The sequence below is a fragment of the Streptomyces sp. NPDC007346 genome (assembly GCF_040703535.1).
GTDB lineage: Bacteria > Actinomycetota > Actinomycetes > Streptomycetales > Streptomycetaceae > Streptomyces.
The window spans coordinates 1-57,671 of sequence record NZ_JBEYKR010000001.1 but is presented as its reverse complement, the minus strand read 5'-3'; the positions used below and the strand labels follow the sequence as shown (position 1 = coordinate 57,671).

At 72.1% G+C, this 57,671-nt stretch carries 43 protein-coding genes, 2 pseudogenes and 1 CRISPR repeat array (1 of these 46 running past the window's edge); of the genes and pseudogenes, 28 read left to right on the top strand and 17 right to left on the bottom strand.

The window, feature by feature from the left end:
- A protein-coding gene (locus AB0917_RS00225) for a 5-dehydro-2-deoxygluconokinase (RefSeq protein ID WP_366817158.1) crosses the window boundary here: on the bottom strand, nucleotides 1-84 show its 5' end (the start). It extends 1,098 nt beyond the left edge of the window; only the first 84 of its 1,182 coding nucleotides appear in the window; the start codon lies at nucleotides 82-84; its stop codon lies off the left edge, out of view.
- 132 nt (nucleotides 85-216) lie between these two features.
- On the opposite strand from AB0917_RS00225, the gene AB0917_RS00220 reads away from it, so the two are divergent.
- A complete protein-coding gene (locus AB0917_RS00220) occupies nucleotides 217-1,161 on the top strand; it encodes a sugar phosphate isomerase/epimerase (protein WP_366817157.1) in 945 nt (314 codons plus the stop codon).
- Between the two features lie 10 nt (nucleotides 1,162-1,171).
- Here the strand turns inward: AB0917_RS00220 and AB0917_RS00215 are convergent, their stop codons facing one another.
- The 3 genes from AB0917_RS00215 to AB0917_RS00205 form a co-directional block, all read right to left on the bottom strand.
- Nucleotides 1,172-1,726 (bottom strand): DinB family protein, encoded by a 555-nt coding sequence (locus AB0917_RS00215; protein ID WP_366817156.1) that lies wholly within the window; start codon nucleotides 1,724-1,726, stop codon nucleotides 1,172-1,174.
- Nucleotides 1,727-1,826: 100 nt separating this feature from the next.
- Nucleotides 1,827-2,576: a class I SAM-dependent methyltransferase gene (locus tag AB0917_RS00210; protein ID WP_366817154.1), complete on the bottom strand. Its 750-nt coding sequence runs from the start codon at nucleotides 2,574-2,576 to the stop codon at nucleotides 1,827-1,829.
- A gap of 244 nt (nucleotides 2,577-2,820) precedes the next feature.
- Nucleotides 2,821-5,247: an MMPL family transporter gene (locus tag AB0917_RS00205; RefSeq protein WP_366817153.1), complete on the bottom strand. Its 2,427-nt coding sequence runs from the start codon at nucleotides 5,245-5,247 to the stop codon at nucleotides 2,821-2,823.
- 158 nt (nucleotides 5,248-5,405) lie between these two features.
- Between AB0917_RS00205 and AB0917_RS00200 the strand changes: the two genes are divergently transcribed.
- The 3 genes and pseudogenes from AB0917_RS00200 to AB0917_RS00190 all read left to right on the top strand — a co-directional run.
- Nucleotides 5,406-6,164, top strand: a complete 759-nt coding sequence (locus AB0917_RS00200; RefSeq protein WP_366817152.1) for a TetR/AcrR family transcriptional regulator — start codon at nucleotides 5,406-5,408, stop codon at nucleotides 6,162-6,164.
- 215 nt (nucleotides 6,165-6,379) lie between these two features.
- Complete coding sequence (locus tag AB0917_RS00195; protein ID WP_366817151.1) at nucleotides 6,380-6,700, top strand: heavy-metal-associated domain-containing protein; 321 nt, start codon at nucleotides 6,380-6,382, stop codon at nucleotides 6,698-6,700.
- 195 nt (nucleotides 6,701-6,895) lie between these two features.
- Nucleotides 6,896-7,129, top strand: a pseudogene (locus AB0917_RS00190) (haloacid dehalogenase); the annotation flags it as partial.
- A gap of 801 nt (nucleotides 7,130-7,930) precedes the next feature.
- On the opposite strand, the gene AB0917_RS00185 reads toward AB0917_RS00190, so the two are convergent.
- From AB0917_RS00185 to AB0917_RS00175, 3 genes are all read right to left on the bottom strand, one after another.
- On the bottom strand, nucleotides 7,931-9,229 hold the full coding sequence (locus AB0917_RS00185; RefSeq protein ID WP_366817150.1) for a citrate synthase: 1,299 nt from the start codon (nucleotides 9,227-9,229) through the stop codon (nucleotides 7,931-7,933).
- A gap of 214 nt (nucleotides 9,230-9,443) precedes the next feature.
- Entirely contained in the window at nucleotides 9,444-11,669 is a 2,226-nt protein-coding gene (locus tag AB0917_RS00180; protein WP_366817149.1) for an ATP-dependent RecD-like DNA helicase, read from the bottom strand.
- Between the two features lie 143 nt (nucleotides 11,670-11,812).
- A complete protein-coding gene (locus AB0917_RS00175) occupies nucleotides 11,813-12,265 on the bottom strand; it encodes a MarR family transcriptional regulator (RefSeq protein ID WP_366817266.1) in 453 nt (150 codons plus the stop codon).
- A gap of 403 nt (nucleotides 12,266-12,668) precedes the next feature.
- Here AB0917_RS00175 and AB0917_RS00170 point away from each other — a divergent pair, with 403 nt between their 5' ends.
- Together AB0917_RS00170 and AB0917_RS00165 are read left to right on the top strand one after the other, a co-directional pair.
- Nucleotides 12,669-14,261 carry an MFS transporter gene (locus AB0917_RS00170; RefSeq protein WP_366817148.1) on the top strand — a complete coding sequence of 531 codons (1,593 nt, stop codon included), beginning with the start codon at nucleotides 12,669-12,671 and terminating at the stop codon, nucleotides 14,259-14,261.
- A 94-nt stretch (nucleotides 14,262-14,355) separates the two neighbouring features.
- Entirely contained in the window at nucleotides 14,356-14,862 is a 507-nt protein-coding gene (locus AB0917_RS00165; protein ID WP_366817147.1) for a DUF6584 family protein, read from the top strand.
- Here the strand turns inward: AB0917_RS00165 and AB0917_RS00160 are convergent.
- Complete coding sequence (locus tag AB0917_RS00160; RefSeq protein WP_366817146.1) at nucleotides 14,835-15,245, bottom strand: hypothetical protein; 411 nt, start codon at nucleotides 15,243-15,245, stop codon at nucleotides 14,835-14,837. The genes AB0917_RS00165 and AB0917_RS00160 overlap by 28 nt on opposite strands.
- Before the next feature lie 224 nt (nucleotides 15,246-15,469).
- Here AB0917_RS00160 and AB0917_RS00155 point away from each other — a divergent pair, with 224 nt between their 5' ends.
- The 4 genes from AB0917_RS00155 to AB0917_RS00140 all read left to right on the top strand — a co-directional run bounded on the left by AB0917_RS00155 (nucleotide 15,470) and on the right by AB0917_RS00140 (nucleotide 17,606).
- Nucleotides 15,470-16,294 carry a helix-turn-helix transcriptional regulator gene (locus AB0917_RS00155; protein ID WP_366817145.1) on the top strand — a complete coding sequence of 275 codons (825 nt, stop codon included), beginning with the start codon at nucleotides 15,470-15,472 and terminating at the stop codon, nucleotides 16,292-16,294.
- Nucleotides 16,281-16,505: a DUF397 domain-containing protein gene (locus AB0917_RS00150; RefSeq protein ID WP_366817144.1), complete on the top strand. Its 225-nt coding sequence runs from the start codon at nucleotides 16,281-16,283 to the stop codon at nucleotides 16,503-16,505. Before AB0917_RS00155 ends, AB0917_RS00150 begins: the two co-directional genes overlap by 14 nt.
- 62 nt (nucleotides 16,506-16,567) lie before the next feature.
- Nucleotides 16,568-16,792: a DUF397 domain-containing protein gene (locus AB0917_RS00145; protein ID WP_366817143.1), complete on the top strand. Its 225-nt coding sequence runs from the start codon at nucleotides 16,568-16,570 to the stop codon at nucleotides 16,790-16,792.
- A gap of 100 nt (nucleotides 16,793-16,892) precedes the next feature.
- Complete coding sequence (locus AB0917_RS00140) at nucleotides 16,893-17,606, top strand: VOC family protein (RefSeq protein ID WP_366817142.1); 714 nt, start codon at nucleotides 16,893-16,895, stop codon at nucleotides 17,604-17,606.
- Between the two features lie 908 nt (nucleotides 17,607-18,514).
- Nucleotides 18,515-18,836: a CRISPR direct-repeat array (repeat unit 29 nt; unit sequence GTGGTCCCCGCGCAGGCGGGGGTGTTCCG).
- Nucleotides 18,837-18,937: 101 nt separating this feature from the next.
- Here the strand turns inward: AB0917_RS00140 and AB0917_RS00135 are convergent.
- The gene (locus AB0917_RS00135) at nucleotides 18,938-20,182 is read right to left on the bottom strand and encodes an amidohydrolase family protein (RefSeq protein WP_366817141.1); all 1,245 of its coding nucleotides are present in this window, start codon (nucleotides 20,180-20,182) and stop codon (nucleotides 18,938-18,940) included.
- A gap of 142 nt (nucleotides 20,183-20,324) precedes the next feature.
- On the opposite strand from AB0917_RS00135, the gene AB0917_RS00130 reads away from it, so the two are divergent.
- Nucleotides 20,325-20,777 carry a MarR family winged helix-turn-helix transcriptional regulator gene (locus AB0917_RS00130; RefSeq protein ID WP_366817140.1) on the top strand — a complete coding sequence of 151 codons (453 nt, stop codon included), beginning with the start codon at nucleotides 20,325-20,327 and terminating at the stop codon, nucleotides 20,775-20,777.
- A 54-nt stretch (nucleotides 20,778-20,831) separates the two neighbouring features.
- Here AB0917_RS00130 and AB0917_RS00125 read toward each other — a convergent pair whose 3' ends face one another.
- Together AB0917_RS00125 and AB0917_RS00120 are read right to left on the bottom strand one after the other, a co-directional pair.
- Nucleotides 20,832-21,098, bottom strand: a complete 267-nt coding sequence (locus AB0917_RS00125) for a hypothetical protein (RefSeq protein WP_366817139.1) — start codon at nucleotides 21,096-21,098, stop codon at nucleotides 20,832-20,834.
- Nucleotides 21,099-21,327: 229 nt separating this feature from the next.
- The gene (locus AB0917_RS00120; RefSeq protein WP_366817138.1) at nucleotides 21,328-21,831 is read right to left on the bottom strand and encodes a TspO/MBR family protein; all 504 of its coding nucleotides are present in this window, start codon (nucleotides 21,829-21,831) and stop codon (nucleotides 21,328-21,330) included.
- 810 nt (nucleotides 21,832-22,641) lie between these two features.
- Here AB0917_RS00120 and AB0917_RS00115 point away from each other — a divergent pair.
- Entirely contained in the window at nucleotides 22,642-22,983 is a 342-nt protein-coding gene (locus tag AB0917_RS00115; protein WP_366817265.1) for an RNHCP domain-containing protein, read from the top strand.
- A 64-nt stretch (nucleotides 22,984-23,047) separates the two neighbouring features.
- Nucleotides 23,048-23,467: an RNHCP domain-containing protein gene (locus AB0917_RS00110; protein ID WP_366817137.1), complete on the top strand. Its 420-nt coding sequence runs from the start codon at nucleotides 23,048-23,050 to the stop codon at nucleotides 23,465-23,467.
- 293 nt (nucleotides 23,468-23,760) lie between these two features.
- On the opposite strand, the gene AB0917_RS00105 is transcribed toward AB0917_RS00110, so the two are convergent.
- From AB0917_RS00105 to AB0917_RS00095, 3 genes are read right to left on the bottom strand one after another with little or no spacing between them, the layout of a single operon-like run.
- Nucleotides 23,761-24,594, bottom strand: coding sequence for a sugar phosphate isomerase/epimerase family protein (locus tag AB0917_RS00105; RefSeq protein ID WP_366817136.1), 834 nt, complete (start codon nucleotides 24,592-24,594; stop codon nucleotides 23,761-23,763).
- On the bottom strand, nucleotides 24,591-25,745 hold the full coding sequence (locus tag AB0917_RS00100; RefSeq protein ID WP_366817135.1) for a dihydrodipicolinate synthase family protein: 1,155 nt from the start codon (nucleotides 25,743-25,745) through the stop codon (nucleotides 24,591-24,593). The genes AB0917_RS00105 and AB0917_RS00100 overlap by 4 nt, the downstream gene beginning before the upstream one ends.
- Nucleotides 25,742-26,893, bottom strand: coding sequence for a Gfo/Idh/MocA family oxidoreductase (locus AB0917_RS00095; RefSeq protein ID WP_366817134.1), 1,152 nt, complete (start codon nucleotides 26,891-26,893; stop codon nucleotides 25,742-25,744). Before AB0917_RS00095 ends, AB0917_RS00100 begins: the two co-directional genes overlap by 4 nt.
- A 109-nt stretch (nucleotides 26,894-27,002) precedes the next feature.
- Between AB0917_RS00095 and AB0917_RS00090 the strand changes: the two genes are divergently transcribed.
- The 5 genes from AB0917_RS00090 to AB0917_RS00070 all read left to right on the top strand — a co-directional run bounded on the left by AB0917_RS00090 (nucleotide 27,003) and on the right by AB0917_RS00070 (nucleotide 37,136).
- A complete protein-coding gene (locus AB0917_RS00090) occupies nucleotides 27,003-28,079 on the top strand; it encodes a LacI family DNA-binding transcriptional regulator (RefSeq protein ID WP_366817133.1) in 1,077 nt (358 codons plus the stop codon).
- 282 nt (nucleotides 28,080-28,361) lie between these two features.
- Nucleotides 28,362-31,445 (top strand): type 2 lanthipeptide synthetase LanM family protein, encoded by a 3,084-nt coding sequence (locus tag AB0917_RS00085; protein ID WP_366817132.1) that lies wholly within the window; start codon nucleotides 28,362-28,364, stop codon nucleotides 31,443-31,445.
- Nucleotides 31,446-31,756: 311 nt separating this feature from the next.
- The gene (locus tag AB0917_RS00080; protein WP_366817131.1) at nucleotides 31,757-31,951 is read left to right on the top strand and encodes a hypothetical protein; all 195 of its coding nucleotides are present in this window, start codon (nucleotides 31,757-31,759) and stop codon (nucleotides 31,949-31,951) included.
- Between the two features lie 71 nt (nucleotides 31,952-32,022).
- Complete coding sequence (locus AB0917_RS00075; RefSeq protein WP_366817130.1) at nucleotides 32,023-34,938, top strand: AAA family ATPase; 2,916 nt, start codon at nucleotides 32,023-32,025, stop codon at nucleotides 34,936-34,938.
- 353 nt (nucleotides 34,939-35,291) lie between these two features.
- Nucleotides 35,292-37,136 carry a BTAD domain-containing putative transcriptional regulator gene (locus AB0917_RS00070; RefSeq protein ID WP_366817129.1) on the top strand — a complete coding sequence of 615 codons (1,845 nt, stop codon included), beginning with the start codon at nucleotides 35,292-35,294 and terminating at the stop codon, nucleotides 37,134-37,136.
- Nucleotides 37,137-37,348: 212 nt separating this feature from the next.
- Here the strand turns inward: AB0917_RS00070 and lanKC are convergent, their stop codons facing one another.
- From lanKC to AB0917_RS00055, 3 genes are all read right to left on the bottom strand, one after another.
- Entirely contained in the window at nucleotides 37,349-40,078 is a 2,730-nt protein-coding gene (gene lanKC / locus AB0917_RS00065; protein WP_366817128.1) for a class III lanthionine synthetase LanKC, read from the bottom strand.
- A 142-nt stretch (nucleotides 40,079-40,220) separates the two neighbouring features.
- On the bottom strand, nucleotides 40,221-41,498 hold the full coding sequence (locus AB0917_RS00060) for an MFS transporter (protein WP_366817127.1): 1,278 nt from the start codon (nucleotides 41,496-41,498) through the stop codon (nucleotides 40,221-40,223).
- Nucleotides 41,499-41,850: 352 nt separating this feature from the next.
- Nucleotides 41,851-42,021: a hypothetical protein gene (locus AB0917_RS00055; RefSeq protein WP_366817126.1), complete on the bottom strand. Its 171-nt coding sequence runs from the start codon at nucleotides 42,019-42,021 to the stop codon at nucleotides 41,851-41,853.
- Nucleotides 42,022-42,346: 325 nt separating this feature from the next.
- Here AB0917_RS00055 and AB0917_RS00050 point away from each other — a divergent pair, with 325 nt between their 5' ends.
- The 10 genes and pseudogenes from AB0917_RS00050 to AB0917_RS00005 all read left to right on the top strand — a co-directional run.
- Nucleotides 42,347-43,441 (top strand): radical SAM protein, encoded by a 1,095-nt coding sequence (locus AB0917_RS00050; RefSeq protein ID WP_366817125.1) that lies wholly within the window; start codon nucleotides 42,347-42,349, stop codon nucleotides 43,439-43,441.
- Entirely contained in the window at nucleotides 43,438-44,166 is a 729-nt protein-coding gene (locus AB0917_RS00045) for an iron-containing redox enzyme family protein (protein WP_366817124.1), read from the top strand. Before AB0917_RS00050 ends, AB0917_RS00045 begins: the two co-directional genes overlap by 4 nt.
- Nucleotides 44,163-44,384 carry an aroma-sacti cluster domain-containing protein gene (locus AB0917_RS00040; RefSeq protein WP_366817123.1) on the top strand — a complete coding sequence of 74 codons (222 nt, stop codon included), beginning with the start codon at nucleotides 44,163-44,165 and terminating at the stop codon, nucleotides 44,382-44,384. Before AB0917_RS00045 ends, AB0917_RS00040 begins: the two co-directional genes overlap by 4 nt.
- A gap of 383 nt (nucleotides 44,385-44,767) precedes the next feature.
- A complete protein-coding gene (locus AB0917_RS00035) occupies nucleotides 44,768-48,127 on the top strand; it encodes an adenylate/guanylate cyclase domain-containing protein (protein ID WP_366817122.1) in 3,360 nt (1,119 codons plus the stop codon).
- A gap of 3 nt (nucleotides 48,128-48,130) precedes the next feature.
- Entirely contained in the window at nucleotides 48,131-49,150 is a 1,020-nt protein-coding gene (locus AB0917_RS00030; protein WP_366817121.1) for a S8 family serine peptidase, read from the top strand.
- Nucleotides 49,134-49,733: a GAF domain-containing protein gene (locus AB0917_RS00025; RefSeq protein ID WP_366817120.1), complete on the top strand. Its 600-nt coding sequence runs from the start codon at nucleotides 49,134-49,136 to the stop codon at nucleotides 49,731-49,733. Before AB0917_RS00030 ends, AB0917_RS00025 begins: the two co-directional genes overlap by 17 nt.
- Nucleotides 49,734-49,808: 75 nt before the next feature.
- Nucleotides 49,809-50,597 (top strand): sugar phosphate isomerase/epimerase family protein, encoded by a 789-nt coding sequence (locus tag AB0917_RS00020; protein WP_366817119.1) that lies wholly within the window; start codon nucleotides 49,809-49,811, stop codon nucleotides 50,595-50,597.
- Between the two features lie 386 nt (nucleotides 50,598-50,983).
- The gene (locus tag AB0917_RS00015) at nucleotides 50,984-52,621 is read left to right on the top strand and encodes a DNRLRE domain-containing protein (protein WP_366817118.1); all 1,638 of its coding nucleotides are present in this window, start codon (nucleotides 50,984-50,986) and stop codon (nucleotides 52,619-52,621) included.
- Between the two features lie 168 nt (nucleotides 52,622-52,789).
- The gene (locus AB0917_RS00010; RefSeq protein ID WP_366817117.1) at nucleotides 52,790-55,123 is read left to right on the top strand and encodes a LamG domain-containing protein; all 2,334 of its coding nucleotides are present in this window, start codon (nucleotides 52,790-52,792) and stop codon (nucleotides 55,121-55,123) included.
- Between the two features lie 134 nt (nucleotides 55,124-55,257).
- Nucleotides 55,258-57,671 (top strand): annotated as a pseudogene (locus AB0917_RS00005) (sugar-binding protein); the annotation flags it as partial.

The window sequence follows — 57,671 nt, the reverse complement described above, 5'->3', positions numbered from 1 at the left end:
CCGGGCGAGCGGCACCCCGATGTCCAGGGGGTAGATGTCCACCCCGATCCGGCCCATGGTGATCACGTCGTACGGCTCAGACATGCGCATCCCTTCGACCCCCGGTGGCCGGCTGATCCCAGGTCTAGTCCCCTCCCGGGAACCCTGTCAACATTTTGTCCGGACATTCGGACGAACCCTTGACACCCTTCCGCACGGGCCACGACGCTGGGCGATATGACCCCCTCCGCACCCTCTTCGGCCCGCATTCGTATCGGCTCGGCACCCGACTCCTGGGGGGTGTGGTTCCCCGACGACCCGCAGCAGGTTCCCTGGCAGCGCTTCCTCGACGAGGTGGCCGAGGCCGGGTACGCGTGGATCGAGCTCGGCCCGTACGGCTATCTGCCCACCGACCCGGCCCGGCTGACGGACGAGACCCGTGGCCGTGGGCTGACCGTCTCCGCCGGCACCGTCTTCACCGGATTGCACCACGGCCCCGGCGTCTGGGACCGGACCTGGGCCCATGTCTCCGACATCGCCGAGCTGACCCGGGCCATGGGCGCCGAACACCTGGTCGTCATCCCCTCCTTCTGGCGCGACGACAAGACGGGCGAGGTCCTGGAGGACCGCACGCTCACCCCCGCGCAGTGGCGGGAGCTGACCACCCAGACGGAGCGGCTGGGCCGGGAGGTCCGGGAGCGCTACGGGCTCCGCATCGTCGTCCACCCGCACGCGGACACCCACATCGACAGCGAGGAGAACGTCAACCGCTTCCTCGACGCCACCGATCCCTCCCTGGTCTCGCTCTGCCTGGACACCGGGCACTACGCCTACTGCGGCGGCGACAGCGTCAAGCTCATCGAGACGTACGGGGAGCGCATCGGCTACCTCCACCTCAAGCAGGTCGACCCCGAGATCCTGGCGACCGTGGTGGCGGAGGAGGTCCCGTTCGGCCCGGCGGTGGCGCGGGGCGTGATGTGCGAACCGCCCGGCGGTGTCCCCGCCCTGGAACCGGTCCTGGACGCGGCGCGCGCCCTGGACGTCGACCTGTTCGCGATCGTGGAACAGGACATGTACCCGTGCGACCCGGACAAGCCGCTCCCGATCGCGCGCCGCACCCGCGAGTTCCTCCGCTCCTGCGGGACACCCGGCAGGCGCGGCACGTCCGGCACGGCGAACTGAAACCGCCCGGTCAGACCCCCGTACGCCCATCGATGCGCTCGCGGATCAGGTCGGCGTGCCCGCAGTGGCGCGCGTACTCGCCGATCATGTGCGTGTAGATCCAGCGCAGCGTCACCTCCCCGCCCATGAACGGGCTGGTGTCGTCGAGCCTGCGCGCCGCACAGTTCTCCCGGCCCCGGCGGACCTCGGCCTCCCACACCGCCACCGCGTCGTCGTACGTGGCGCCCTCGGCCAGCTCGAACCCACCGTCGTGTCCACCACCTCCGCCCTCGCCTCCGCCCTCGCCTCCGGTCTCGTCTCCGGCCGCGTCGTCCGGGGCGAACAGCGGCGGGACGTCCTCCTGCGCGAGGACCCGCCGGAACCAGGTCCGCTCGACCGCCGCAGCGTGCTGGACCAGCCCGAGCAAGGTCATCGCCGAGGGCGTCGCCGACGCCTCACGGAGCCGCTCCTCGGGCAACCCCGCGCACTTCTGGGCAAGGGTGGCGCGGTAGAAGTCGAGCCAGCTCTCCAGCGAGGCGCGCTCGTCGGCGACCAACGGGGGCATCGAACGTTCGGTAGTGCTCATGGTCATCATCGTGGCATCCGGGTCTGACATCGCCCCGGATCGCGCACCACACCGGCACTCGACCGCCACTGCCGCACCACTGCACCACTGCGCTACTGCGCTACTGCCGGGGCTCCTTGCGGAACAGTGCCGTCCAGAGGAAGGGCTCACCGAAGAGCGGGGATGCGGGCGCCTCGTCACGCATGCGGCGCACCTCGATCTCCGTCAGATCCGAGAAGATGCCGCGCAACTCCTCGGGGGTGTAGGCGAGCCCGCCTCCCAGGTCGCCCTTCCGGTACAGCTCCGCGTCCGGCAGCTCGGAGCCCATGCCGCCCTTCCCCGCCGCGAAGCAGGTGAGCGCGAAATGCCCGCCGGGGGCGAGGCAGCGATCGAGGAGAGCGAGGTAGCTGACACGCCGGTGGGGCGGCAGGTGGTGGAAGCACCCGGAATCATGGATCAGGTCGTACGGGCCCGCCAGCTCCGCCCCTTCCGACGTCAGGACGAAGGCGTCCCCGCAGTGGAACCGGGCCTCACCTCCCGGAACTCCGGCGCGCTCCTCGGCCCAGGCGACCGCCGCCGGGGAGAGGTCGATCCCGTCGACGTCGAAGCCCAGGGAGGCCAGCCGGTGTGTGTTGCGCCCGGCGCCACAGCCCAGGTCGAGTGCGCGGCCCGGAGTGATCAGCCCCCGGTCGACGTACGAGACGAGGTTCTCGTCCGGCTTGTCCACGAAGAAGGGCACCGGCTTCGAGCGGTCCGCGTAGAAGTCGTCCCACCACGAAGCGGCACCGGCGGTCCAGCGGTGTGCTTCGGGTGCGAACAGGTCGTCCAGGAGTGTCATGACGTCGTCCGCCGTGCGGATGTTCCGGTCCATCAGACCCCTTTCTCTGTACGCCAATTTTAGAGGTCGAGGGGGAAGAAAGCCCAGGTCACCGCTGGTTCAACGATCGCGCTGGCGGCACTCGAAGGGTGCGTTGCCAGGCAGGTGGGCACCGCCCCCTCCGCCCCGGCCGCCAGGCCCTCCGCGTGCCTGCCACGGCCCGCCGGAGGGCCTTCCACGGCTGGCCCTGGGCCCCTTTCCGAACGGGTTTCGGGCCGACCGCGGAGGCGTCGTGCGGCTACGCCCCCGTGGTGACCTTCTCCCCCTCCCGGACCGCCTCGGGTATCTCCCCGCCGCCCGTGGGCTCCCCCGGGCCGCCGGGCGCACTCTTCGTACCGGAGCCGGCCGGGGCCGATTCGCCTTCGCTGAGGCCGAACCTCTGGTGGAAGGCTCGCAGCGGTCCGGGCGCCCACCAGGTGGCGTGGCCCGTCAGCTTCATCACGGCGGGGACCAGCAGGCTGCGGACCACCATGGCGTCCATCAGGACGGCGAGCGCGATCCCGAGCCCCAGCATCTTGGTGTTGGTGACCCGCGAGGTGCCTATGGCGACCATCACGACCGCGAGGATCACGGCGGCCGCGGTGATCAGGCCACCGGTGCGGGCCAGTCCGAAGGTGACCGAGCCTTCGTGGTCGCCGGTCCGGTCGTACTCCTCCTTGATGCGGGAGAGCAGGAAGACCCCGTAGTCCATGGAGAGGCCGAAGGCCACGCAGAACATCAGCACGGGCAGGGTCGTCTCGATGTCCCCCGTACTGGTGAAGGCGAGGATCCCGGAGAGGTTCCCGTCCTGGAAGACCCAGACCACCGCGCCGAACATCGCCGTCAGACTGAGGGCGTTGAGCGCGACCGCCTGGATCGGGATGAGCACGCTGCCGGTGAGCAGGAAGACCAGGAGCAGCGTCACCACGACGATGATGCCGATCGCCCAGGGCAGCCGGTCCGCGATGGCGTCCTTGGAGTCGACGAGGACGGCCGCCGTGCCCGTCACCGAGGTGTCGAAGGAGTCGGCGGGTATCGCGCGCAGGTCCCGTACCAGCTGCTGGGCCTGCTCCCCGACCGCCACGCCTTGCGGCAGCACGCTGAAGTACGCGGTCGAGTCCGACGTGACCGGGCCCTCGACCCCCAGCACGCCCGGGACCTTCTCGATCCGGTCCTTGAGGGCTGCGTACGCCGCAGGGGTCCCCTCCCCCTCGACCAGCATCTCCAGGCCGCCGCCGGGGCTGCCGGGGAAGCCGTCCCGGATGTGCTCCTGGACCACCCGGGACTCGGCCCCGGCGGGGAGCTGGCGGTCGTCCGCCGTACCGAACTTGACGCCGAGGAAGGGCAGTCCGAGGAGGACGAGCCCCACCGTGGTGACGATGGCGAAGACGGGCGCCCTGCGCATCACCAGCCCGGCGAAGCGGGCCCACCCCTTGCCGGACTCCTCGGCAGCGGCTTCCGGGGCCGCCGTCCCCTTCCCGCGGCGCAGCAGGCGGCGCAGGTCGAGCGCGTTGACCCGGGGGCCCAGCAGCATGAACGCGGCGGGAAGCAGGATCAGTGCGGCGGCAGCGGCCAGCAGGACCACGGCGATGCCGGCGTAGGCGAAGGAGCGCAGGAAGTACATCGGGAAGACGAGCATCGCCGAGAGGGACACGGCGACGGTCAGCGCGGAGAAGAGCACCGTGCGTCCGGCCGTGCGCAGCGTGGTGCCGACCGCCGCCCGGGTGTCGGCTCCGGCGTCCAGTTCCTCGCGGAAGCGTCGGACGATGAACAGGGCGTAGTCGATGGCCAGTCCGAGGCCGAGGGCCGTGGTGAGGTTCATGGCGAAGACCGAGACATCGGTGAACTCGGTCAGACCGCGCAGCACGGCGTTGGTGCCGAGGATGGCGACGATGCCCACGAGGAGCGGCAGCATGGCGGCGACCGCACTGCCGAAGACCATGACCAGCAGGACGAGCGTCACCGGCAGGGCGATGAGCTCGGCCCGCAGCAGGTCCTCCTGGATGATCTTCTGCATCTCGTGCTGGACGGCGACGGGCCCGCCGACCGAGACCGTCACCGGGCCGCTCTCCCCGGCGAAGGCGGGAGCGATCCGTTCGAGCGTCTTGCTCGCCTCCGTCTCGTCGCCCCCTATCCGGGCCGCGATGAGCGCCTCGCGGCCGTCCTCGGCGCGCAGGGCGGGCGTCCGGGTCTGCCAGTAGGAGGTGACTCCCGATATGCCCTGCTCGGCGGCGAGCCGTTCGGTGAGCCGTGCGGCCTCGGCGGCCACCGCCGGATCGTCGACGGAGGCGGTGCCGCTGTCCACCAGCAGGAGCAGGTTGGGCTGCGAGGCGGGGAACTCCCGCTCCAGCGCCTGAGTCGCGTAGGACGACTCGGCGTCGGGTGCCTGCCAGCCACCGCTGCCCATCCGGTCGGCCACCCCGCTCCCCGCGAACACCGCGAGGGCGGTGATGACCAGGGCGGTCAGCAGGGCGAGCCGGGGCCTGGCGGTGACGAACCGGGTCCAGCCTCCGACAGGCTGCGGAGCGGACGCCCTGGTCGGCCCGGACCGACCGGATGGACCGGACGGACCGGACTGGCCGAACTGACCGGACCGACCGGACGGACCGGATGAATCGGCCCGACCGGTTGGGCCAGGCGGACCGGACGGCCCGGCGGTAGTGGGTGGACCGTTGACTTCGGACATGGTGCGGTGTCCCCTTCACCGAGACCCGGGCGGCACAAGGCAGCATGGGTCAGTCGTTGCCACTTACACTGGCAAACACGAGTAGTCGCTCGCGTTTCATAAGAATGCGAGCGAAGACTCGTGTTTGTCAATCGCATCATGAAAGCTGGGGATTGACCGTGCCGGAGTCCAAAGCCAGGAAGGGCGCCACAGGGGAAGGCGCAGCCAGCAAGCCCCCAGCCGACGGGGCTGCCGACAGGACCGCCGGCGGCCTCACGGAGGCCGCCCGCCCACGCCGCCGCCAGGCTCGCGGCGAAGCCCGTATCGCCCAGCTGCTCCAGGCCGCGGCCCGCGTCTTCTCCGCCAGCGGCTACACCGCGTCCAGCACCAACGCCATCGCCCGCGAAGCCGGCGTCTCGCCGGGCACGCTGTACCAGTTCTTCCCGAACAAGGAGGCCATCGCCGTCGAGCTCGGCGACCAGCTGCTCCACCACTGGGGCGACACCTACGGCGCCGCCTTCACCCCGAGCCACATGGAACTGCCGCTCGACCGGATGCTGGACGCCGTGCTCGACCCGCTGATCGCCTTCAACTGCGAGAACCCGGCGTTCTTCGCCCTGATGCACGGCTCGGAGGTCCCCGGCCGGATCACCGAGGCGCACGACACCGTGCACGCCACCATGCTGACCCGGGTCGAGGAGATCCTGCTCGGCTACCTCCCGGACGCCCCCGCCGACCAGGTCCACCGGGTCGCCGACATGGCCTTCATGGCGTTCAAGGCCGGGCTCGACCTGATCATGGCCCACGAGGGCGAGGAGCGGGACGCCTACATCCGCGAGCTGAAGGCGCTCATGTTCCGCTACCTGGACCCCCTGATCGGCGACGACTCACCCCACCTGGCCCCGCACGCCCGGCAGGGCCGTACACCTCAGGACTGAAACCACCCTTCGGCAGCGCCTGGCGCGCCCTCGCCTCTCCATACCCCCTAGGGGTATAGTGTGGAGTGAGTGAGGCGCCCCGGGCTTCCCTGCGGCCCCTCGCGCCTCATGCGTCCCATGCGCAGGCCGCCAGAACGTGTTGACCGAAGACGTACTGACGATCACTGACGATCACTGACGAACCCTGTGTCCGCCTTGCCGAAGAGGAGAACGCCATGACCGCCGAGACCGAGCCCACCACCCAGTCCACCGGCTCCTGCTGCTCGCCCACCGGTTCCTGCCACGGCGGCTCCGCCGACGTACAGATCGAGTCGACCGACTCGGTCACCACGGTGTACGAGGTGAAGGGCATGACCTGCGGCCACTGCGAGGGCGCCGTGTCGGAGGAGATCTCCACGCTCGGCGGCGTGACGTCCGTGGAGGCCGTCGCCTCCACCGGCCGCGTCACCGTCTCCTCCAAGGCGCCACTGACCGACGACGCCGTACGCGCCGCCGTCGACGAGGCCGGCTATGAGCTCGTCGGCCGGGCCGCCTGAGCGCCGCCGCACCACCTTCCCTCCGTCGGGCCGCGCCCACCGGCAGATACCGGTGAGGTACGGCCCGACCTGCGTCACCCAGGAGCCCTGACACAGCCGGCGCAGCGGCGGCCGGAACCCCGGTCGCGCCCGAGGCCGAGGGCGGACCGGGGCCGGAACCGAGGCCGGCTCGGCGCACGCGCGTAAGCGGGCCGGAGCGGCCTCACGCCGGTTCGTGGAGATCTCAAGGTGACCACTCACACAATCCACCCGTCCAGGCGTACTCTTTCCCCCATCAGGGGCGACCTCCTCCGAACCCTCGGGTACGAGGTCACGGCATCACCCCTGGCTGCAAGTGGCCTGCTCAACCAGGAGATCGCGGGAGCCGCCATGGCGTTTTCGTCCGTGTTCGTCGTCACGAACAGCCATCGGTTGCGTGCCTTCACGTAACTTCCACAAAGAGATTTAGATCACACCGATCACAGGGTAACCATCCGGTGGGTTCGTGAGTCTTAGAGTGCGATGCCAAGGATGTCTTGGGGGACGTCCGTATGGAGTGTCTTGGGGGACGCTCCTGTGGCAAGCGTTGAGCCGGGGCACGTGCACCGGGGAGCTTTGAGCGGCCCTCCCGTGCGTACGTACCCCGGCAGACCGCAGCACAACAACGGGAGCTTCGGCTCCCTGCAGACGCCCGGCCGGATCCCGTGGGGGGAATCCGCTCCGGGATATGGGAAGCGCCCTGACCGTCGACCCGTGGGGGGATCGGCGGCGGGGCGTTTCTCGCGTTCACGACCGTTCAGGGGCCTCGGCTCGGGGCCCGGTTCAGGCCGCGCGGCTCGGGGATCGACTCAGACCCGGCTCAGGGCCGACTCAGGCCCGACTCTGCCGCGGGTTCGGGAAGCTTGGTTCAGAACCGGCGCAGAACCGGCTCAGAGCCGCTCAGGCGGCCCTGCGGGCCCGGTTCCGGCACCCAGGGACCCCAAGGACCGTAACCCCGGCCGCACCCACCCCACAGGGCCTCAGAACGCCGAATCGCCCCGGACACCGCGCTCGGTGCGAAGCGCGGTACGCGGGGCGAAGGCAGTCGGCCGAAGAGGCCGGGCACTACGGGGTGGTGCAAGGGTGGTGCGACGGTGCGAGGCCCTGCTCAGCGGCCCTCGACCAGGTGGTACGAGACGTGGGTCAACGACCCCCGACCAGGCGGTACGAGGTCCTGCTCAGCGGCCCCCGACCAGGTGGTACAGACGCGGGTCAGCGGCCCTCTACGGGGACGAAGTCGCGCAGGACCTCGCCGGTGTAGATCTGGCGCGGGCGGCCGATGCGGGAACCCGGCTCCTTGATCATCTCGTGCCACTGGGCGATCCAGCCCGGAAGGCGGCCGAGCGCGAAGAGCACGGTGAACATCTCGGTCGGGAAGCCCATGGCCCGGTAGATCAGACCGGTGTAGAAGTCCACGTTGGGGTAGAGGTTGCGCGAGACGAAGTAGTCGTCGGAGAGCGCGTGCTCCTCCAGCTTGAGCGCGATGTCGAGCAGCTCGTCGGACTTGCCGAGCGCGGACAGCACGTCGTGGGCGGCGGCCTTGATGATCTTGGCGCGCGGGTCGAACGACTTGTACACCCGGTGGCCGAAGCCCATCAGGCGGACGCCGTCCTCCTTGTTCTTCACCTTGCGGATGAAGGAGTCGACGTCGCCGCCGTTGGCCTGGATGCCTTCCAGCATCTCCAGCACCGACTGGTTGGCGCCACCGTGCAGGGGGCCCCACAGCGCCGAGATGCCGGCGGAGATCGAGGCGAACATGTTCGCCTGCGAGGAACCGACCAGACGCACGGTGGAGGTCGAACAGTTCTGCTCGTGGTCCGCGTGCAGGATGAGCAGCTTGTCCAGCGCCGAGACGACGACCGGGTCCAGCTCGTACTCCTGGGCGGGGACCGAGAAGGTCATGCGCAGGAAGTTCTCGACGTACCCGAGGTCGTTGCGCGGGTAGACGAAGGGGTGCCCGATCGACTTCTTGTACGCGTACGCCGCGATCGTCGGCAGCTTCGCCAGCAGGCGGATCGTCGAGAGGTGGCGCTGCTCCTCGTCGAACGGGTTGTGGCTGTCCTGGTAGAACGTGGACAGCGCGCTGACCACCGAGGACAGCATGGCCATCGGGTGGGCGTCCCGCGGGAAGCCGTCGAAGAACCGCTTGACGTCCTCGTGCAGCAGCGTGTGCTGGGTGATCTCGTTCTTGAAGGCGGCCAGCTCGTCGACCTTCGGAAGGTCGCCGTTGATCAGCGTGTACCCGACCTCGAGGAACGACGAGCGCTCGGCGAGCTGCTCGATCGGGTATCCGCGGTAGCGCAGAATGCCCTGCTCACCGTCGAGGTACGTGACGGCGGATTTATAGGCGGCGGTGTTGCCGTATCCGCTGTCCAGCGTCACCAGGCCGGTATTGGCCCGGAGCTTCCCGATGTCGAAGCCCTTGTCGCCGACGGTGCTGTCGATCACCGGGTAGGTGTACTCGTCATCGCCGTACCGCAGTACTACAGCGTTGTTGGTGTGCTCGCTCACGTCATCCCTCACCGACGTAGTGCCTCTTCTTCGAGGTGCCCTGACTGTCTCCACCCTCCCCCATTCGGCTCAGGAGAGTGCACTCGGGGTCGTCCATTGGACCTACTGACGGCACTGAGTGCCGCCAACTTACTCATCCTGCCCCCTTGACTGCGGTTCCGGAAGACCTCCGTGATGTTTCCCACCGATTTGATCGATCATTTTTGTGCGGGGGTCACGAGAAGTCTTCCCCCGAGCCGCCCCGGAGCCGGAAATCCAGCGCCGTACACCGCCTGCCTGCGGAAACCGTGCGGACGGCCTGGCCGATCGCCTTACGGGACCCGACCAGGACGACGAGCCTCTTGGCCCGCGTCACGGCCGTGTAGAGCAGGTTGCGCTGGAGCATCATCCAGGCGCTGGTGGTGACGGGGATGACGACGGCGGGATACTCGCTGCCCTGGGAGCGGTGGATCGTCATGGCGTAGGCGTGGGCCAGCTCGTCCAGCTCGTCGAAGTCGTAGCCGATCTCCTCGTCCTCGTCGGTGCGGACGGTGAGCTTCTGCTCGTCCACGTCCAGGCCGGTGACGACGCCGACCGTGCCGTTGAAGACGCCGTTCTCACCCTTGTCGTAGTTGTTGCGGATCTGGGTGACCTTGTCGCCGACCCGGAAGACACGACCGCCGAACCGCTTCTCCGGGAGGTCGGGCCGGCCCGGGGTGATGGACTGCTGGAGCAGCCCGTTCAGCTCCCCCGCGCCCGCCGGACCCCGGTGCATCGGGGCGAGGACCTGCACGTCACGGCGCGGGTCGAGACCGAACTTGGCCGGGATACGGCGCGCCGCCACATCCACCGCCAGCTTCCCCGCGTCCGCCGTCTCGTCCTCCACGAAGAGGAAGAAGTCGCTCAGGCCCTCGGTGAGCGGCGGCTGCCCGGCGTTGATCCGGTGGGCGTTCGTCACGACCCCGGACTGCTGGGCCTGCCGGAAGATCCGGGTGAGGCGGACGGCGGGGACCGGACTGCCCTCCGCGAGCAGGTCGCTCAGCACCTCCCCCGCCCCGACCGAGGGCAGTTGGTCGACATCGCCCACGAGGAGGAGGTGGGCACCGGGTGCCACCGCCTTCACGAGCTTGTTGGCGAGGAGCAGGTCGAGCATGGAGGCCTCGTCGACGACGACCAGGTCGGCGTCGAGCGGGCGGTCCCGGTCGTACGCCGCGTCCCCGCCCGGCTTCAGCTCCAGCAGCCGGTGGACGGTGGACGCCTCGGCGCCGGTCAGCTCGGCCAGCCGTTTGGCGGCGCGGCCCGTGGGCGCGGCCAGCACGACCTTCGCCCGCTTGGCCCGTGCCAGCTCGACGATGGACCGTACGGTGAACGACTTCCCGCAGCCGGGCCCGCCGGTCAGGACGGCCACCTTCCGGCTGAGCGCGAGCCGTACGGCCTCCTCCTGCTCGGGTGCGAGAGCCGCCCCCGTACGCGTCGCGAGCCAGGCCAGCGCCTTGTCCCAGTCCACGTCCTGGAAGGCCGCCATCCTGTCCTCCCCGGTCCGCAGCAGCCGCCGCACCTGCCCGGCGAGGGACAGCTCGGCCCGGTGGAAGGGGACGAGGTAGACGGCGGTGATCGGCTCGCCGCCCTCCGGCGACGGCACCTTCTCCCGTACGACGCCCTCCGGATCGGCGGCCAGCTCGGCCAGGCACTCGATGACCAGGCCGGTGTCGACCTGGAGGAGCTTGACCCCGTCCGCGATGAGCCGCTCCTCGGGGAGGTAGCAATGGCCCTGGTCGGAGGACTGGGAGAGGGCGTACTGAAGGCCGGCCTTGACCCGTTCGGGGCTGTCGTGCGGGATGCCGACCGCCTGGGCGATCTTGTCGGCGGTGAGGAAGCCGATGCCCCAGACGTCGGCGGCCAGCCGGTAGGGCTGGTTCCTCACGACGGAGATCGAGGCGTCCTCGTACTTCTTGTAGATGCGGACGGCGATGGAGGTGGAGACGCCGACGCCCTGGAGGAAGACCATGACCTCCTTGATCGCCTTCTGCTCCTCCCACGCGGCCGCGATCATCTTCGTGCGCTTGGGGCCGAGGCCGGGGACCTCGACGAGCCGCTGGGGTTCGTTCTCGATGATGTCGAGGGTGTCGACGCCGAAGTGGGTGGTGATCCGGTCGGCCATCACCGGCCCGATGCCCTTGATCAGCCCGGAGCCGAGATAGCGGCGGATGCCCTGGATGGTGGCGGGCAGGACGGTGGTGTAGTTCTCGACGGTGAACTGCTTGCCGTACTGGGAGTGCGAGCCCCAACGGCCCTCCATCCGCAGCGACTCACCGACCTGCGCGCCGAGCAGCGCGCCGACCACCGTGAGGAGGTCTCCGGCTCCGCGCCCGGTGTCGACGCGGGCGACCGTGTACCCGTTCTCCTCGTTGGCGTACGTGATCCTCTCCAGGACCCCTTCGATGACGGCCATGTTGGACATGACCCGACGCTACCGGGCCCCACTGACAACGCCGTTCGCACCCCGGAAGCGGGGCCCAGGACCCTGTGCCTGGTGCCCGGTGCCTGGTGCCCGGTGCCTGAGGTCTGGGGCCCGGCGCTTGGGGGCCCGGGGCCTGGGGTCTCTCACTCCGTGGGGCCGCCGTCCCGGTACTCGTTCGCGAGCAGGGCGTCCATGGTCGAGCGCAGGTCGCCGATGAAGCCCTCGAACCGCCGGATCTCGTGCGGTGAGTACGCGGCCATCGCCTCGGCCATCCGTTCCGTGTACGGCCCGAAGAACGCCTCGGCGCGCGGCCGGATCTCGGGGCTGCTGCGCAGGGTGACGACCCGGCGGTCGGTGCTCTCGCGGGTGCGGACGATGTGCCCGGCCTGTTCGAGCCGCTTGAGGAGGATGGCGGTGGCGCCGGAGGAGAGCGAGACGCGCTCGCTGAGGCGGGCGGGCGAGAGGGGCGTGCCCTTGTCCTCGGCGTACAGGATCTCCACCAGGGCCATGGCATCGGTGGAGTGCAGCCCGAGCCAGTTCGCGAAGCGGCGGGTGAACTCGGTGTAGTTGGCGCCGAAGGCGCGCAGGCCGTCCATGAGGTGGTCGACGCGGGTCCCGTCGCCGCCACCACCTGCGCCGTTCCTGTCGGCTCCCGTGCCGCCTCGGCCGGCTCCCGCATCAGCTCTGCCGGTTTCCGCCTCAGCGTCGGCCATGGCTCCGCCCCACCTTCTCTCTCCCGCTCTCACACGCTTTGACAACCTACCGCGCCACATTTACCTTTGCCGCAAAGCTAATTACCTTTACGGCAAAGCAACTACGGGGAGTCGAAGCACCATGCCCGAACGCGCCGAACCGACCCGAGCCTCTGAACCTGCCGAAGCCTCAAGACCTCCCGAACACGCCCAGGGCTCAGAACCTGCCGAACGCGCAGAACCTGCCGACCGCTCCGACCCGGCGGAGGCTTCTCCTTCCGTACGTCAGTGGCTCGGCCTCATCGCCGTGGCCCTGGGCGTCGCGCTGATCGTCGTGGACATCACGATCGTCAACGTGATCCTCGCGCCGATCATCGAGGACCTCTCCATCGGCTCGTCCGAGGCGCAGTGGATCCAGGAGTCGTACGCGATCACCTTCGCGGCCCTCCTCCTGGTCACCGGGCGCCTCAGCGACCTCTACGGCGCACGCAGGATCTTCCTGCTGGGGCTCGTCGTGTTCGGCGCGACGAGCCTGCTGGCCGCCCTCGCGCCCAGCGGCGGACTGCTGATCCTGGCCCGGTTCGTCCAGGGCGTCGGCGGGGCGATGATCCTGCCCACCTCGCTGGCCCTCCTGAACGCCACGTTCTCCGGTCGCGCCCGGGGCCAGGCGTTCGCCGTCTGGGGCTCGACCATCGGAGCGGCGGCGGCCGTGGGCCCGCTGATCGGCGGGTGGCTCGCGGACTTCTCCTGGCGCTGGGCCTTCGGCATCAACATCCCGCTGGTCGCCCTGATCGTGGCGGGAGGCCTGCTGTACCTGGACGTGTCGCCGCGCACCCGGGGCCGTATCGACGGGGTCGGAGCCGTACTGTCGGCGGCCGGCCTCGGCCTGCTCGCGTACGCCCTCATCGAGGGCCGCACACACGGCTGGCTGATGACGACGGAGCCGCTGGAGATCGGCGGCCTCTCGTGGAGCGGCGGGCTGTCACCCGTATGTGTCGCCTTCCTCCTCTCCGCCCTGACGCTGGGGGCGTTCTGGCGGCGGCAGGCGGTGCTCGGCCGGTCGGGCGGCGAACCGCTGATGGACGTCGGCCTCTTCCGTATCCGCTCGTTCCGCAACGGCAACTTCGTGACGCTGATGGTCGGGCTCGGCGAGTTCGGCATCATCGCGATGCTGCCGCTCTGGCTCCAGTTCGCGCTCGGCTACAGCGCGTTCCAGGCGGGCCTGGCCCTGGTCGCCCTCGCCGCGGGCAGCTTCGCCGCCTCCGGGGCGAGCTTCCCGATGTCGGCGACGGTCTCGGCCCTCACGCAGGTACGGCTCGGCCTGGTGCTGGAGGCGGCGGGACTGGCGATGCTGGCGCTGATCGCCTCGACGGACAGTGCGTGGTGGCTGATCGCCGTCGCGCTGTTCGTGTACGGAATCGGCGTCGGCTTCGCCACGGCGCAGGTGACCAACATCGTCCTGGTGGACGTCCCGCCCCGCAGCGCCGGGCAGGGCTCGGGCATCCAGAGCGCGGCACGCGAACTCGGCTCGGCGCTGGGCATCGCGCTCCTCACGACCCTCTTCTTCAGCACACTGGCCTCCGGCATGACCGACCGCCTCACGCGGGACGGGGTCGCCGCCGAGGAGGCGGAACGGCTGGGCGGCGTCGTCACGGAGAGCGCCGGTTCGGTGATCGGCGCCTTCGCGGAGGACCCGCGTACGGCCCCGGCGGCGCAGGCGGCGCGCGAGGCGATGGCGGTGGGCGTACAGGTCTCCGGGTACGTCTGCGCGGGGCTGCTGCTCCTGGCGCTGGCGGCGACGCTGTTCATGTCACCGAGGGCGGGGCGGGCAGGGAGCGCGGAGAGGACGGGGAGGGCCCGGTCGGTGGGGAGGGCGGGGAAGGCGGGGAGGACAGGGTAGGCGGGGAGGGCGGAACGGCCTGGTGGCCCGGTGGCCGGTGGGCCGGTGGAGAACTCGTTCGTACGTACCTCTCCCCCGCCCTCATGATGAGCGCATGGCCCTGAACGACACCCTGGCCCGCGTGGACGCGGACCTCGCCGCCGGACGCATACCGGTGGCGAGGCAGCGTCTGCGCGGCCTGGTCTCCTCCTACCCGCACGAACCCGCGCCCCGCCGCCGACTGGCCGACGTCTACCGCCTGTACGGCGACGCGGCGGAGGCCGGCCGCTGGATGTACCTGGAGGAGGACCGCTCACCGGAGGAGACGGCGGCCTTCGAGGAGCGGTACGCCCATGCCGTACGCCGGATGCGGGCCGTGGCCTGGCGGGGTACGGAGTCGGACGCGCCCACGCCGCTCGCCGCCGAACGCCTGACCGCCGTACGGGAAGCCGCCTCGGAGACCCTGGGGCGGCCGGTCACGTGGGACGGCTTGGCCGAGGTGAGGGGCGACGCGCGGGAGAGCGGGCGGCTGGCCGATGCCCTGACGGGCGGCGGGTGCCTGCTGCTCACCCTCGGCTTCCTGGGGATCTGGGTCTATGGGGTGGTCTCGCTGTTCGCCTGAGGCCAAGGGGGCTCGGGGTGAGGGGGTGCGGACTGAGGCGGCGCGGGGTAAGGGGGCTCGGCCTCGGGAAGCTCGGGTTGTGGGAGCGCGGCCTCCAATCGGGAGCCCCGGCTCTCCGCGATCCGATGGACCTGCTCCAGGCACTCGCTCAACCGGCTGGCGAGGAAGTGGAGTTGAGGCGGGGTGACGCCGGGCTCGGCCAGTAGACCGTCGGCGTGCCCGAGCAGCTCGTAGGCCATGTCGAGCTGGATGTCCTCCACCTCGTCAGCCCTCCGCGACACGTAACCGGTGCCGTTCCCGATGACGTAGCAGGGCTTGCCCCCGGTACCCGTCCACGGCAACAGCCGTGCGGTGGAGGCATGCCGCCCGTCGATCACCCTCATGCGACGACCTCGCTTCCACGGCCGGCACGAAGGCTCGGGAATGGCGGCAGCGGCTTCGTGGGCCGGGCGGGGGTGTGGTTCATGGGGCCTACTTTCTCGTCCTTCATCGTGCGGGCGTCGCTTCTTTCCGTAGCGAACTCATCACAGAGTGGGGTCGCGAGTCGCTACGCTTCTAGGGGGTCGGGCATGACAGCACGCTGGTCAGATTGAGGAGTTGGGTGCGTATGAGGGCGAACGAAAGGCCGCGCACGGCACGGCAGAAGTACGGCGAGGAGCTGAAGCTGCGACGTTTGGCCGCCGGGATGACACAGGAGGCGCTGGCCGAGCAGGTGGTCTGCTCGCCGACACTCATCAGCCACTACGAGGCGGGGCGGCGGCTGCCGAGCCCGGACGACGCGCAGCGGATCGACCGGGCGCTGGGGACGGATGGGTTCTTCGCGCGGTGGCTTGAGGACCTGGAGACGAAGTACGACGAAAACTTCGCGGCCGTGGCGGAGTTGGAGCAGCAGGCGGTACTCATCCAGCAGTTCGCGCTGACGCTCGTGCCCGGCCTGTTGCAGACAGACGACTACGCACGGGCCCTGTTCCAGGCGTACCGGCCCAACCACCGCCGGGAGGAGGTTGACCAGGACGTTGTCATTCGAACAGAGCGTGCTCGCATCCTCGACGGCCCGCTGAAGCCGGTGATGTGGACCCTGCTGGACGAGGCGGTACTGCGACGTCGGGTCGGTGGTCCGCAGGTGATGGCCACGCAACTGCGGAAGATCGCGGACATGGCTGAGGTAGGGCGGCTGCGGCTGCACGTGCTGCCGTTCGAGGCGGGGGCTCACTCCCTCCAGCAGAGCCTGCTGACGCTGATGAGCTTCGCGGACTCAGCGCCGGTGGCGTACGTCGAGGGCTTCCAGACGGGCAATCTGATGGATGATCCACGCTTGGTGGCGTCCAGTCGCACGGCCTACGATCTCGCTCTCGGCGATGCGTTGTCGCACCAGGAATCGGTGGCCCGCGTGCGGGCCGCAGCGGAGGAGCACGAACATGGTCAGCAGTAGGCGGAGCATTGCGGACGCGTCCACCCTCACGGGCTGGTTCAAGTCCAGCTACAGCGGCGGGAACCAGGGCGAGTGCCTTGAGGTCGCGGGCGGCCACACCACCGTCCCCGTACGCGACAGCAAGACCCCCACGGGCCCCACGCTGACCTTCTCCAGCCAGGGCTGGTCCCAGTTCGTCGCCGCCGTCAAGCACGACGAGTTCACCGCCTGACATACGGCGGCCCGCCGACGGCTCCGGTGGCGTACGCCGAAGCATCACGGAGGAGCACGAGCATGCACACCACCGAGGCCACCACCACTGACGGCGCAGCCCTGCCCGGGTGGCGCAAGTCCAGCTACAGCGGCGGGGACCAGGGCGAGTGCCTTGAGGTCGCGTACGACTACGCCACCCTTCCCGTACGCGATAGCAAGATTCCCGGCGGGCCCACCCTGACCTTCTCCCGCCAGGGCTGGACCCGCTTCGTCGCCGCCGTCAAGCACGACGAGTTCACCGCCTGACGCACAACGACTCCCCAGCGGCCCCGTCACGGTCATCGACCTGACGGGGCCGTTGTCATGCCTCATTGCCCACCTATTCAAATTTGACTAGAGTTGGGTTATGACCGAGAAGACCATCCCGCTGCTGCCTTGCCGGACGGAACTGATCCAGTCCGTGGTCGACTTCTACACAGCCCTGGGCTTCGAGACGACGCACATGCAGAAGAGCCCGTACGCGTACGCGGTGGTCGAACGGGGAACCGTCGAGATCCAGCTGTACGGCATGAAGGACTACGACCCCAGCACGTCGCATTCGAGCTGCTACGTGCTCACCGAGGACGTCGACGGCCTGCACGCCGCGTTCCGGACGGGCCTCAAGGCGGCGTACGGGCGCATCCCCACGCGCGGGCTGCCGCGCATCGGCCCGCTGAAGGACATGTCGTACGGGGTACGGCAGTTCCTGACGACCGATCCGACCGGCAACACGATCCGGGTGGGCCAGGTGATCAGCGACGACAGCGCCGAGGAGCCCACCACCGCACCGAAGGAGACGTTCGCCCGCGCGTTGCACATGGCGGACCTGTTCGCGGACTCCAAGCAGGACTTCCCGGGGGCCGCCAAGATCATCGACCGGGTGCTGAACCTGGAGGACGAGCAGCCGACTCCGGTTCAGAGGGTGCAACTGCTCGTCCTACGCGGGGACATCGCGCAGCGGCTGGGTGATGCGGAGGGGGCCCGGGGCTGGCTGGAGGAGGCCGAATCGGTTCAACTCGGCGCCGAGGAGCGGGAGACGGCGCATGACGCTCTTGCCCGGTTGAGAGATCTGCGGGGTTGAGCCGGGGGCGGGGGCGGGGTCGGCTGGCTTGACCTCCGAGCTTCGTCGGGGCGGGTGTACCACGGCGTGACCTGCGGCGCTTGGTGGTCCCGGCGCGAGGCATCTACAGGTCAAGCACCGCCCACACCCGCCGGCCGTCCTCCGCCGTGTCCGTCCCGCACGACACCGCGCCCAGCCGAGTGAGTTCCGGCAGGACCGTGTGATCTGCGACGGTACGCACTGGCCGGTGCGACAGAGCCACTAGCAGCGCCTGCCGTCCCTGGTCAGCGAGGTGAACGGACACTCGACGGCCGCCGTCCGCGACCGCAGTCCGCACCAACAGCTCCGTCAACTCCGTCGCGACCCGGTCCGCTTCTCGGTAGCCCCACTCGTGCAGCCGGGCGATCACATGGCCCGACGCCTTCGCCGGTGACCAAGAGGCGGACTCCATAAGCCAGTTCGCGGACCGCCGGTTCCGAACCAGCATCCGGGCACGTGCCGTACCCACAAGGCGCGTCTCCGGGCGCGGCGGGGAGGCCGGACGCTTCGGCGGGGGCGGGGTCTTCGGCGGATAGTCCGGGGTGTGATCCGACATGGTGGCTCCCAGGATCGGCGCGGACGCCCATCGTATGACCGGGTGTTGAGGCTCATGACTGGATGGTCCGTTCATCACCCGTACGACATGACGCGGCGTCGTCCCGGGGCCTGGTGAGTGAGAGGCGAGGATCATCAACCGACCGACCCGACACACTGCGAGGCACATGCGCTTGGCTCCGTGACACCTTGCGGGAGCCGACGCGGGCGGCTCACTCGGCACGGCGGGCTTGTGTCGGCCCTGGCGGTTTTCGCTCTGTCACTATGTAGGAGTGAGCTATGCAGCCATGAGTCAAGGAATGGCAATGCCCCCATAAACCTGCAGGTCAGGAAGAGTGGTCCCCGCGCAGGCGGGGGTGTTCCGTCCGGGCGCTCGCCCCGGAGCTGGAGGACCTGGTGGTCCCCGCGCAGGCGGGGGTGTTCCGAGCTGGTTCAGGCACTCATCGTTGCTCAGCTGGTGGTCCCCGCGCAGGCGGGGGTGTTCCGCAGCCCCGCACGTCGGCGCACTCCAGGCTCAGGGGGTCCCCGCGCAGGCGGGGGTGTTCCGGCGACCGGCTCGACCAAGGTCGACGCCATGTTGTGGTCCCCGCGGAGGCGGGGGTGTTCCGCCCGCGCCCGAGCCGTTCCCGTGGTCCCCGCGCAGCAGGCATGTTCCGGTGCGCTCGGCCGCGATGCCGTTCACGGCTGCGTGATTCCCTGTCTGCGGGGGGGTGGGCCGCCCTGGGCAGCCATACGGCATCCCCCGCCCCGGTGCGTGGTCAGGCCGCGAGTCGGGTGCCGCGGCGCCAGATGGCTCGGGTGTTGAGGGTGTCGGAGATCGTGGTGGTGGGGTCGCCGTCGACCAGGAGCAGGTCGGCGCGCAGGCCTGGTGCGATGCGGCCGCGGTCCGTCAGGGCGAAGCGTCGGGCCGGGGTGGCGGTGGCCGTGCGGAGTGCCTGCAAGGGAGTGAGGCCGGCCTGGACGAGGTACTGGAGTTCGTGGTGGACGCTGGCGCCGTGGGCCATGCCGCCCAGGAAGGGCAGTGCCATGGACACATCCGTACCGCACAGGACGTCGACTCCGGCGTCGTGCAGGGCCTTGACGGAGCCCAGGACGTGGTCGAGCCTGCCCTGCGGGTAGTGGTTGAAGCTGCTGCGCAGGGTGGCGGTCCAGTCCTGGTCCAGGCGTGAGGCCACGCGGGGGTCGTCGGCCAGGGCTGCTCCGGTGATGCCCATCATGGAGGCGTTCAGGACCACGCAGGGAACGACGAAGGCCCCGGAGTTCTTGATCATGGAGATGATCTCGTCGGTGTGCGGCTGGTCCATGAACAGGTGGGCCAGGCCGTCGATACCGGCCTCGATCGCCATCCGGGTCGCGTCGACGGTCAGGGCGTGGGCCACGGTGAGCATGCCGTGGCGGTGCGCCTCGGCGACACCTGCGTTCAAGGTGGCCTGGTCGAGCATGGGCAGGCCCGGGTGCCCCTCGATGCTGCCGTCGTCGACCATGAACTTGATGTAGTCCGAACCGCGCTCGACCAGCTGGGGGACGAAGGCGACGGCTTCCTCCGGGGTGGTGCTCAGGGGCTTGAAGGGCGGCCCGGCGGGCGCGCCGGAGCCCGGCCTTCCACCCTTGCCGGGCAGGGGGCCGGGGCGGAAACCCTCGGGCATCAGCTCGTCGGGGTGGCCACCGGGCGGGGTGATGCCGAACCCCGCCGAGCGCACGTCGGCCAGGCTGTCGTTCTCGCTGATGTGCGCGCGATTGTCGCGGGTGTTCATGCCCTGCATCTCCAGCTCGGTCGTCACCCCGAATCGCAGCGCCAGCGCCAGGGAGTCCGCACTGGTGTGCACATGGGCATCGAACAGCCCAGGCAAGACCGTGCCACCACCGGCGTCGACCACCTCAGCGCTTTCGGGGATCTCGCCGCCGACGGAGACGATCCGTGGTCCGTCGATCACGACGGTGGTCTCCTCCAGCACCTGATCTCCGTCGAAGACCTGTGCGTCGATGATGGCGGTGATGGTCATGGTCGCGTTCCTTTGTTTCGTCGGCGTCTGCCACCGGTGATCCCGCCACCGGGCATCCAGGAAATTCATATGCAGTACAGCATACATATGACTGATGGCATGCGCATGTGTGACGAGGCGGGTTTCGCTTATCGTGGTGACCATGACCTCAGACGGCGGAGAAGAGAGCACGGAGACGCTGCTGGACGGCATCGGCCCCTCGTTCTCGCGACTGCGCCCGCATGCACCGGCCGGCCGCAAGGACATCTCCCGCAACCTCGTTCTCAACATCGTGGCTGACACTCCCGGCGAAATAACGGTGGGAGCGGTGGCCGAGGAGCTCAAGGCCGACCCGTCCGTCGCCAGTCGCATGGTCTCGGACTGCATCGCCGCGGGGTATCTGCTGCGCGCGGCGTCCCAGGCCGACGGGCGGCGCACCGTCCTGCACGTCACACCCGAAGGTCAGGCCCTGCGGAAACAGTTCGCGCGGAGCCAGCGCGATGCCTTCGAACGCGTCACCGCCGACTGGCCCGACTCCGAACGACTCCAGTTCGCCCGGCTGCTGCACAAGTACGTGGAAGCCAGTGCCGCATTCCGCAAGCGACAGGCGCTGTAATCCCGTCCGGTCTGCGCCCCTTGCAACGCACTGTGCTTCGCAACGCACTCTGCTTCAGGTGGACGGAGTCAGCTTCTTCGCCGTGCTGCAGTGATCGGTCCGCGTGTGGCGCCACAGCTGGACGACCGTCAGCGCGAACAGGGCCGTGAACGCCACGAGGATGACCGCCACGATCTCCGTCTGCCGACCACCCACATGGCGGTCCGCCTGGAGGACCAGCCCCAGCAGGGAGAGCGCCATTCCGCCGAGGTACACCGACCGGACGCGCCGCAGCTGACGTACAGCGCGAGGGGCGAGAGCTACACGCTTCATGAGGGCCATGTGCGCCGGATACCCCGGCGTCGGCCGCCCAGTCACCGTGGTGGCCGCAGTTGCCCGGAGGCCCCGCCGGGTGCACCGGCAGCCGTTCGGGGGGCGGGCCGCCTCTCGCTGCTCGGCACGGACTGCCGCTCTGCCGGGCGCCATGGGACGCTGTCGACGCGTGTTGAGCCGTCACCCGATTTCGCGTACGACCCGTTACGGGGCAGGCCGGCACGGCCTCTCGGAGAGGTCAGTTGGCCAGCCAGAGCGCCAGGTTCAGCGCCGCCGCGTAGCCGACCCACAGCAGGTACGGCGCCAGCAGCCAGGCCGCGCGCCGGTCCACCCGGGCGGAGAGCAGCGCGGTGGCCACGACTGCCGCCAGCAGCAGGCAGATGTCCAGGAAGGCCGCACCGTACTGCTCGGCGGCGAAGAACAGTGGGGTCCACAGCGCGTTGAGCGCCAACTGCACGCCCCAGGCCACGAGCGCCGGCCGGCGGCCAGGGCCGGGGTGGCGGGCGACGAGCCAGCCCGCCACCGCGATCATCCCGTACAGGACCGTCCACACCGGGCCGAAGAGCCACCCGGGCGGCGCCCAGGCGGGCTTGTCCAGGGCGGCGTAGGTGCTGCCCGCGTCACCTGTCGCGACCGCTCCGGCAGCGGCGACGGCGTAGCAGAGGACGAGCAGCAGCAGGAGCGTGAGCCAGCTCCTCCGGCGGGACGGTGCCGCTCCGGCAGTGGGGGTCGTCGGTGGCACGGGCGTACTCCTGTTTTTCGGGTGACGTTCGGGGGCGCTCAGGGGGTGAACCGGGGGTGCTCGGAGGGGATCGGGGGCTCTGAGGGTGATCCGGGGGCGGAGGCTGACCCCGGGGGGCGGAGATGATCGGGGGGCGGAGGCTGACCCGGGGGGGCGCAGATGATCGAGGGGCGGAGGCTGACCCGGGGGGGGCGGAGGTGATCGGGGGGCCGGGGGGATCTGGTGGTGTTCGGAATGTTCTTCGGGCCGGCGGATGCGTTGAAGGTGGCGTGCCGCATGGCGACGGGTACCCCGCTCGGTGCCCTTCACCCGGAGCGGGGACGGAGCGGCGCCGGCGGGGGCCTGCGGGCGTCGACGGGACTTGGGCGACGGGGCTTGGGCGGGCGTCGGCGGGGCTTGGCCGGGGTCGGTGGGGCTTGGCCGGGGTCGGCAGGGATTGGGGCGGGCGGGCGTAATTCGGTGGTCCGCCTTCCGGGCCTGTTGTTACGGTGCTCGCACCTCCGCCGCGGTGCCGACCGCAGGTGACCTGTGGGCCGTGCGCCCTGGAAAGCAGTTGATGTATGCCCCGGCCAGTGATTCCGAGCCTCCCTCGTCGCGTCTGTGGCGCCGGGGCGAGCGGGCCTGACCGCGTGTGCGGCCGTACGTTCACCGTCTGCTGACGCACCACGGCCTCCGGCCCTTCTCCACGCTCTCCGGCCCTCTTCACGCCCTGCGATACGAGGGGTGCTCGGTACTTCCCTGCTGCTTCGTTCCTCACCTTCGGCAAGGAGTATCCGGGTGTCACACGACAACCCCCACCACCGCTCAGCCATGTCCTCCCTGGACACCTTCACCTGCGTTCGCTGCGGACTGACCGTCGCCGTGTTCGCGCCCGACGGCAGCCGGCGCAACCACTGCCCCAGCTGCCTGCACTCCCAGCACCTCGTCGACCACGTGGAGGGCGGCCCCTCCGACTGCGAGGGCCGGATGGCACCGATCTCCATCGCGGTGCTGCGCACCGGTGACTGGATGGTCGTCCATCGCTGCACCCGTTGCGACGAGCTGACCTCGAACCCGGTCTGCGGGGACGACAACCAGCTGATCCTGATGCGGATGGCCGTGCGCCCACTGGCACAGCCGCCCTTCCCGCTCGAAGCGTTCGGTGACCTGTGAACCGGGCCCGACAGCCGCGACGGCCGCGGCCGCGACGGAACGCGGAGCGACCGGGGAGGCGACCGTGACGCGGCGCAGACCCCGACGGGCCGGGCAGCGCCGCCCCCAGCGGACCAAGGACGTGCTCCACGGGCCGGCCGGGGCGCGCGGCGACGCGTTCCGGTGCGTCGGCTGCCGGCTCGACGTGTCCGTGGTCGCGCCGGGCACCTCCCATCGCAACCACTGCCCGTCCTGCCTCGTCAGCCTGCACGTGGACCGGCGGATACCGGGTGACCGGTCGGCGGGCTGCGGTGGGCGGATGACGGCGCTGAGCCTGTCCGTACGGCAGGACGGGGAGTGGATGCTCATCCACCACTGCCTGACCTGCGGCGAACTCAGCGCCAACCGCATCGCGGGCGACGACAACGCTCTGGCGCTGATCCGGCTGGCGCTGCGGCCGCTCGCGGACGCCGGTATCCCCGCGCGGGTCATGCTGGCGCTGTGATCCGGGGGCCGTCCGGTGACCGCCGGGCGGCCCTCGGCGCGGGGCTCGTTGCCACAGCACGGCCCCAGAGCACAACCCCGAAGCACGCCCCACAGCACGGCCCGGAAAAGCGAACCAGAAACGCGAAATGGGGCCCGGCCACACGGCCGGACCCCCCTCGCTTTCCCCCCGTCGGGCCTTCCCGTTCCCCCCGGACCCCTCCCCGGAAGTCCCGACGCCATGTGTGACCCGGGAGGGTACGCAAAGGTTGCAGCCCTTTGCGATCTCTTTACGCTCGGCTTCGCGCAGGGCCCTCAGCAGGCATGTCGTACGTAGCGTTCGACCACCTCAGCCAGTGCTTCCGCACCGTCCCGGGCCCACAGCGCCTCGTTGAAGATCTCCACCTCGATCGGGCCGTCGAAGCCCGCCGACTCCACTTGCGTACGGAACGCCCGGAAGTCCACGCTCCCGTCGCCCAGTTGGCCCCGGCCGAGCAGAACTCCCGCCGGAAGCGGGGTGATCCAGTCGGCCAGCTGGAAGGAGTGGATGCGGCCGCCCGCCCCGGCGCGGGCGATCTGGGCGGGCGCCTGGTCGTCCCACCAGACGTGGTACGTGTCGACGACCACCCCGACCTGCTCGGCCGGGAAGCGTTCCGCCAGGTCCAGGGCCTGGGCGAGGGTGGAGACCACGCAGCGGTCCGACGCGAACATCGGGTGCAGCGGTTCGATCGCCAGGCGTACGCCGCGTTCGGCCGCGTACGGGGCGAGTTCGGCCAGCGCCTCGCCCACCCGTTCGCGGGCGCCGTACAGGTCGCGGCTGCCGGGCGGGAGGCCGCCGGAGACCAGGACCAGGGTGTCCGTGGACAGGGCCGCCGCCTCGTCCACCGCCCGGCGGTTGTCGTCCAGGGCGCGGGCCCGCTCCTCGGGGTCCAGGGCGGTGAAGAAGCCGCCCCGGCAGAGGCTGGTGACGGTGAGGCCGGCGTCCGAGAGGAGCCGGGCCGTGCGCTCCACGCCGTACTCCTGCACCGGCGCCCGCCACAGGCCTACATGGCCGATGCCCGCCTTGACGCAGCCCTCCGTCAGCTCGGGCAGCGACCACTGCTTGACGGTCTCCTGGTTGAGCGAGAGGCGGGACAGCTGATCGTTCATCGTGTTCCTCCGTGGACCGCGAGAAGCGCTCGCATCCGGTGCGCCGCCAGCTCCGGGTCGGGGAACAGGCCCAGGGTGTCGGCCAGTTCGTACGCCTTCGCCAGGTGCGGCAGCGAGCGGGCCGACTGGAGGCCGCCCGCCATCGTGAAGTGGCCCTGGTGGCCTGCCAGCCAGGCCAGGAACACCACGCCCGTCTTGTAGAAGCGGGTGGGGGGCTGGAAGAGGTGGCGGGAGAGTTCGACCGTGGGGTCGAGCAGAGCACGGAAGCCTGCCACATCCCCCGTGTCCAGCACCCGTACCGCGTGCGCCGCCAGTGGACCCAGCGGGTCGAAGATGCCCAACAGCGCGTGGCTGAAGCCCCGTTCGCCGCCCGCGATCAGCTCCGGGTAGTTGAAGTCGTCGCCCGTGTAGCAGCGCACCCCGCTCGGGAGGCGGCGGCGTACGTCGATCTCGCGGGCCGCGTCCAGGAGCGAGATCTTGATGCCGTCGACCTTGTCCGGGTGTTCGGCGACGACCTTCAGGAACGTGTCGGTGGCCTCGTCCAGGTCGGCGCTGCCCCAGTAACCCTCCAGCGCCGGATCGAACATCGGGCCCAGCCAGTGCAGGATCACCGGCTCGGAGGTCTGGCGCAGGAGGTGGGCGTAGGTGGCGAGGTAGTCCTCCGGGCCCTGTGCCGCGCGGGCCAGCGCCCGCGATGCCATCAGGATCGGCTGTACGCCGTTCGCCTCGGCCAGGGCCAGTTGCTCCTCGTAGGCCGCCCTGACCTGTGCCAGTGTCGGTTCGGTGGTCAGCGGCAACTGATCCGTGCCCACGCCGCAGGCGATCCTGCCGCCCACCGCCTTCGCCTCCGCCGCCGAGCGGCGGATCAGTTCGGCCGCGCCCGCCCAGTCCAGGCCCATCCCGCGCTGCGCGGTGTCCATCGCCTCCGCCACGCCCAGGCCGTGCGCCCAGAGGTGGCGGCGGAAGGCGAGCGTGGACTCCCAGTCGACGGCCGCCGGGTCGTCCGGGCTGATGTCCGCGTACGGGTCGGCGACCACGTGGGCCGCCGAGAAGACCGTACGGGAGGTGGGCGGGAGCCCGGTGGGGGCCAGGTCCAGCGGGGTGGTGCGGGGGGTGTACGGGCCCTGGGGCAGGGGGACGGCCGCCGTCACAGCGTCAGCTCCGGGACCTCGAAGCGGCGGCCCTCCGCCGACGACTTCAGGCCCAGCTCGGCCAGTTGGACGCCTCGCGCGCCCGCCAGCAGGTCCCAGGTGTACGGCTCGTCCAGGACCACATGGCGCAGGAACAGCTCCCACTGCGCCTTGAAGCCGTTGTCGAACTCCTGGTTGTCCGGGATCTCCTGCCACTGGTCGCGGAACGGTTCCGTGACCGGGAGGTCCGGGTTCCAGACGGGCTTGGGGGTCGAGGACCGGTGCTGTACGCGGCAGTTGCGCAGGCCCGCCACGGCGGAGCCGTGCGTACCGTCGACCTGGAACTCCACCAGCTCGTCGCGGTTGACCCGTACCGTCCAGGAGGAGTTGATCTGCGCGACCGCCCCGCCCGCCAGCTGGAAGATCCCGTACGCCGCGTCGTCGGCGGTCGCCGCGTACGGCTTGCCGTGCTCGTCCCAGCGCTGCGGAACGTGCGTCTGCACATGGGCCGTTACGGAGGTGACCTGGCCGAACAGCTCGTGGAGCACGTACTCCCAGTGCGGGAACATGTCGACGACGATGCCGCCGCCGTCCTCCGCGCGGTAGTTCCACGAGGGGCGCTGGGCCTCCTGCCAGTCGCCCTCGAAGACCCAGTAGCCGAACTCCCCCCGGATGGACAGGATTTCGCCGAAGAATCCGCCATCTATCAGGCGCTTCAGCTTCACCAGGCCGGGCAGGAAGATCTTGTCCTGGACCACTCCGTGCTTGATGCCCGCGTCCCGGGCCAGGCGGGCCAGGTCGAGGGCGCCCTCGACGTCCGTGGCCGTGGGCTTCTCGGTGTAGATGTGCTTGCCCGCGGCGACGGCCTTCTTGATCGCCTCCACCCGGGCCGAGGTGACCTGGGCGTCGAAGTAGACGTCGACCGTGTCGTCCGCGAGCACCGCGTCCAGGTCCGTCGACCACTCGGTCAGCCCGTGCCGGGCCGCCAGCTCCTCCAGGGCGTGGGCGCGGCGGCCGACGAGGACGGGCTCGGGCCAGAGCACCTCGCCGTCGCCGAGGTCCAGGCCGCCCTGCTCGCGGATCGCGAGGATCGAACGCACCAGATGCTGCCGGTATCCCATGCGACCCGTCACGCCGTTCATGGCGATGCGCACTGTCCTGCGTGTCACGAAGTTCCCTCCATACAGCCGTAGCAAGCGCTTTCTATACGAGATGACGCTAGCCTGCCGACAGCGGCCGGACAAGAGGTGGCCGCCCGGTACCTCACGGAGGACAGCGATGACAGTCACCCTGGCGGACGTGGCGGCCCGCGCCCGGGTGTCCCCGGCCACCGTCTCCCGCGTGCTGAACGGCAACTACCCGGTCGCCGCGTCGACCCGGGAGCGGGTCCTGCGCGCGGTGGACGACCTGGACTACGTGCTCAACGGGCCCGCCAGCTCACTGGCGGCCGCCACCTCGGACCTGGTCGGCATCCTGGTCAACGACATCGCCGACCCCTTCTTCGGGATCATGGCGGGGGCCGCGCAGAGCCAGATCGGGGGGCCCGGGGACGGTTCCGGGCGGGCGGGCGGCGAGAAGCTGGCCGTCATCTGCAACACCGGCGGCCTCCCCGAGCGCGAGCTCACCTATCTCACCCTCCTCCAGCGCCAGCGCGCCGCCGCCGTCGTCCTCACCGGGGGCGCGGTCGAGAACCCGGCGCACCAGGCCGCGATGGCCGCGAAGCTGGGCAAGCTCGCCGACGCCGGCACCCGGATCGTCTTCTGCGGGCGCCCCCCGCTCCCCGAGGGGGACGCGCTCGTCGCCGCGCTCGCCTTCGACAACCGGGGCGGCGGCCGGCGCCTCACCGAGCACCTGATCTCGCTGGGCCACCGCAGGATCGGCTACGTCGCCGGGCCCCCCGAGCGGACCACCACCCGCCACCGGCTGGAGGGCCACCGTGAGGCCATGCGGAGTGCGGGGCTCGACACGGGGCCCGGGGAGGAGGAACGGCTCACCGTGCACGGGCCCTACGACCGGCGCTCCGGGTACGAGGCCACCCTCGAGATACTGCGCCGGGACCCGGGCGTGAGCGCCGTCGTCGCCGCCAACGACACCGTGGCGCTGGGCGCCTGCGCCGCCGTACGGGACCAGGGGCTGCGCATCCCGCAGGACATCTCGGTGGCGGGCTTCGACGACCTGCCGTTCTCGGTGGACGCCGTTCCGGCGCTGACGACCGTACGGCTGCCGCTCATCGAGGCGGGCGCGCGGGCGGGCCGGCTCGCCATGGGCAAGGAGAACCCGCCGCCCGGCGGAATCGCCACCATCGCGGCCGAGTTGATGATCCGGGGGTCGACGGCTCCGCCCCGGCGGGGGTAGGCCCCGCCGGAGGACCGCCGACCGGAGGCGGACGGCTCCGCCCCGCGTGGCGTGAGGCCCCCGTGACCTCCCCGTGGGAAAGACGCTGACCCGGAGGCCCCCAGCCCCGCCCCGGGCGGGGTGAGGTTCCCTGGCCTCCCCGCCGGAGACCCGCTGCGCCTGAGGCCTCTGCGGGCCGGGGTGCGAAAGATGGGGGCAACTCCCCCATGCGCCCCGAACGCCTCCCCCGCCAGGATGGTTCGCGAGCGGTCCGGTGGGCCGCTTGCGAACCTGGGAGGTGCGGTGGAGAAGGAACTGATCGGCAGCGGCGGTACGGGGGCCGCTGCCCGTCTCGCTCCCCCCAGCATGAACGGGGCCGCCGGGGTGGTGCGCACGAACGGCTCGCACACCACCGGCGGGGGCGCCCGCACCACCACGGGCATCGGCACGAGCCCCCGCCCCACCGCCCACGCCGGCCCCTGGTGGCTCCCCGGAGTCGTCGGGGAGCCGCCCATGGGGGAGCCCGACTGGGCGGCCTTCGTCCGGGACGTCATCGCCGACGCGCCGCCCGAGGCCCTCGTCGCCGAGCAGGACTACCCGGGGCTCACCGGATTCGCCCTCGTCGTGGCCCCGTTCGCCGAGCGGGCCGCCGGGCGGCTGCTGACCTCGCCGTCGAACAACGCCGTACGGGCCGGGACCGCCGTCGGGCTCGCCCCCGTACTGGAGGACTTCCGGTCCCACCTGGTCCGGCGGCTGGCCCGGCTCGCGGCGCGCACCCTCGTACTGGAGCTGCACACGGCCCGGCGGGCGGGGCGGCTGACCGGGAAGGGGCCCGAGGAGCGGTTCCGGCACTTCCTGCGGCTGACGGCGGGGCGCGACGGGCTCGCGGCCCTCCTCACCTCCTATCCCGTACTGGCCCGCATCCTGGCGCGCACCAGCCTGGCCGCGTCCGACGCCTTCACCGAGATGCTCGGCAGGCTCGCCGACGACCGGGAGCTGCTGGCCGCCTCCGGTGTGCTGGGCGAGCGGGGGCCGGGGGCGGGGGCACTCGTCGCCGGGCGGGGGCCCGGGGCGCTGACCGGGGTCGAGTGCGGCGCCGGTGACAGTCACCGCGGGGGCCGCTCGGTGATGCTGCTGCGGTTCACCGACGGCACCCGGCTGGTCTACAAGCCGCGCCCGCTCGCGGCGCACCGGCACTTCAACTCCCTGGTGGAATGGTTCGGTTCGCTGCCCGGGACGCCGTCCCTGCGGGCGCTGCGGGTGCTGGACCGGGGCGACTACGGGTGGGTGGAGTTCGTCGAGGAGCGGCCCTGCACCTCACCGGCGGAGACCCATCTCTTCTACCGGCGCCAGGGCGCGCTGCTGGCCCTGCTCCATCTGCTGGACGGGACCGATCTGCACCAGGAGAACCTGATCGCCTGCGGGCCGCACCCGGTCCTGGTGGATGTGGAGACCCTGTTCCACCCGCCGCTCTCCCAGGCGCACTCCGCCGACCCCGCCGCCCGCGCCCTGCACGCCTCGGCCCACCGCGTCGGGCTGCTGCCCCAGCTGCTGGTCGGCGACGAGGCCGCGCTCGACGTCTCCGCGATCGGTGGCGGCCGGGCCGCCTCCTCCCCCATCGAGACCGCCGACTGGGCGGGTGCGGGCACGGACACCATGCGGCTGGTACGGCGCTCCGCGCGGTTCACCGAGTCCGCCAACCGGCCCCGGCTGGAAGGGGTCGCGGCCGATCCGTCCGCGTACACCGACTCCCTCTGCGAGGGGTTCCGCGTCGGCTACACCGCCATCAGCGACTACCGCGACGAACTGCTCGGCAAGCGCGGCCTGTTGACCGACTTCGCGCAGGACGAGGTACGGGTCGTGCCCCGGCCGACCTGGACGTACACCACCCTGCTCGACGAGTCGACCCACCCCGACCTGATGCGGGACGCCGCCGAACGCCACCAGGTCCTCTCCCTGCTGCGCACCCCCACCCTGGGCATGCCCGCGCTGCCCGGCCTGGAGGACGAGGAGATCGAGGAGCTGTGGGCCGGCGATGTGCCGGTCTTCCTGGCCCGGCCCGGCTCCACCGACCTGTGGAGCGGCACCGGGCGCGGGGTCCCGGCCCTCCCGGGGCCCACCGGGCTGGCCCGGGTCGAGGCCAAGGTGCGGGCCATGGACACGGTGGACCGCCAGGACCAGGAACGGATCATCCGGGCCGCCATGGTGTCCACCTCCCCCGAACCGCCGCACCGGGCGGGGGGCGGCGCGCGGGCCCGGACAGCGGCGACGGCCCCCGAGCCGGAGCAACTCCTGTCCGCCGCACGGTCGGTGGGCGACCAGCTCGTCTCCCTGGCCTACCGGCACGAGGGCCGCACCAACTGGATCGGCCTGGAGCTGCTCGGCGAACGCTACTGGCGGCTCGCCCCGATGGCGGCCGACCTCGCGAGCGGCTACACCGGCCCCGCGCTCTTCCTCGCCCAGCTCGCCGCCCTCACCGGCGCCGACCGGTACGCCGAGGCGGCCCGCGAGGCGCTGGCCCCGGTCCCCGGGCTGCTGGACGCCCTGCACGGCCGGGTGGACGACCTCGCGGTGCTGGGCTCGGGTGCCTTCGCGGGCCTCGGCGGCATCGCGTACGCCCTGGCCGAGGTGGGTTCGCTGCTCGGCGACCGTACGGTGGTGGACCTGGCGGGCCCGGCCACCCGGCTGGCCTGTGCGGCGAGCGCCGCCGAGGACGGGTACGGGGTGCGCGGCGGGGCGGCCGGCGGGCTGGTCTCCCTGCTCGCGGTGTACCGCACCACGGGCCGGACCGAGGCGTGGCGGGGGGCCGAGCGCTGCGCCGAGCGGCTCCGCGTCGCACCGCTCCCGTCGGCCGGGGGGTTCGCGGAGGGGGCCGCGGGCATCGGGTGGGCGCTGCTGCGCTTCGCCGCGGCGGGGGGCGGTGAGCAGTACCGTACGGCGGGGCTGCGGGCCCTGCGCCGGGCGACCGCCGAGGCGACGGGGGGCCGGGCCTGGTGCGAGGGGGGAGCCGGGGTGGCCCTCGCGGTCGCGGACAGCCCGGACGCGCTCGACGATCCGGAGCTGTCCGGCCGGCTGGCGAAGCTGACCGGTGAGCTGGCGGACGGCGACCCGCTCGCGGACGACAGCCTCTGCCACGGCGAGCTCGGCCTGCTCGAACTGCTCGGCCACAGCGCCCTCACCGGCGACCGCACCCCCTGGGTGCGCCGGGCCGGGACCCTGCTGGCCGCCGCCGACCGGGAGGGGCCGCGCTGCGGGACCCCCGGACACGTACCGCACCCGGGGCTGCTCACCGGCCTGTCGGGGATCGGGCACGGACTGCTCCGGGCGGGGTTCCCCGACCGGATCGGCTCCGCGCTGCTGCTCCATCCGTCCGCGGGGGCCGCGTAGCCGCACACCCTGCGGCCGGCATCAGTCCCTTCCAGCCCCTTCCCAACCCCTTCTCGCCCCCTCCCCGACCCCTTCTCACTCCCTTCCCAGCCCCAGCCCCACATCCAGCTCCGGATCCAGCTCCCTCTCAGCCCCTCCAGCCCGTTCCGCAGCCCCTGTCCACAGCCCCTTCCAGCCCTTCCATCACCTTTCCTCAGCCCTTCCGTCCGCACCCATGCCACACCTCTTCCGTTATTGACCTACCGTCAGAAATCTTCTGTTCAGCGGCCATTCCGTCCAGGATTCAGCACCCAGCAGAGAATGAGGCAGAGATGACGCACATCAGCGAATCGACGATGCGGGGATCCGGCGAGCTCGCCCACGAGGGCACGTACGACCACCCGGCCGGGCAGGTCACCCTCGGGATCGGCGGGGGGCTGGGGATGCGCAGCAGACTCCTCAGCGCCTCGGAGGGCGAGAGCGGCAACACCATCGACCTGCCGTGGACCACCATGCTCCCCCTTTAGCCACGGATCCACCCGCATTGCGGCGTATTGGGGCACTGCCGCATGAGTTACGACTCAAGTAGCCTGCGGCCATGCGAGCCACTTCGCCGGTCATCGTCGGGCGGGACGAGGAGATCGGCCTGCTGAGCAGCGCCCTGGACGCCGTGCGACGGCGTTCGGGGCGCGCCCTGTTCTTCCTCGGCGAGGCGGGGATCGGTAAGTCGCGGCTGGTGGGCGAGTGCGCCTACCGGGCCTACGGACTCGGCATGCCCGTGCTGCGCGGCCGGGCCACGTCGACCGGTCTCGTCGTCCCGTTCCGGCCACTGGTCGAAGCGCTCTCCTCCCGCTTCCGGGCCGCCGGCACGCCGACCGACCCCGAGCTGGCGCCGTACCACCCGGCGTTGGCCCGGCTGGTCCCCGAGTGGCGCCAGGAGGCCTCCCCCGGCTATCCGGAGACCGTCGTCGAGCTGGCGGAGGCGCTGCTGCGACTGCTGTCCGTGCTGGGGCGGGAGTCCGGCTGCTCGATCCTGCTGGAGGACCTCCACGACAGCGACACGGAGACCGTCGCGGTGGTCGAGTACGTCATCGACAACCTCGCCGATCTGCCGATCCTGCTCCTGGGGACCCTGCGCCCGGAGGCGGGGGCCGCGCTCGATCTCGTACGGTCCGCAGAGCGCCGACATGCCGCCGGTGTACGGGAGTTGAAGCCGCTCGCCGACGAGCAGATGCGGATGCTGACCGGTGCGTGTCTGGAGGCGGCGCCCGAGGAGATACCTCCGGTGGTGCACCAGCGGCTGGCCGAACGCGCGGGCGGCAACCCGTACTTGGTGGAAGTGCTGCTGGCGGACCTGCTCGACACCGGCCAGTTGCGCCGGTCGGAAGGCGGCTGGGTGGCGGCCGAGCACCCCGGCGGACCGGTCCCTTCGGGCATCGTGCGGAGCTGGACGCGCAGACTCGACCGGCTGGACGAACCGGTGCGGGACCTCTTACTCGCGGCGGCCACCCTGGGCGGCCAGTTCTCGGTCTCCGTCCTTCAGACCGTCACCGGTTTCGAGGACCGGGCCCTCTTCACCCATCTGCGCTCCGCCGTGGAGGCGGGTGTGATCGCCCCCGACGGCGCCGCCCCCGACCGTTACGCCTTCCGCCACTCGCTGACCGCCGAGGCGCTGATCTCCTCGCTCGCCCCGGCCGAGCGCGCCTCGCTCGCCCGCCGTGCCGCCGGGGCCATCGAGCACTCCGGCCATCCGCTCGACGAGGACGGCCAGCAGCTTGTCGCCTCCCTCCACCTGGCCGCGGGCAACCGGGCGGGCGCCGCACTGCGGTTCGCGGAGGCCGGGAGACGGATGCTCGCCTCGGGGGCCCACGGTTCGGCCGTGGTGCTGCTGGAGCGGGCCTGCCCCCTGGCCGCCGACCCGGACCGGGCCGCCATCGCCGAGTCCCTGGCGGTCGCCCGCGCCGAGGGCGGCGACCTGGACGCCGCGCTGGAGCTGGCCGAGACGCTGCCGCCGGTCCCGGCGCGCACCGAGGCCGCCGACCGGCGCGGCGAGGTCCACATCAAGATCGCCTGGGTGGCGGTGATGGCCGAGCGGGCGGCCGACGCGGCCCGCCAGATCGAGGCCGCCCGCACCCTGCTCGGCCACGATCCGGTACCCGGCCGGCGGGCCGCGCTCGCCGTCGCCGACGCCCATCTCGCCCTGCTTCCCGGGCAGGAGCACCGCTGCCCCGCCGAGACCGAGCAGGACGCCCGGGAGGCCGCGGAGGTCGCCGAGGCCGAGGGGCTGCCCGTCGTCGCCTGCCAGGCCTGGCAGTTGCTGGCGCTGCTGCTGCGGGAGAAGGGGTTCGACGCGGCGGACGCCTGCCTGGAGCGGATGCTCGCGCTCTCCACCGACCACGACCTGCCCGTCTGGCGGGTGGAGGCCCTGGTGCGGCTCGGGGCCAACGCCTTCATGCGGACCGGGGACGCCTCCCGGCTGCGCTCGGCACGGGCCGCGGCCACGGAGCTGGGTGCGCTGCTGCTGACGCAGACGGTGGACGGGCTGCTCGCCATGAACGCGGTGCTGTGCGCCCGTTGGGACGAGGCGCAGGAGATCATCGACCGTTCGCTGGAGGCCAGTGCCCGGGTCGGCAATCTCTCCGCCCACCGCTATCTGCTCCTCTCCGCCGCCACGATGGCCGCGCACCGGGGGCGGCGGCGGGACATGGACCGCTCCCTGGCCACGTTCCGGCGGGCGGGCGGCGAGCAATCGCTCCTCGTGCCGCACCAGTTGGGACTGTGCAAGGCGATCGGCGCACTCCTCGAGGAGGACCGCGACCGTGCGCTGGAAGGGCTGGACGCGGTGCAGGCCTGGGAACGGGACCACCCCAGCTACTTCTACCTGAGCGGGAGTTACGGGCTGCGCCCCCTCCTGCGGGTGCTGGCGGGGGCGGCGGACCGGGCGGAGTTCGCGACCGTACGCGCCTCACCCGGCGCCCAACTGGCCTGGAACGGGCAGTTTTTGGAGCTGGCGGAGGCGGTGCTGCTGGGCCGGGCCGGCGACCGCAGCGGGGCCGCCCGCCTGGTGGCCTCCTTCGACGCCCGCGCCACGCCCTTCCCGGTCGCCCGCCACCTCGGCCTGCGCCTGGTCGCCGACGCGGCCCGCGCCGACGGGTGGGGCGAGCCGGTCGCCTGGCTGCGGCGGGCCGAGGAGTTCTTCTACGGGGTCGGGGTGCAGCCGGTCGCCTCCGCGTGCCGGGCGGCCCTGCGGCAGGCGGGGGCGAGCGTCACCCAGCACCGGGGCGGCTGGGACCGTATCCCCCTGTCGCTGCGGACGAGCGGGGTGACCCCGCGGGAGTACGAGGTGTTCGTGCTGCTCCCGGAGCGGCCGGGCAACCAGCAGATCGCCCGGCGGCTCTCCATCTCGCCGCGCACGGTGGAGAAGCACATGGCCAGCCTGCTCAGCAAGACCGGGCGGGCGGACCGCTCGGCGCTGTGCGAGTTCGCGGCGGAGTGCGCGGTGGAGCCGGCCTGACGCCGGAAACCGGCCGGGGCTCCGAGGCGGCCGAGGCAGCCGGGGCTCCGAGTCGGCCGACGAGCCGAGGCGAGCGCCCTGGCGGGCGCCGGTGGGCGCGGTGGGCGCGGTGGGCGCGGTGGGCGCGGTGCGCGCCGACGGGTGCCGACGGGCACCAATGGGTGCCGACGGGCGCCGAGCCGCCGGGAACCTCCGGGCGTGCCCCCACAACATGGGGGCACAGGCCGGTTTCGGTCGGGTGTACGGGCGGAACATGCGGGCACTCCCCCGATGTGCCGGTGGCCGTGCGGCACGGAGGATCGGGGTGTGCGTACGGCAGTCTGCCGCCCGTCCCCGCTTCCGGAGGCCCGCTGATGACCCGACCTCCCGCCCGTCCGGCCCCCGCCGGCGCGGTGTACTTCTCGCTGCTCGGCCCCCTCACCGCCAGGCGGGACGGCCGCCCGCTCCCCCTCGGCCCGCGCAAACAGCGCCTCGTCCTGGCCACCCTGCTCTCCCGGCCCAACACCCCGGTCTCCGTGGACGTGTTGACCGACGCGGTGTGGCCCGACGACCCTCCTCGTACCGCCCGCAAGAACCTCCAGGTGTACGTGAGCGCGGCCCGCGCCCTGCTCGGCGGCACCGACGGCGGGGACCGGGTCGTCCACGGCTGCGGCGGCTACCGGCTCACCATCGACGAGGGCGAGCTGGACACCCTGCGCTTCCGGTCCCTGGCCCGCGCCGGGCGGGCCGCCGCCGGGCGCGGTGACCTGCGCAGCGCCGCCCGGCTGCTGCGGGAGGCGCTGGACCTGTGGGAGGGGCCGCCGCTGAACGACCTGCGGGACTCCACCGGGGTGGCGGAGGAGGCCGAGCGGCTGGAGGCCCGCTGCCTGACCGTGTACGAGGACTGGGCCGAGACCGAGATCGAGCTCGGCCGGGCCGCCGTCGCGGTGGACGGCCTGCGCGACCTGGTCGAGCGCCACCCGCTGCGGGAGCGGCTGCGGGTGGCCTGGATGAACTCGCTGCACCAGTCCGGGCGGCAGGCCGAGGCGCTGGCGGTCTACGACGACTACCGGCAGTTGCTGGCCCGCGAGTTGGGGCTGGAGCCGAGTGCGGCGATGGCGGCCCTGTACCAAGCGATGCTGGGCCGGGGCCGCACCCACCGGCCCCCCGCCGCCCGGGACACCCCACGCGATGCGGCGCTGCCCGCCGCGCCGAGCCACTTCAGCGGCCGGCGCGAGGAACTGCGGGACCTGCTCGCCCTGTCGGACTCCTCCGACGAACGGGTGGTCATCGTGTCGGGGCCCGCGGGCTCCGGCAAGTCGGCGCTGGCCCTCCGGGCGGCCCACCTGCTCGGCGAGAGCTTCCCCGACGGACGGTTCCACGTCCAGGTCCGGCGCGAGGACGGCTCGGCCCGCACTCCGGCCGAAGTCCTGGGCGAGCTGGGCGCGTTGTGCGGCGTGAGCGTGCCGGCGGTCCCGGCGGCGCCGGCCGGGCCGGAGGGGGGCCCGGCGGCGGCGGTCCCCCAGGGGGCGGAGGACGCCTGGCAGCGGTGGCTGTCGCAGCACCGGGCGCTGGTCGTCCTGGACGACGTACCGGACGAGGCTTTCGTACGGGGGCTGCTGCCCCGGTCCGGGCCGTCCTCGGTGGTGCTCACCGCGCGCGGGCAGCTGGCGGGCCTGGCCCCCGTGCACCGGATCGCCCTGGCCGCCCTGGCGGACGGGGAGGCCCTGGAGCTGCTGGGCAGGCTGATCGGGCCGGGCCGGCTGCGGACCGACCCGGCGGCGGCCCTGCGGATCGTACGGGCCTGCGGCGCGCTGCCGCTGGCGGTGGGGGTGAGCGGGATGCGGCTGGCGGTCCTGCGCCATCTGCCGCTGGCGGAGTACGCGGACCGACTCGGCGATCCGTCGGCCGCCCTGGACGAGCTGGTCGCCGGGGACGTCTCCGTACGGCTGCGGATGGCGTCCGGCTGGCAGGACCTGAGGGCGGACGACCGGCGGGCGCTGGCGCGGCTGGCCGGGCCCGCGCAGGAGGGCGGCTTCACCCTGGACGGGGCGATGGAGGCGCTGGAGTGCGGGGAGCGGACCGCGATCCGTACCGTCGAGTCGCTGATCGACGCGGGGGCGGTGACCTCACCGACGGGGGAAGTCACCGCGCACGCCGCGCTGTACCAAGTGCCGCGGCTGCTCTGTCTGTACGCCCGCGAGCAGGAGGGCGCGTAGAGGGGGGCGGGGGTGGGGGTGGGGGTGGGGGCTGCGGAGGGCGGAGCCTCGGGAGCCCGGGGGCCGTAGAGCCGGGACCTCAGGAGCCCGGGGGGCATAGAGCCGGTGCCCCGGAGGCCGGGGCACCGGGAAGCGGGGGTCGGGACCGTACGGTTCCCGGCCCCCGCTCTCTCTCAGCTCTCCGCTCTCCGCTCCCCAGGGCCGCCGAGGCGTCACCCCAGAGTCAGCAGCTCCAGCAGACCGGGCGCCCCGCCTGCCGCATCATCGCCACCGCCCCCGCCACCGCCCGTACCTCCGGAGAGGAAGTGCAGGGCCAGCAGCAGTCCCGCCGCGCCCGTCGCCAGGTCGGCGGAGCAGCGCCGCAGCCTCGATCCCGGGACCAGCAGCCGGTCCTCCTGGGCGATCAGGTGCCAGGACAGGTTCCGTACGGAGGCCAGGATGTCGGGTGCCGTACGGTCGTCGGGCGACAACTGGCCCGCGGCGGCCATGAGCCCGGCGCGGCCGGTGAACAGGCCCGGCTCGCGCACGAATTCCAGGGCGCAGGCCTGCCGCACACCGGGCAGCAGGGCCGCCAGCTCCGGGGAGGCGCGGCGGGCCAGATACGCCTGGGCCACCAGCGCGACGCCGCCGCTCCCCTGGTCCAGGTAGATCAGATGGCGCCGGCCGTCCTTCACCTGGACCATGCCGTCCGGCATCGTCACGCAGTGCCCGGCCTCCCGCTCCAGGGCCCGGCCGGCGGCCCGCAGGTGCCGGTCCTCGCCGGTCAGGGCGTGGAGTTCGAGGTGGAGCAGGGCCGCGCCGCTCAGCCCGCGCAGCAGCCCCGCCGACGCGGGGGCGGCCAGGCCCGGTACGGACTCCCCGCGCACGAGGCGGTCCAGGTCGTGGGCGGTGCGTACGGCCAGCTCGACCAGGTCGTGGTCGACCTTGGCGTCCGGGTCGGCCTTGGCCTCCAGGCCGGTCTTGGCGTACGGGCCGGTCTTGGCGTACGGGTGTGCCTCGGCATCCGGGGCGGCCTCGCCGTACGGGTCGGCCCCGGCGTCGGGCGCCGCCTCCCCGCGAGCCGTCGGCCGGGCCAGGCGCAGGGCGGCGAGCGCGATGCCGGCGCGGCCGTTCATCAGGTCGGCCGAGGCGGACGGGGGCGCGGCGGCGGCGCGTTCGAAGAGTTCCCGGCCCTCGTCCGGGCGGCCCAGCAGCGACAGGACCACCGCGGTGCCCGGCAGCCCGCCGTAGAGGCCGCCCGGTGCGGAGGGGTCGCGGCGGCGGGCCGCGTCGGAGAGCCAGTCCGTCCAGGCGGGCTCGACGGGGGCGCCGACGCGGTGCAGGGCGTACAGCACTCCGGCCGCCCCGTGCGCGAGGTCGCCGCCGCCGGAGTCGAAGACCTGCGGGTCGCCGGGGAAGAGGCGGTCGGTGCGCTCGGGGGTCGCCCCGGCGTGGATGCCCGCGATCAGCCGGGTCCGCAGCTCCGCCCAGTCGGGGGCGGGTCCGTCGAGCAGCGCGGCGATCTCGTTCTCACCGCCGAGGCGGTCCTCCGCCGCCCGCAGCGCGGCGGGGCGGACGGGGCCCGCGTCGGCGGCCAGGCCGTACCTCCGGCGGGCCCACCGCTCCAGGGTCACGGCCCTGGCCCGGTCGTACCCGGCCATCTCCATGATCGGCATCAGCATGGAGAGCCAGGTCGCCCAGAGCGCGTAGGCGTCGGCCTCGGTGCCCAGGGTTCCGGCGGGTGCCTGGAGGCCCGGCGCGCCCGCCACCGGCGTGTCCTGGTCGTCGAGGGCGGTGGCGTACTCGAAGTCGATGAGGACCACGCGGCCGTCGGGGCGGATGACGATGTTGGAGGGGTGGAGGTCGCCGAAGCGCAGGCCGCGCCCGTGCACCGCCTCCAGCGCCCGGGTCAGCCGCTCGGTCACGGAGTCCACCCAGTCGAGGTACGGGGCGAGTTCCTCGGCCGTGCCGGAGGTGTGGAGCAGCCCGAAGCGGGAGACGATCTCCTCCAGGAGGGTGGCCCCCTCGATGTGCTCCTGGACCAGGAAGTGGTGCTCCCACACGGTCCGCACCCCGTACACCTGGGGCACGCAGTCCAGCCCCGCCAGCGTGGTCAGCGCCCGGTGCTCGCGGTGCAGCCGCGTCACCGCGTCATCGCCCACCCCGTCCAGCCCGCAGTGCGGGCGGGCCTCGCGGAGCACCACCTGCTGACCGGTCTCCTTGTGCCGGGCCAGGTAGATCCCGCCCGCGTTGGAGAACTGGAGGGACTCCGTCACCGTGTAGGCGAAGGCGGTGTCCCCGGCGGCGGCGCGGGCGGCGAGGTGCGGGCGCAGCGCCTCGGGGACGGTGACCCACGGCGGCACGCGGAACACCACGCCCCGCTCGTCGGGCACCAGTTCGCCCGAGGGGTGGCGCAGCGCGGGCACCCGTTCGCCGTCGGCGTCCTGGCACCAGCGGGCGACGAACGCCCCGTAGCGGACGTAGACCGGCGCGTCGCCGATCCGCAGATCGCTGAGGATGTACGGGCCGCGGCGCCCCGCGAGGGCGTGGGTCAGCTCGTCCAGCAGCCGCAGGAAGACGGTCTCGTCCGGCGGGTAGAGCGTGAGGAACTTCCCGGCGCCGGAGCGGGCCATGTACTTGTCGGACATCAGCAGGAGCGCCTGCTCGCTGCGGAGGAACTTGAACGGTACGCCGTGGGCGAGGCAGATCCGGGCGGTGTCGCGCAGGGTCGCCTCGGCCTCCTCGGGGACGGTGGAGACGTGGATCTTCCAGCCCTGCCCGGCCGGTTCGCGGTCCTCGGGCAGCAGCGAGGTCCACAGCCCGCCCCGGGCGCGGCGCCAGCCCTCGGGAGGCGGGGCGGTGTCCAGCGGGTAGCGGGTCCGCCCGTCCTGGAGGCGGGCGGGGGTCTCGTAGTAGGTGGGGTCGGCGACGCAGTAGAGCTGGGTCTGCTGGATACCGGACACGGTGTATCTCCTCAGGGTGCGCCGGGGCCGGCGGAGTCGTGGGCGGGACGGACCCCGGCCTCTTCCGGGGCGGCCCCCGTACGGGTGCGGGCTGCCCCCGTACGGGCCGTACGGGTGGGGGCTACTCCCGTACGGGTGGGGGCTACTCCCGTACGGGTGGGGCTGTTCCGGCCGGTTCCGGATCGGGCGCTGGGGGCGTCTGCGGTTGCGCGGGCGGCGGGGCCGCCCCGGCCCGTACGGAGGGGGCGAGCGTGACCACGGCCGCCGAGACGGCCAGCACGCAGCCGGTCACGCCGAAGGCGGCGTGGCTGCCCAGCGTGGTGAGCAGGGCGCCGCCCGCGAGGGGGCCGAACGGCTGGACGATCGAGGACAGGAAGCCGGCGGCGCTCTGCACCCTGCCGATCCGGTCCTCCGGGGTGACGACCAGCAGGGTCGAGAGGAAGCCGATGCTGGCGATGGTCGAGAGGCCCATGCTGATCGCGCAGAGCACGCCGGCCAGCAGCGCGCTGCTGAACCAGGCCAGCACGGCAGCCGTCAGGACACAGCTCCAGCAGCTGAGGACGATGAGGGCGCGGACATGGCGGTCCGGTGCCAAGCGGGGCGCGAGCAGCGCTCCGGCGAGTGAGCCGGCCGAGACGCAGGTGATGACGAAGCCGCTGCCGAGGCCGGAGGACCCGTTGTCGGAGAAGACGGCGAGGGCGGTGAAGGTGAGGGCGCCGAACGCGAAGTTCATGCCCAGGCCGAAGACGAGCAGCACCGTTCGGAGGTAGGGCAGTCGCCAGAGGAAGGCGAGCCCGGCGGTGAGTTCCTCGCGGCTGAACACCGAGCCGGCCCGGGTCCTGGCCTTGGAGCGGGTGCGTACGAGGGCCACGCAGACCGTGGACAGGAACAGCCCGACGAACTGGGCCGCGAAGGGCAGGGCCTCGTGGATGCCGAACAGCGCGCCGCCGACGAGCGGGCCCACCATCCTGGCCGTGGAGGTGCGTGCCTGGAGCCGCGCGGTGGCCGTGCCCATCTGGTCCGGCGGCACGACCGCGCGCATCAGCCCGAAGGCGGCGGGGGCGTAGACGCTGCTCAGTACGGCGCCCGAGGCCGCGACCAGCAGGACGAGCGCCATGGGGGCGTGCCCGTACCAGACGGCGATGGTCAGGGCGGTGACCGCGGCGAGGCTGCCCGCGTCGCACAGCCGCATCAGGCGGCGGCGCTCGACGCGGTCGGCCATGACCCCGCCCGGCAGCATCGTCACCAGCAGGGCGCAGACGGAGACCGTTCCCACGGCTCCGGCCTGCACGGCGGAGCCGGTCGTCCTGAGGATCAGCAGGGGCAGGGCGAGGGCGCTCATCTGGCCGCCCAGAACGGCGAATAGGCCGCTCAACCAGAGCAGCCGGAAATCCCGGTTGGAGCGGAGCGGCGTGTCCATCGGGGGGCTCCCGTTGTTCGTCGGGTCGTCGGCTGTACTGACGGGCGGCGGGCGACGGCCGGCGGGAGACCGGCCGGAGCCGAGGGGGCCCACGAGGGGCGGGTGCTCTCGTACAGGGGGCCTCGTACCGTGGCCCCGTACCAGGCGGGCGGGGCGGCCTCCGTGGTGATCGGAGGCCGGAGCCCGAGGAGGCCCGCGACGGGTCGGGGCCTCTCGTACGAAGGGGCTCGTACCGGGGCGGCGGAGCGGCCTCCGTCATGATCGGAGGCCGCCCCCGCTCCGGTCGGGCGCTGCGGAACGGCGGGGCACAGGCCCCCGCCGGACGGTGCGCCCGACCCGCTGCTCCGGCCGGTCAGCTCAGGACGACGCTGAGCGAGCTGAAGCAGTTGCCCGGCGTGATCTCGCGGTCGACGACGCCCGGCGTCTCCTGGAGGTCCAGCACGGAGGAGTGCGCCTCGACCTCGGGGGTCTCGTTCTCGTCGGTGTTGTTCTCGTCGGCGGCGGGCTTGGTGTTCTCGGACATGGTGGTCTCCGTCCACTCAGAGGGTTGCCGGCTCGGTGTCCGTGGCGTCTGCCGCGGTCCGTTGCCTGCCGTTGCCGAGAAAGCTAGGGATGGCGGCCTGGCAGACGCTTCGACGCCGGTATGGGGCCGGTATGAGGCCAGTACGAAGGGGCTGGACGACGGCTCCGCCGGACGGCCGGACGGGCCTCTGCCCCCGCTGACCTGGCCGCATACCGGTCCTGAAGCGGTAGCCGACCGTTGGTGAACCGGTGCGGCCCAGCCTGGACGGGCGCGCACCGGCCCCAGAAGTCCGGGCGCGCCCCAGCCCCCGAAGGAGGCGGCCCGCATGGAACTCGCCGAACTCGTCGGACTCCGGCCCTTCCCGGCCGCCGGTCTGCTGCTCGGCCTCACCCGGCGCTGCCCCCTGCGCTGCGGGCACTGCTCCACCGGGTCGGACCTGACCGTGCGGGAGGAGCCCGACGCCGGCCAACTGCTGCGCTTCGTGGGCTCGTTCACCGAGGAGAACCGCCCGGACGTCGTCATGCTGACGGGCGGGGAGCCGCTGCTGCTGCCCACCCTCACCGGCGAGCTGAGCTTCCTGGCGCGCCGCGCCGGATCGCGTACGGCGGTACTGAGCGGGATGTTCTTCGCCCGCTCGAAGGAGATCCCGCCCGCGATCCTGCGCGCCATCGCCCAGGTCGACCACTTCTCCGCGAGCCTGGACGTCCACCACGAGCGGGAGGTGGCGCGCGCGGACGTGTTCCGGGCCCTGCACCGCATCCGCGAGTCGGGCGTCTCCGTCAGCTTCCACCTCACCGGGACCGGCGCCTCGGACCCGTATCTGGCCGACATCACCCGGGCCATCGACAAGGAGTTCGGCGGCCGGGTGCCGTCCCTGGTCAACGAGGTGCGGCCGTTCGGCCGGGCCGCCTCCTGGGCCCGGCCCGCGCGCACCGGCCCCGACCCGGCGAAGGCGGCGCCGTGCTCGATGGCCGCCTGGCCGGTGGTCGCCTTCGACGGCTCCGTGCTGGCCTGCTGCAACCAGGACACCGTGGACCGGCGGCCCGTCCCGGCCCACCTGGACCTCGGGCACATCGGCTCCGACGACTGGGGAACCGTACGCCGACGGGCCCTGGAATCCCCGGTGTTGCGGATGATCCGTACGGTCGGGCCCACCCATCTGGCGGCCCGCGCCGGCGTCGCGCCCCGGCCCGTCTCCTACTGCGACGGCTGCCGGGCGCTGGGCGGCGACGAGGCGGTGGCGGCCGCGGCCCGTGCGGTGGCGGCCGGCCCGGCGGGTGCGCTGCTCGACCTGGCCGCCGCCGAGCGCGGGGCGCGGGGCGGGCCTCAGGGGGTCGTGCGGCGGCACGGCTGCTCGGCGTACGCACCGCTGGTGAACGCGGGATCCGCCCGGAAGACCGAGCCCGGGAGGGCGCAGTGAGCACCACCACCATCCTCGTGTCGGCGCGCCTGCGCACCAAACTCCAGCTGCTCGAACCGGAGTTCCGGGGCGCGACCACCCATATGTGGCGCCCGGAGGGGCTGTTGCCGCGCTACCGGACGTATCTGTGCACCATGCACGCCGTGATCCGGGCCTCCGTGCCGCTGATGGAGCTCGCCCTGCGGCGTATGTCGGACCGGCGCGGCGATCCGCTGTCGGAGCCGCTCACCGCGTATCTGGCGGAGCACATCCAGGAGGAGGCCGGGCACGACGCCTGGCTGCTGGAGGATCTGCTCGCGGCGGGCGCGGCCCCCGAGGACGCGCTCGGCCCGCTGCCCCCGCCGGACGTGGCCACCCTCGTCGGCCCCCAGCACTACTGGATCGAGCACCACCACCCGGTGACGCTGCTCGGCTACATCGCGGTGCTGGAGGGGTACGCGCCCGCCCCCGGGCTGACCGGCCGCATCGGCGCGCTGACCGGGCTGCCGGCCGCCGCGCTGCGGACCGTACGGGAGCACGCGGCGCTCGACACGGACCACCTGGACGAGCTGTACGCGCTGCTGGACCGGCTGCCCCTGACCCGGGACCAAGAAGCGGCCGTCGCGGTCAGCGCGCTGCACTCCCTCGACGCGCTCACCCGGCTGTTCGTCCGGCTCGGGCGCTCCGCACCGGCGCCGTCGCTGCGGGGAGCTGGACCCACCTCACCGACGGGAGACACCCGATGACCGGACCACCACCGACCCAACCCGAACAACCGCCCACCGAGGCCTTGTTGCACGAAGCGGGCTTCCCCGTGGACCTGCTCACCGAGGAACAGCGCCAGGTGCTGGACGAACTGACACCGCAGGAACTCACCCTGCTGCTCGACGTCAAGAGCCGGCTGGACGCGGTGGGTCCCGAGGTCCAGGCCCACGGCGAGATCGCGGGCGGCGCGCTGTTCTAGGGCGCGTCCGGCCCGTCGGACCCGTCCGGCCTCCGGTCTCTCCGGCCCTGATCCGCCTGACGCGCGCCCCGGGGTGCGTCAGGAGCCTCTCGCGGGGCACCGGGGTGTCCGCGCCAGGACGGGGGTCCGGCGCGGGCGGAGCCGGTGCGGCCCGGTACGACAGCCGGCCGCCGCACCGGTTCCCACCCGGAGTTCAGCGGGGACCACCGGAGCCCACGAGAGCTGGACACGGAGACCACCGGAGCCCGGAAGAACCGGTCCCGGAGCCCACCGGAGCCCACGAGAGCTGGACGCGAAGACCACCGGAGCCCAGACCAGAACTGGTCCCGGAGACCAGGAGAGCCGGACCAGGAGAGCTGGACCAGGAGAGTTGAGGACCCGCCATGACCTGCCCCTCGTGCCGACAGGAGCTCCCCTCCACGGCCCGGTTCTGCTCGTCCTGCGGGACGCCGTGCGCCGGTCCGGCAGCGGTGGCGCCCGCCCCCGTCCCACCCCCCGCCGAGGACGAACGCAAGCCGGTGACCGTGCTGTTCTGCGACCTCGTGGGCTCGACCGCGCTGTCGGGGACGCTGGACCCGGAGACCCTGCGCACGGTGACGCTGCGGTACTTCGAGGCGATGAGCGCGCAGATCGTGGCGCGTGGCGGCACCCCGGAGAAGTTCATCGGGGACGCGGTCATGGCGGTGTTCGGCGTGCCGGTGGTCCGTGAGGACGACGCCCGGCGGGCCCTGGCGGCGGCGCTCGGCATGCGACGGGCGCTGGACGCCCTCAACGAGGAGCTGCACGCCTCGCTCGGTATCCGGCTGACCACCCGGGTCGGGGTCAACACCGGTCAGGTGGTGGCCGGTTCGGACGCCACCGCCCGGCAGGCCCTGGTCTCCGGCGAGGTCGTCAACATCGCCGCCCGCCTGGAGCAGAACGCGGGCCCCGGCGAGATCCTCATCGGCCCGCAGACCCTCCTCGCCGCGGGCCCCACCGTGACGGCCGAGGCCACGGGCCCCCTCCAGCTCAAGGGCAAGCGCGAGAGCGTGGAGGCCTACCGGCTGCTGGCGCTGGGGGCGGACGACCCCGAGCTGCTGCGCCGCTTCGACGCCCCCTTCGTCGGCCGCACCACCGAACTGGCCTGCCTGGACACCGCGTTGGCGCAGGTCGTCCGAGGTGACCGCTCGGGCCTGCTGCGGGTCACCGGCGAGGCGGGCATCGGCAAGACCCGGCTCGTACGGGAGTGGCTGACGCGCCGCAGCGGCGCGGGCACCCTCGCGTACGGGGCGGGCCGCTGCCGCACCTACGGGGACCACGGCACACTGGCGCCCCTCGCCGACGCCGTACGCTCCCTGCTCCCCCACCTGGACCGTGCGAAGGACGGCACACAGGGCCTGACGACCGACGACTCGATGGCCCTGCTCTCCGGGGGCCTGCTGCGTGACGGCACACCGAACGCGCCCTTCGAGGACATGTGCGCCGCGCTGACCGTGGTCCTGAAGCGGACGGCCCGAGGCCGGCCGGTGGTCCTGGTGTTCGACGACTGGCATGCGGCGGCGCCCCTGCTGGTGCGGACGGTGGACCGCCTGACGGGCGGGGCCGGACCCGCCCGCGTCCTGGTGATCTGCGCGGGCCGCCCGGACGGGGTGGACAGGGCGGAGGGACTGGATACGGCGGGCGGGGCGCACGAGGTGCATGGGACGCACAGGACGCATGGGACGCATGGGGTGTACAGGACGCATGGGATGCATGGGGCGTACGGGGGGCATGCGGCCGGTGGTGCGGTCGGCACGGGTGCGGCGCATGAGAAGCAGGGGCACCTCCAGCTCGCCGGTCTCCCCCGCGAGGAGGCGGCCTGGCTCGCCGCCGGTCTGGCTCGGCTCGACGGCCGCCCCGCCCCGGCCGACGACCGGCTCCTGGCCCGCTCCGAGGGCAACCCGCTCTACCTGGAACAGCTCCTGGTCGGCGACGGGGCCGCCCCGGCCGGTCCGGAAGGGGAGCTGCCACCCACCCTCCAGGCCCTGCTGGGCGCCCGGATCGGGGCGCTGGCCCGCGCCGAGCGCGGGGTGGTGGACCTGGCCGCCGTGATCGGCCGGGAGTTCGCCGCGGCGGAGCTGGTGCGGCTGGAGCTGTCCGTACGGACGGCGGAGCGGCCCGGGGCCTCCCCCGTCCCCGGCACCGTCACCGCCGGGGACGGGGGCGGGTACGGCCCCCCGGACGAGCGCCGCGTCGACGAGGCGCTCGCCGCGCTGACCCGGCGACGGCTGGTGGAGCCCGCGCCGTCCGGGGCCGGGGAGTCCTCGGCGTACCGGTTCAGCAGCGGGCTGGTGCACGAGGTCGCCTACGCCTCGCTCTCCAAGCGGGCCAAGGCGGAGCGCCACGCGTGGGCGGCCGAGCTGCCGAGCGTGCTGCGGACCGGCGACGGCGCGGTCGGCGGCCACTTGGAGCGCGCCTACCGCTACCGCGCCGAGCTCGGGCTGCTGGACGAGCGGGCGCGGCTGCTGCGGGACCGCGCCGCCGCCGCGCTGGGCCGGGCCGGAGCCCAGGCCGCCGCCCGGTCCGACCTGCACTGGGCGCACGGGCTGCTGGAGCGGGCGGTGGCGCTGCGGCCGGACACGGCGGGGGCGCTGCTGGGGCTCGGCGAGGTACGGGTGGCGCTCGGCCGGGCCGAGGAGGGCGCCGAACTGCTGCGTCGCGTAAGGGACTTGGGCTCCGCTCCGGTGGAGGCCGCGCACGCCCGGCTGGCGCTGGCGGTGCTGGACCCGGCAGCGAGCCCCGGCCCCGCCGCCACGGCCCGCTCCGTGCTGCCGGTCTTCGAGGCGGTCGGGGACTCGGTCGGCCGGGCGCGGGCCCACCTCCGCCTGGCCCAGCAGCTCCAGCAGTCGGGCCGCCACGAGGAGGCCGAACGCGACCACGCCCGCGCCCTGGAGCACGCGGTGGCGGCCGGGGCCGAACCCGAGCGGGCCGGGGCCCTGGGCGCGATCGGCATCTCCCTCTGGCGCGGGCCCGTCCCGGTGCCCGACGCGGTGGAGCGCTGCCGCGCCCTGCTGGCGGCCCACGGATCCGGCCGGCCGACGGTCCGGACCACGCTCAACTGCCCGCTGGCCGTCCTCCACGGGCTCCAGGACCGGCCCGGCGAGGCGTACGCGTGCCTGGCCGAGGCGGAACGGCTGGCGGGGAAGCTGGGGTTCGCGGAGGCGGAGGTGTTCCTGCCGGTGTTCCGGGCGACCGTGGAGGCGCTGCTCGGCCGGGATGCCGAGGCCCTGTCCCTGCTGGTCCGGGCGGACGCGGCGGCCCGGCGCACGGGGGCGGCGGGGATGCGGACGGCCGTGGCGCTGGACGCGGCGCGGCTGGAGCTGGACGCGGGGAGCGAGGACCGGGCGGCGAGGTGGCTGGCGGGCATCGGGGACGCGTCGGGGCTGAGCCGCGCGGACGCCGTCGACCTGGAGGGGCTACGGGCCCGGCTGGCGGCCCGGGACCGCCCGGACGAGGCGCTCCACCACGCCGAGAGGGCCGTACGCGCCTCCCTGCTCACCGACTCACCGCTGGTGCAGGCCACCGCCGAGCTGGACCGGGCCCACACGCTCGCCGCGCTGGGCCTCACGGCTGCCGCCGAGGCGGCGGCCCGCAGCGCCGGGGAGCACTTCGCGGGCAAGGGGCACCTGCCGGGGGCCCGCCGCGTGGCCGCTTTCCTCGGCACACACGCGGGGCCCCCGCCCACAGCCATGGCCACGACGAGCACGACGAGGGAAGGGAGCTGACCGATGGGCACCGCACGGACAACGGCCACGGCGGCCGGAGCAGACCCGGGGACACGCCCGGCCCCGGGGCTGGGCCTGACCTGGAGCCTGCGCGGACGCGGCCCGGAGGACGTGCCCGTACTGGGCGATCCGGGACCGCCGCTCGGGCGCCCCGCCGGGCCCGCCACGGGGCGCGGCGTACGCGTGTGCGTGGTGGACTCGGGGGTGGAGCGCGACCATCCGCTGGTCGGTGAACCGGCCGGTTCCTGGGTGGTCGTCAAGGACGGGGAGAGCGGGGAGATCACGGTCGAGCCGACGACCACCGGCGACACCTGCGGGCACGGCACCGCGTGCGCGGGCATCATCCGCCGGACCGCGCCGGAGTGCGAGATCCACAGCGTACGGGTGCTGGGCGAGCGGTTCTCGGGCACGGGAGACATCCTGATGGCGGGGCTGCGCTGGGCGGTCGAGCAGCGCTTCGACGTGGTGAACCTGAGCCTGTCGACCACCCGCACCCGCTTCGCGCAGGAGCTGCACGCCCTCGCGGACAGCGCCTACTTCGCCCGTACGGTGATCGTCGCATCGGCCCACAACACGCCGGTGGAGAGCTTCCCCTGGCGGTTCGCCTCGGTGATCTCCGTCGGCAGCCACCAGGAGGACGACCCCGACCTCCACCTCTACAACCCGCAGCCGCCCGTGGAGTTCTTCGGGCCGGGCCAGAACGTCTCCGTACCGTGGCTGGGCGGCCGGACGATCCGCACCACCGGCAACAGCTTCGCCACGCCGTACGTCACCGGGCTCTGCGCGCGCCTTCTGTCGGCGCACCCGCGGATGACGGCATTCCAGCTCAAGAACGCCCTCTATCTGTCCGCGGCCAATGTGCGCCACGAGCCGAGCGCCTCGGCCTTTCCCCTCTCGCCTCCTTCACCTCTTTCACCTCCTTCATACCCGGGCCTCCCCCTCTCGCCTCCTTCACACCCGGGCCCGTCACACCCGCGTCCCTCAACAGCGGCAGGAGATATCCGCGATGACTCCGAAGACTGAATCCGCCCCCGCCTCCGCCCCCTTCACCCCCGGCGACGCGCCCCGCAACGAACTGCTCCAGTCGGTCGTCGACGTGGCCCGAGCCATCTTCGGCGCCGCGGCCAGCTCGGTCTTCCTGCTCGACGAGGAGGCGGACGAGCTGGTCTTCCAGGCGGTCTCCGGGGAGGGCGAGGAGTTCCTCGTGGGCCGCCGGTTCCCCGCCGGACGAGGCATCGCCGGCTGGGTGGCGACCTCGGGCGAGCCGATGGTGGTGGACGACCTGACCACCGACTCGTCCTTCGACCGCTCGCTGGCGGAGTCCACCCAGTACGTCCCGAACTCCCTGATGGCGGCCCCGCTGATCAGCGACTCCCGCGTCCTGGGCGTCCTCGAGGTGCTGGACCCCTCGCCGCAGGCCCGCTCCAGCGTGCGGGAGCTGGACCTGCTGGCGATGTTCGCCCGGCAGGCCGCGGCGGCCCTGCGGGTGATCACCCCGCAGCCGGTGGCCGCGGCCTCCGTCGGGCGGGCCCTGGAGGCGGCGGAGCGCGAGGACGCGCTGCGCCTGCTCGGTAGCCTGGAGCAGGTGCTGCGGGGCACCGCATAGCGTGCCGGGCCGCGGGCAGGAGCCGGGGAAGGCGCCGCACACGCTCCCGCGTGGCAACGATGGAAGGACGGACACGTGAAGCTCGCTTTCTCCACTCTCGGGGTGCCGGGAATGCCGGTGGCCGAGGTCGTCCGGCTCGCCGCCGAGCACGGTTACCGGGGCGTGGAGCTGCGCGCCCACCCCGAGGAGCCCGTACACCTCGGCCTCTCCTCGCTCGAACGGGCCGATGTGGTCGAGGAGTTCAAGGCGGCCGGGGTGGAGATCCTGACCGTGGCCGGGTACGTCCAGGTGGCCGCCGAGGGCGACGAGGAGGCGATCTCCGCCGAACTGGCCGAGCTGGTGAAGCTCGCCCGGGACCTGGGCGCCCGGTACGTCCGCGTCTTCCCGGGCGGCGGCGACCAGGACCCGGCGGACGCCGACGCGACGGCCGCCCGCCGCCTGGGCACGGCCGCCCCGGCCGCCGCCGACATGGGCGTCAGCATCCTGCTGGAGACCCACGACTCGCACCGCGCGGGCGCCGACGTGGCCCGGGTCGTGGGCACGGTCGGCCACCCCCGGATCGGGGCCATCTGGGACGTCCTGCACACCTGGCTGGCCGGCGAGGAACCCGCCGCCAGCCACGCGGTACTGGCCCCGCACCTCGGCTACGTACAGGTGAAGGACGTCGCCTCGGCGGACGACCTCACCCCGCTGCCCCTGGGCGCGGGAGTGCTGCCGCTGACGGCCTGCCTGGACGAGCTGGACCCCGACGCGTGGGTCTGCTGGGAGTACGAGAAGCGCTGGCACCCGGCCGCACCGGAACTCCCGGCCCTGCTCAGCGCAGGCCGCGACCACCTGCTGCGGCTCGGGGCACCCAAGGCCTGAAGGCTGCCCCCGCGCCCCCCGAGGCGGACGAAAGTGAGACTAGTCACAGACCGGATGCCCTGTTTTAGGGGCTTGGTGTCTACATAAGTCTCTGGCCATTCACACAACATCTTCATAGAGTCCCGCTCAGCTCCTCACTTGTGAGGGGGGCACCATGCACGGGCGGGGTGGGGACTTTGTGGGGGCAACTGCGTTGCCGGAGAACAACTGGGCTGGTCGCAGGGGGTCTCGGCCTCGCTGTGCTGGCGAGCCTGGCGCCGCAGGCGGCCGCCGCACCGGCGGACCGCCCGGTCGCTCCGGCAAGTGGGACCGGGGAGACCCGAGAGGCCGGGGCGACCGTTGACGCCGCGCAGGTGGAGGCAAAAAGAACCGGACGGTCTGTTGAGGTGACCTCGCTGCGCGGTGAGAGCAGCGAGGTCTTCGCGACGCCTGAGGGGAACTTGGAGGCGCGGGAGTACCTGCGTCCGGTGCGGGCCCGGGTGAAGGGCGAGTGGCAGCCGGTCGAGACCGACTTGGCTCACTCCGCCGACGGCGGTGTCGCACCGAAGGTGACGACGGTGGGGCTGTCGTTCTCCGGGGGCGGCGACGCGCCCCTCGTACGGATGACGAAGGCCGGTCGCGAACTGGCCCTGTCCTGGCCGGGAAGGCTGCCGACGCCGGAGCTGGACGGGCCCAGGGCCACGTACCGGGATGTGTTGCCGGATGTGGATCTGCGGATGGAGGCGCAGGAGGACGGGTTCACGCAGCTGCTGGTGGTCAAGTCCGCGGAGGCGGCGGCCAACGAGGAGCTGTCCGAGCTGCGTCTGAAGCTGGCCGCGGACGGCATGGACGTGCGGGAAGCGGACGGCGGCGGCCTGGAGGCGATCGACAAGGGCGCCCAGGGAGCGGTGTTCGAAGCCCCTCAGCCCATGATGTGGGACTCCAGCACCCCGGCCGAAAACCCCCCGGCCGAAGGTACGTCGAGCGAAAGCACCCCGGCTGAGAGCGCGTCGGCCGAAGGCGTCGAGGGCGCAGGCATCACGGCCAAGACGGGTGCGGGTTCGCAGACGGCGGGCACGGATGGTCCGGGTGAGCCCGCCGCGACCGAGTCCGGAAAGCTGGCTCCGGTGGGGGTGACGCTTCCGGCCGGGGGTGAGGAGCTGGTCCTGACGCCGGATGCCGATGTTCTGCGGGGTGCGGACACGACGTATCCGGTCTTCATCGATCCGCAGTGGTATTCGCCGCGTGCTTCGGCGTGGACGATGGCGTCGAAGTATTGGGCGTCTTCTCCGCAGTGGAAGTTCAACGGTGAGTCGGATGCCGGTCTGGGGTACTGCAACTGGAGCTACTGCCAGCCCCATGACACGAAGCGGCTGCTGTACCGGCTGCCGACGTCGAAGTTCGCGGGGAAGTCGATCCTGTCGGCGGAGTTCGTGGTGCGCAACACCTGGTCGGCTTCGTGCACGGCCAAGGCTGTGCAGTTGTGGCGGACGAAGGACATCTCGGCCTCGACGACGTGGAACTCGCAGAACGCCTCGGGCTTCTGGATCAAGCAGCTGAAGTCGTCGTCGTTCGCCCACGGCTACACCGGGTGCGCGGCGAAGGACGCCGAGTTCGATATCAAGTCGGCGGTCCAGGAGGCGGCCAACGGCAAGTGGTCCACGATGACGTTCGGCCTGCGGGCGGCGAGTGAGACGGACGGCCTGGCCTGGAAGCGGTTCTCCGACAACGCGTTCCTGCGCGTCCAGTACAACCGGCCCCCCGCGCAGCTGAAGATGTCGCAGCTCTCCATGGAGTACGGCGGTGTCTGCAAGCGCCCCGCCAGCGCTCCGCGCGTACGCACCCTGGGCAAGATCAACATCAACAACGTGACCGACCCGGACGGCGACAACGTCGCGATCCAGGTCCAGGCGCTGTGGGACACGGGCGACGGCCAAGGACTGATCGCCCGCTGGAAGCCCGCACTGACCTCGTACAAGAAGTCCGGCTCCGGCTTCACGATGAGCCTGCCCACGTCGATCCCCCAGAACAAGACGGTGCACTGACACGTCCGTTCCTACGACGGGGCCCAGTATTCGCCGTGGTCCTCGGCCGGTGACCCGACGGGCTGCTACTTCGTCTACGACAAGACCATCCCGGCCGCGCCGACCATCGCGTCGGCGGAGTATCCCGCCTCCCGCCCCGACGACCCGAACGACCCGTGGCTGGACGGCGTGGGCCAGTACGGCACGTTCACCTTCGACACGGCATCGAGCGATGTGACGCGCTACTGGTACGGCATCAACAGTGACCCGTCCTCGGCCCGTCAGCTGACCACGACCGGCGGCGCGGCGAAGAGCGTCCCGTTCCTGCCCTCGAAGCCGGGCCTGAACTTCATCACCGCGCAGGCCTTCGACGCGGCGGGGAACGGTTCGGAGATCCGTACGTACCAGTTCCGGGTCAAGGCCGGGCAGCCGGCTCGTGCGACCTGGCAGCTGGACGAGCCGGACGGGGCGACGCAGGCCGAGGGCTCCACCCCGGCCCGGGTACTGAGGTTGCACGGCGGTGCGCAGAGCGGCGCCGTGGGGGTGGACGGCGGTGCGCTGGCACTGGACGGCGTGGACGGCTACGCGGCGACGGACCTGACGCCGATCCAAACGGCCCCGGGACATTCGGTCTCGGCCTGGGTGCGCCTGGACCGGCTGCCCACCACCGGCTCGGCGACGGTGTTGTCGCTGCCGGGCAACAGGGTGGCGAACAAGGCGCTCTACTACTCGGCTGCTGCGGACCGGTGGGTGTTCAACCACCGGGAGGATGATGCGGCCGGTGCGACGGTGGTGCGGGCGATGGCCGATACCCCGGGCGATGCCCAGGTGGGGCGCTGGACCCAGTTGGTGGGTACCTACTACGCCGACACCCGGACGATCAAGCTGTTCGTGGACGGCGAGCTGGCCGGCCAGGCCACGCTCACCAAGCCGTGGAACGCGCGCCAGGGTGTGCTGCTGGGCGCGGTGCCCAACACGGACAGTGGGGTGTCGGACTTCCTGCCGGGTGCGATCGACCAGGTGCAGTTCTTCGATCGGGCACTGGAGGCGGCGGACGTGGCCCGGCTTCAGGCGCTCGAGCCGGTGGGGGACCCTGGCTCGCCGGCGGTCGCGATCTTCGATCTCGACGAGGAGCCGGGTGCGAGTGAGGTCAGCGGCCACGGTGGGGTGCTGCCCGCCCAATACCACGGCGGGGTCACCGCCGGGGTTGCCGGCGTGGCGGGCAAGGCCGCCCACTTCGACGGCCAAACGGGCTATGGGCAGATCGGGCAGACCTCCGGTCCGCACATCAACACCTTCCGCAATTTCGCGGTGTCGACATGGGCGAAGCTGGAGCGCAAGCAGGACGGCTCGTCGATCGTGGTCGCGCAGGCCGGCGAGCACGCCTTCGGGTTCGCGTTGTACTACTCACGGGCTCTCGACCAGTGGGTGATCAACCAGTACACCGCCGACAGCCCGAACACCGGCATCATCCGGGCCACCCAGCCGGCCGGCACGACGGCAGCAGTCGGCGAGTGGGTGCACCTGGTGGGTGTGCGCGACAGCACGGCCGGCACGCTGACCCTGTACGTCAACGGTGTGAAGGCCGGCTCCACCGCGCTCAGCACCTCCTTCACCGCCACCCGGCCCATGGCCATCGGAGCCGGCTCCCGCAGCGGAGTCGTGCAGAGCTTCTTCCCCGGCGTGATCGACGACGTACGTCTCTTCGACCGCCCGGTATCGGCGGAGGAGGCCCAGCAGCTGTTCCGCCAGCGCCCGCTGGTCAAGAGCAGGTGGAACTTCGAGGAGACGACCCCCGGAACACCGGCCGGCACCCCGGACTCCTCCAAGGAGAACAACCACCTGAGCCTTTACGGCGCCGCCCAGTTGGGCATGGGCTGGGTCGACGACAGCGGTCTCCAGCTCAACGGCACGGATGCCTACGCGGCGACGGCGAGGATGCCCGTCGACACCAGCACCAGCTTCACGATGACGGCCTGGGCCCAGGCGGCCGCGACGCCGGACCACGACATGACCGTACTCAGCGCCGGCGGTGCCACCCGCAGCGCGCTGGAGGTCCGCTACCGCCCCGACCCGGCCGATCCGAACGGGCTCGGCAGCTGGCAGCTCGCCCTTCCCGACAAGGACAACGCGGCCGCCACTGTCAAACAGCTGAGCAACACCGAGTTCTTCGACGTCCGTAACTGGAACCACATCGCGGTGGTCTATGACGGCTTCGCCAAGGAGGCCAGCCTGTATGTCAACGGCTTCCTGCAGGAAGTCGCCTGCCGTGACGCGGACGGCGACGGCAACCCGGACGAGTCGGGGTGCCAGGACCTCATCGCCTGGGCCGACGACGTGCTCACCTTCAAAGCCACCAAGTCGCTCCAAGTCGGACGGGCTCAGTCGGACAACGCCGGGCAGTACTTCGCCGGCTCGATCGACGACGTATGGACCTTCCAGGGAGCTCTGAACGGGAGCCAGGTCTACGAACTCTTCCGAGGCTCCGGGGGTATGCCCACTGAAGTCCCCGACGGCTCCTGACGCCCTGTGTTCCGGGTGTGGGCCCTCCCTGATGGGCCAGGCCCACACCCGGTACCTCCTCTGTCACCACCTCCACTCTCCGTGCTCTGCTCGTTGTCGAGCGCAGCACCCGGCAGCGATGGATACACCACTCCATGAAACCCAGACGTATACGCCCGTCAGGACCCCGGACGGTCCGCCGCATCTCCTTGGCGGTGTCCGCCGGGATGGTCGCGACACTGCTGCAGGCCAGTGCCACTCCGGTCTCGGCCATTGCGGCCACAGACCTTCCCGGCCTGCCTGCCTCCGAGAAGTCCGTCGAGAGCGAGCGCATCAACGAGGTGAAGCCGCGGGCGGCGGACAAGGGGCCCCAGGCCCCAGTCGCAGCCCCGCAGGCGACGCTGCCGGCGCCCAGCACAGCGACGATCGCTGTACCCACTTCGGTCGCCGAGGGCACAGTGCGCTTCGTCCGTCCCAAGGGCCAGCCGATCGGGATCGGTCGCACCGCGCCGAGCGCAGGCTCCGCCCAGAAGGGGAGCGACGGCGCACGGTCGGCTCGTACGGTTCCCGCCACCCCCACCAACGTGACCTCACGCATCCTTGACCGCAAGCAGGCCACGCGGGCTGGTGTGAACGGACTGCTCTTCACACTCGCGTCGCAAGCCCCGGCGGCTGTGGACCGAGCCGTCCACAGCCGCGTGGAAGCACCGGTGACCCTGTCGGTGGACTACGCGGCATTCGCCGAGTCCTACGGGGGCTCGTACGCCTCACGCATGCGACTGATCGAACTTCCGTCCTGCGCACTCAGCACACCGGAGCGGGAGGAGTGCCGTGAAGGCACGCCGGTCGACGCGACGAATGACACTGCCGCGCAGACACTGACCGCGGACGCGGTGACGCTGCGAGCCGGCACCACCACGGTCCTGGCCGCCACAGCCGCCGCAACCGGTGACAAGGGTGACTACAAGGCGACCTCGCTGTCGCCCTCCTCCAGCTGGAACACGAGCCTCAACACCGGCGACTTCAACTGGTCCTACGGCTTTCAGGTCCCGGAGGTTCCCGGCAGCCTCAAGCCACGTCTCGGCCTTTCCTACTCCTCCGGATCCATCGACGGAAGGTCCGGGGGGACGAACAACCAGGGCTCCTGGGCCGGTGACGGCTTCGACCTGTGGCCCGGTTTCATCGAGCGCCGCTACAAGCCCTGCGCGGACGACGGCGTGAAGAACGCCGACGGAAACAAGCCCGGTGACATGTGCTGGGCCTACGACAACGCGTTCATCTCCTTCAACGGCTCCAGCGGCGAACTCATCCCGGTCAGCAAGGACGAGTTCAAGCTCAAGCGCGACGACGGCACCCGGATCACCCGACTGAAATCCGCCGACCGTGCGAACGGTGACAACGACAACGAATACTGGCGTCTCACGTCCCCTGACGGCATCCAGTACTTCTTCGGCTACAACCGGCTGCCAGGCTGGACCACGGGCAAGCCCACCACGGACTCCACCTGGACCCTGCCGGTCTACGGCAACAACACCGGCGAGGAATGCCACGGGGCGACGTTCGCGGACTCCTGGTGCCAGCAGGCCTGGCGGTGGAACGTCGACTACGTGGTCGACCCCCACGGCAACGCCATGAGCTACCACTACACCAAGGAGACCAACTCCTACGGCCGCAACCTCAAGGCCACCGACGACACCCCCTACACCCGGGGCGGAACCCTCAAGCGCATCGACTACGGACAGCGCTCCAACGACCTCTACACGGCCAAGCCGCTCTCCCAAGTGGTGTTCGCCAGTGCCGAGCGCTGCCTCCCGCAGGCGGGCGTCACCTGTGCTGCTGACACCATCGACACCAATGCCTTCCACTGGTACGACACCCCCTGGGACCTCAACTGCAAGGCGGGCACGAGCTGTGACAACGGCCGCCTTTCCCCCTCCTTCTGGACCCGCAAGCGGCTGACGGACATCACCACCCAGGTCCTCAAGCCGGACGGCTCCTACGGCAAGGTCGACTCCTGGAAGCTGGCCCACCGCTGGGGCATGGCCGACACCGACTACCAGCTCCTCCTGACGAGCATCCAGCACACCGGGGAGTCCGCGACCCCGACCCTCACCGGTGAACCCGCGGCTCCGGCCGTCACGCTCCCGAAGACGACGTTCGCGTACACCCAGCTCGCCAACCGCCTGGACAGGACGGGCGACGGATTCGCCCCGTTCATCAAGGAGCGCCTCCACGCGGTCGACGACGAGTCCGGCGGGCAGATCAGTGCCAACTACTCGGCACCGGCCTGCAACTGGAACTCCCTGCCCACTCCGGAGACGAACACCACCCGCTGCTTCCCCCAGTACATCGGAGGCAACGACACGGACCCGGCAACCGAACAGTGGTTCAACAAGTACGTGACGACGTCCGTCACCCGGACCGACCGGACCGGTGGCTCACCGGACCAGGTCACCAGCTACCAGTACCTCGGGGACGCCGCCTGGCACTACAACGACGACGACGGCCTGACCAAGGAGAAGGAGAAGACCTGGTCCCAATGGCGCGGCTACGGACAGGTCAGGGTCAA

Coding starts and splice junctions, on each gene's coding strand:
- AB0917_RS00220 (WP_366817157.1), top strand. CDS start 217: ATGACCCCCTCCGCACCCTCTTCGGCCCGCATTCGTATCGGCTCGGCA.
- AB0917_RS00215 (WP_366817156.1), bottom strand. CDS start 1,726: ATGAGCACTACCGAACGTTCGATGCCCCCGTTGGTCGCCGACGAGCGC.
- AB0917_RS00210 (WP_366817154.1), bottom strand. CDS start 2,576: ATGGACCGGAACATCCGCACGGCGGACGACGTCATGACACTCCTGGAC.
- AB0917_RS00205 (WP_366817153.1), bottom strand. CDS start 5,247: ATGTCCGAAGTCAACGGTCCACCCACTACCGCCGGGCCGTCCGGTCCG.
- AB0917_RS00195 (WP_366817151.1), top strand. CDS start 6,380: ATGACCGCCGAGACCGAGCCCACCACCCAGTCCACCGGCTCCTGCTGC.
- AB0917_RS00180 (WP_366817149.1), bottom strand. CDS start 11,669: ATGTCCAACATGGCCGTCATCGAAGGGGTCCTGGAGAGGATCACGTAC.
- AB0917_RS00175 (WP_366817266.1), bottom strand. CDS start 12,265: ATGGACGGCCTGCGCGCCTTCGGCGCCAACTACACCGAGTTCACCCGC.
- AB0917_RS00165 (WP_366817147.1), top strand. CDS start 14,356: ATGGCCCTGAACGACACCCTGGCCCGCGTGGACGCGGACCTCGCCGCC.
- AB0917_RS00160 (WP_366817146.1), bottom strand. CDS start 15,245: ATGAGGGTGATCGACGGGCGGCATGCCTCCACCGCACGGCTGTTGCCG.
- AB0917_RS00155 (WP_366817145.1), top strand. CDS start 15,470: ATGAGGGCGAACGAAAGGCCGCGCACGGCACGGCAGAAGTACGGCGAG.
- AB0917_RS00150 (WP_366817144.1), top strand. CDS start 16,281: ATGGTCAGCAGTAGGCGGAGCATTGCGGACGCGTCCACCCTCACGGGC.
- AB0917_RS00145 (WP_366817143.1), top strand. CDS start 16,568: ATGCACACCACCGAGGCCACCACCACTGACGGCGCAGCCCTGCCCGGG.
- AB0917_RS00140 (WP_366817142.1), top strand. CDS start 16,893: ATGACCGAGAAGACCATCCCGCTGCTGCCTTGCCGGACGGAACTGATC.
- AB0917_RS00135 (WP_366817141.1), bottom strand. CDS start 20,182: ATGACCATCACCGCCATCATCGACGCACAGGTCTTCGACGGAGATCAG.
- AB0917_RS00130 (WP_366817140.1), top strand. CDS start 20,325: ATGACCTCAGACGGCGGAGAAGAGAGCACGGAGACGCTGCTGGACGGC.
- AB0917_RS00125 (WP_366817139.1), bottom strand. CDS start 21,098: ATGGCCCTCATGAAGCGTGTAGCTCTCGCCCCTCGCGCTGTACGTCAG.
- AB0917_RS00115 (WP_366817265.1), top strand. CDS start 22,642: ATGTCCTCCCTGGACACCTTCACCTGCGTTCGCTGCGGACTGACCGTC.
- AB0917_RS00105 (WP_366817136.1), bottom strand. CDS start 24,594: ATGAACGATCAGCTGTCCCGCCTCTCGCTCAACCAGGAGACCGTCAAG.
- AB0917_RS00090 (WP_366817133.1), top strand. CDS start 27,003: ATGACAGTCACCCTGGCGGACGTGGCGGCCCGCGCCCGGGTGTCCCCG.
- AB0917_RS00080 (WP_366817131.1), top strand. CDS start 31,757: ATGACGCACATCAGCGAATCGACGATGCGGGGATCCGGCGAGCTCGCC.
- AB0917_RS00075 (WP_366817130.1), top strand. CDS start 32,023: ATGCGAGCCACTTCGCCGGTCATCGTCGGGCGGGACGAGGAGATCGGC.
- AB0917_RS00070 (WP_366817129.1), top strand. CDS start 35,292: ATGACCCGACCTCCCGCCCGTCCGGCCCCCGCCGGCGCGGTGTACTTC.
- AB0917_RS00060 (WP_366817127.1), bottom strand. CDS start 41,498: ATGGACACGCCGCTCCGCTCCAACCGGGATTTCCGGCTGCTCTGGTTG.
- AB0917_RS00055 (WP_366817126.1), bottom strand. CDS start 42,021: ATGTCCGAGAACACCAAGCCCGCCGCCGACGAGAACAACACCGACGAG.
- AB0917_RS00050 (WP_366817125.1), top strand. CDS start 42,347: ATGGAACTCGCCGAACTCGTCGGACTCCGGCCCTTCCCGGCCGCCGGT.
- AB0917_RS00040 (WP_366817123.1), top strand. CDS start 44,163: ATGACCGGACCACCACCGACCCAACCCGAACAACCGCCCACCGAGGCC.
- AB0917_RS00035 (WP_366817122.1), top strand. CDS start 44,768: ATGACCTGCCCCTCGTGCCGACAGGAGCTCCCCTCCACGGCCCGGTTC.
- AB0917_RS00030 (WP_366817121.1), top strand. CDS start 48,131: ATGGGCACCGCACGGACAACGGCCACGGCGGCCGGAGCAGACCCGGGG.
- AB0917_RS00025 (WP_366817120.1), top strand. CDS start 49,134: ATGACTCCGAAGACTGAATCCGCCCCCGCCTCCGCCCCCTTCACCCCC.